Origin of the sequence: Sporomusa malonica, from assembly GCF_900176355.1 — a bacterium.
Lineage (GTDB): Bacteria > Bacillota > Negativicutes > Sporomusales > Sporomusaceae > Sporomusa > Sporomusa malonica.
On the sequence record NZ_FWXI01000016.1, the window covers coordinates 1 to 56368 of the forward strand.

The 56368-nt window shown below is 46.4% G+C and carries 70 protein-coding genes (1 of these 70 cut by a window edge); 64 read left to right on the forward strand and 6 right to left on the reverse strand.

Annotation, left to right across the window (positions count from 1 at the left end):
* The 39 genes from B9A22_RS16520 to rpsI all read left to right on the forward strand — a co-directional run.
* Positions 1-95, forward strand: a 95-nt coding sequence (locus tag B9A22_RS16520) for an EF-Tu C-terminal domain-related protein (protein WP_139796287.1), incomplete at its 5' end; no start/stop codon positions are given.
* 152 nt (positions 96-247) lie between these two features.
* Complete coding sequence (gene rpsJ, locus B9A22_RS16525; RefSeq protein WP_021168692.1) at positions 248-559, forward strand: 30S ribosomal protein S10; 312 nt, start codon at positions 248-250, stop codon at positions 557-559.
* Positions 560-574: 15 nt separating this feature from the next.
* A complete protein-coding gene (gene rplC / locus B9A22_RS16530; RefSeq protein ID WP_084577057.1) occupies positions 575-1216 on the forward strand; it encodes a 50S ribosomal protein L3 in 642 nt (213 codons plus the stop codon).
* Positions 1217-1284: 68 nt separating this feature from the next.
* Positions 1285-1911, forward strand: coding sequence for a 50S ribosomal protein L4 (gene rplD / locus B9A22_RS16535; RefSeq protein ID WP_084577058.1), 627 nt, complete (start codon positions 1285-1287; stop codon positions 1909-1911).
* Positions 1911-2198: a 50S ribosomal protein L23 gene (gene rplW / locus B9A22_RS16540; RefSeq protein ID WP_084577059.1), complete on the forward strand. Its 288-nt coding sequence runs from the start codon at positions 1911-1913 to the stop codon at positions 2196-2198. Before rplD ends, rplW begins: the two co-directional genes overlap by 1 nt.
* A 28-nt stretch (positions 2199-2226) precedes the next feature.
* Positions 2227-3051 carry a 50S ribosomal protein L2 gene (gene rplB / locus B9A22_RS16545; protein WP_084577060.1) on the forward strand — a complete coding sequence of 275 codons (825 nt, stop codon included), beginning with the start codon at positions 2227-2229 and terminating at the stop codon, positions 3049-3051.
* A 43-nt stretch (positions 3052-3094) separates the two neighbouring features.
* Positions 3095-3376: a 30S ribosomal protein S19 gene (gene rpsS, locus B9A22_RS16550; RefSeq protein ID WP_084577061.1), complete on the forward strand. Its 282-nt coding sequence runs from the start codon at positions 3095-3097 to the stop codon at positions 3374-3376.
* A gap of 49 nt (positions 3377-3425) precedes the next feature.
* A complete protein-coding gene (gene rplV, locus B9A22_RS16555) occupies positions 3426-3758 on the forward strand; it encodes a 50S ribosomal protein L22 (protein ID WP_084577062.1) in 333 nt (110 codons plus the stop codon).
* 25 nt (positions 3759-3783) lie between these two features.
* Positions 3784-4461 carry a 30S ribosomal protein S3 gene (rpsC, locus tag B9A22_RS16560; RefSeq protein ID WP_084577063.1) on the forward strand — a complete coding sequence of 226 codons (678 nt, stop codon included), beginning with the start codon at positions 3784-3786 and terminating at the stop codon, positions 4459-4461.
* Positions 4461-4937, forward strand: a complete 477-nt coding sequence (rplP, locus tag B9A22_RS16565; protein WP_084577064.1) for a 50S ribosomal protein L16 — start codon at positions 4461-4463, stop codon at positions 4935-4937. The genes rpsC and rplP overlap by 1 nt, the downstream gene beginning before the upstream one ends.
* Positions 4927-5124: a 50S ribosomal protein L29 gene (gene rpmC / locus B9A22_RS16570; RefSeq protein WP_075752836.1), complete on the forward strand. Its 198-nt coding sequence runs from the start codon at positions 4927-4929 to the stop codon at positions 5122-5124. Before rplP ends, rpmC begins: the two co-directional genes overlap by 11 nt.
* 41 nt (positions 5125-5165) lie before the next feature.
* Positions 5166-5426, forward strand: coding sequence for a 30S ribosomal protein S17 (gene rpsQ, locus B9A22_RS16575; RefSeq protein WP_084577065.1), 261 nt, complete (start codon positions 5166-5168; stop codon positions 5424-5426).
* A gap of 85 nt (positions 5427-5511) precedes the next feature.
* Entirely contained in the window at positions 5512-5880 is a 369-nt protein-coding gene (gene rplN / locus B9A22_RS16580; RefSeq protein ID WP_084577066.1) for a 50S ribosomal protein L14, read from the forward strand.
* Positions 5881-5898: 18 nt separating this feature from the next.
* Positions 5899-6237, forward strand: a complete 339-nt coding sequence (rplX, locus tag B9A22_RS16585) for a 50S ribosomal protein L24 (protein ID WP_084577067.1) — start codon at positions 5899-5901, stop codon at positions 6235-6237.
* A 32-nt stretch (positions 6238-6269) separates the two neighbouring features.
* Positions 6270-6812 (forward strand): 50S ribosomal protein L5, encoded by a 543-nt coding sequence (gene rplE / locus B9A22_RS16590; RefSeq protein WP_084577068.1) that lies wholly within the window; start codon positions 6270-6272, stop codon positions 6810-6812.
* Between the two features lie 48 nt (positions 6813-6860).
* On the forward strand, positions 6861-7046 hold the full coding sequence (locus B9A22_RS16595; protein ID WP_084577069.1) for a type Z 30S ribosomal protein S14: 186 nt from the start codon (positions 6861-6863) through the stop codon (positions 7044-7046).
* Between the two features lie 33 nt (positions 7047-7079).
* A complete protein-coding gene (rpsH, locus tag B9A22_RS16600) occupies positions 7080-7478 on the forward strand; it encodes a 30S ribosomal protein S8 (protein ID WP_084577070.1) in 399 nt (132 codons plus the stop codon).
* A gap of 23 nt (positions 7479-7501) precedes the next feature.
* Positions 7502-8053, forward strand: a complete 552-nt coding sequence (rplF, locus tag B9A22_RS16605) for a 50S ribosomal protein L6 (RefSeq protein ID WP_084577071.1) — start codon at positions 7502-7504, stop codon at positions 8051-8053.
* Positions 8054-8091: 38 nt separating this feature from the next.
* Complete coding sequence (rplR, locus tag B9A22_RS16610; RefSeq protein WP_084577072.1) at positions 8092-8460, forward strand: 50S ribosomal protein L18; 369 nt, start codon at positions 8092-8094, stop codon at positions 8458-8460.
* A gap of 17 nt (positions 8461-8477) precedes the next feature.
* Positions 8478-8978: a 30S ribosomal protein S5 gene (gene rpsE / locus B9A22_RS16615; RefSeq protein WP_084577073.1), complete on the forward strand. Its 501-nt coding sequence runs from the start codon at positions 8478-8480 to the stop codon at positions 8976-8978.
* A gap of 12 nt (positions 8979-8990) precedes the next feature.
* Positions 8991-9176 (forward strand): 50S ribosomal protein L30, encoded by a 186-nt coding sequence (rpmD, locus tag B9A22_RS16620; protein ID WP_084577074.1) that lies wholly within the window; start codon positions 8991-8993, stop codon positions 9174-9176.
* A gap of 48 nt (positions 9177-9224) precedes the next feature.
* Positions 9225-9665 (forward strand): 50S ribosomal protein L15, encoded by a 441-nt coding sequence (rplO, locus tag B9A22_RS16625; protein WP_084577075.1) that lies wholly within the window; start codon positions 9225-9227, stop codon positions 9663-9665.
* Complete coding sequence (gene secY, locus B9A22_RS16630) at positions 9666-10922, forward strand: preprotein translocase subunit SecY (RefSeq protein ID WP_084577076.1); 1257 nt, start codon at positions 9666-9668, stop codon at positions 10920-10922.
* 12 nt (positions 10923-10934) lie between these two features.
* A complete protein-coding gene (locus tag B9A22_RS16635) occupies positions 10935-11588 on the forward strand; it encodes an adenylate kinase (RefSeq protein ID WP_084577077.1) in 654 nt (217 codons plus the stop codon).
* The gene (gene map / locus B9A22_RS16640; RefSeq protein ID WP_084577078.1) at positions 11585-12331 is read left to right on the forward strand and encodes a type I methionyl aminopeptidase; all 747 of its coding nucleotides are present in this window, start codon (positions 11585-11587) and stop codon (positions 12329-12331) included. Before B9A22_RS16635 ends, map begins: the two co-directional genes overlap by 4 nt.
* A gap of 13 nt (positions 12332-12344) precedes the next feature.
* Positions 12345-12620 carry a KOW domain-containing RNA-binding protein gene (locus B9A22_RS16645; protein ID WP_084577079.1) on the forward strand — a complete coding sequence of 92 codons (276 nt, stop codon included), beginning with the start codon at positions 12345-12347 and terminating at the stop codon, positions 12618-12620.
* A 31-nt stretch (positions 12621-12651) separates the two neighbouring features.
* Positions 12652-12870: a translation initiation factor IF-1 gene (infA, locus tag B9A22_RS16650; RefSeq protein ID WP_084577080.1), complete on the forward strand. Its 219-nt coding sequence runs from the start codon at positions 12652-12654 to the stop codon at positions 12868-12870.
* 90 nt (positions 12871-12960) lie between these two features.
* On the forward strand, positions 12961-13074 hold the full coding sequence (gene rpmJ / locus B9A22_RS16655) for a 50S ribosomal protein L36 (RefSeq protein WP_028971919.1): 114 nt from the start codon (positions 12961-12963) through the stop codon (positions 13072-13074).
* Positions 13075-13097: 23 nt separating this feature from the next.
* Complete coding sequence (rpsM, locus tag B9A22_RS16660) at positions 13098-13469, forward strand: 30S ribosomal protein S13 (RefSeq protein WP_084577081.1); 372 nt, start codon at positions 13098-13100, stop codon at positions 13467-13469.
* Between the two features lie 14 nt (positions 13470-13483).
* On the forward strand, positions 13484-13879 hold the full coding sequence (gene rpsK, locus B9A22_RS16665) for a 30S ribosomal protein S11 (RefSeq protein ID WP_084577082.1): 396 nt from the start codon (positions 13484-13486) through the stop codon (positions 13877-13879).
* A 24-nt stretch (positions 13880-13903) separates the two neighbouring features.
* Complete coding sequence (rpsD, locus tag B9A22_RS16670; RefSeq protein ID WP_084577083.1) at positions 13904-14536, forward strand: 30S ribosomal protein S4; 633 nt, start codon at positions 13904-13906, stop codon at positions 14534-14536.
* 66 nt (positions 14537-14602) lie between these two features.
* Complete coding sequence (locus B9A22_RS16675; protein ID WP_084577084.1) at positions 14603-15562, forward strand: DNA-directed RNA polymerase subunit alpha; 960 nt, start codon at positions 14603-14605, stop codon at positions 15560-15562.
* Positions 15563-15577: 15 nt separating this feature from the next.
* On the forward strand, positions 15578-15916 hold the full coding sequence (rplQ, locus tag B9A22_RS16680; protein WP_084577085.1) for a 50S ribosomal protein L17: 339 nt from the start codon (positions 15578-15580) through the stop codon (positions 15914-15916).
* Between the two features lie 78 nt (positions 15917-15994).
* A complete protein-coding gene (locus B9A22_RS16685) occupies positions 15995-16825 on the forward strand; it encodes an energy-coupling factor transporter ATPase (RefSeq protein WP_084577086.1) in 831 nt (276 codons plus the stop codon).
* Positions 16816-17685 carry an energy-coupling factor transporter ATPase gene (locus tag B9A22_RS16690; protein ID WP_084577087.1) on the forward strand — a complete coding sequence of 290 codons (870 nt, stop codon included), beginning with the start codon at positions 16816-16818 and terminating at the stop codon, positions 17683-17685. The genes B9A22_RS16685 and B9A22_RS16690 overlap by 10 nt, the downstream gene beginning before the upstream one ends.
* Positions 17675-18484, forward strand: a complete 810-nt coding sequence (locus B9A22_RS16695; RefSeq protein WP_084577088.1) for an energy-coupling factor transporter transmembrane component T family protein — start codon at positions 17675-17677, stop codon at positions 18482-18484. The genes B9A22_RS16690 and B9A22_RS16695 overlap by 11 nt, the downstream gene beginning before the upstream one ends.
* The gene (gene truA / locus B9A22_RS16700) at positions 18481-19239 is read left to right on the forward strand and encodes a tRNA pseudouridine(38-40) synthase TruA (protein WP_084577089.1); all 759 of its coding nucleotides are present in this window, start codon (positions 18481-18483) and stop codon (positions 19237-19239) included. Before B9A22_RS16695 ends, truA begins: the two co-directional genes overlap by 4 nt.
* Before the next feature lie 165 nt (positions 19240-19404).
* Entirely contained in the window at positions 19405-19842 is a 438-nt protein-coding gene (rplM, locus tag B9A22_RS16705; RefSeq protein WP_084577090.1) for a 50S ribosomal protein L13, read from the forward strand.
* A 23-nt stretch (positions 19843-19865) separates the two neighbouring features.
* Entirely contained in the window at positions 19866-20258 is a 393-nt protein-coding gene (gene rpsI, locus B9A22_RS16710; protein ID WP_084577091.1) for a 30S ribosomal protein S9, read from the forward strand.
* 212 nt (positions 20259-20470) lie between these two features.
* Here rpsI and B9A22_RS16715 read toward each other — a convergent pair whose 3' ends face one another.
* Positions 20471-21265: a transglycosylase domain-containing protein gene (locus tag B9A22_RS16715; protein WP_084577092.1), complete on the reverse strand. Its 795-nt coding sequence runs from the start codon at positions 21263-21265 to the stop codon at positions 20471-20473.
* Between the two features lie 104 nt (positions 21266-21369).
* On the opposite strand from B9A22_RS16715, the gene B9A22_RS16720 reads away from it, so the two are divergent.
* From B9A22_RS16720 to B9A22_RS16805, 18 genes are all read left to right on the forward strand, one after another.
* A complete protein-coding gene (locus tag B9A22_RS16720) occupies positions 21370-22086 on the forward strand; it encodes an N-acetylmuramoyl-L-alanine amidase (RefSeq protein ID WP_139796288.1) in 717 nt (238 codons plus the stop codon).
* Between the two features lie 32 nt (positions 22087-22118).
* Positions 22119-22952: an AmmeMemoRadiSam system protein B gene (amrB, locus tag B9A22_RS16725; RefSeq protein WP_084577094.1), complete on the forward strand. Its 834-nt coding sequence runs from the start codon at positions 22119-22121 to the stop codon at positions 22950-22952.
* A gap of 11 nt (positions 22953-22963) precedes the next feature.
* On the forward strand, positions 22964-23479 hold the full coding sequence (amrA, locus tag B9A22_RS16730) for an AmmeMemoRadiSam system protein A (RefSeq protein ID WP_084577095.1): 516 nt from the start codon (positions 22964-22966) through the stop codon (positions 23477-23479).
* 19 nt (positions 23480-23498) lie between these two features.
* Complete coding sequence (gene amrS / locus B9A22_RS16735; protein WP_084577096.1) at positions 23499-24488, forward strand: AmmeMemoRadiSam system radical SAM enzyme; 990 nt, start codon at positions 23499-23501, stop codon at positions 24486-24488.
* A 163-nt stretch (positions 24489-24651) separates the two neighbouring features.
* A complete protein-coding gene (gene argC, locus B9A22_RS16740) occupies positions 24652-25692 on the forward strand; it encodes an N-acetyl-gamma-glutamyl-phosphate reductase (RefSeq protein WP_084577097.1) in 1041 nt (346 codons plus the stop codon).
* Positions 25693-25836: 144 nt separating this feature from the next.
* Positions 25837-27048, forward strand: coding sequence for a bifunctional glutamate N-acetyltransferase/amino-acid acetyltransferase ArgJ (gene argJ / locus B9A22_RS16745; protein ID WP_084577098.1), 1212 nt, complete (start codon positions 25837-25839; stop codon positions 27046-27048).
* A 182-nt stretch (positions 27049-27230) separates the two neighbouring features.
* Complete coding sequence (argB, locus tag B9A22_RS16750) at positions 27231-28136, forward strand: acetylglutamate kinase (RefSeq protein ID WP_084577099.1); 906 nt, start codon at positions 27231-27233, stop codon at positions 28134-28136.
* Positions 28137-28170: 34 nt separating this feature from the next.
* On the forward strand, positions 28171-29325 hold the full coding sequence (locus tag B9A22_RS16755) for an acetylornithine transaminase (protein WP_084577169.1): 1155 nt from the start codon (positions 28171-28173) through the stop codon (positions 29323-29325).
* 21 nt (positions 29326-29346) lie between these two features.
* Positions 29347-30279, forward strand: a complete 933-nt coding sequence (gene argF / locus B9A22_RS16760) for an ornithine carbamoyltransferase (RefSeq protein ID WP_084577100.1) — start codon at positions 29347-29349, stop codon at positions 30277-30279.
* A gap of 352 nt (positions 30280-30631) precedes the next feature.
* Positions 30632-31855, forward strand: a complete 1224-nt coding sequence (locus tag B9A22_RS16765) for an argininosuccinate synthase (RefSeq protein WP_084577101.1) — start codon at positions 30632-30634, stop codon at positions 31853-31855.
* Positions 31848-33263, forward strand: a complete 1416-nt coding sequence (gene argH / locus B9A22_RS16770) for an argininosuccinate lyase (protein WP_084577102.1) — start codon at positions 31848-31850, stop codon at positions 33261-33263. Before B9A22_RS16765 ends, argH begins: the two co-directional genes overlap by 8 nt.
* A gap of 36 nt (positions 33264-33299) precedes the next feature.
* Positions 33300-34373, forward strand: coding sequence for a branched-chain amino acid aminotransferase (locus tag B9A22_RS16775; protein WP_084577103.1), 1074 nt, complete (start codon positions 33300-33302; stop codon positions 34371-34373).
* Between the two features lie 189 nt (positions 34374-34562).
* Complete coding sequence (gene cdaA, locus B9A22_RS16780) at positions 34563-35378, forward strand: diadenylate cyclase CdaA (protein ID WP_084577104.1); 816 nt, start codon at positions 34563-34565, stop codon at positions 35376-35378.
* Positions 35378-36319 carry a CdaR family protein gene (locus B9A22_RS16785; protein WP_084577105.1) on the forward strand — a complete coding sequence of 314 codons (942 nt, stop codon included), beginning with the start codon at positions 35378-35380 and terminating at the stop codon, positions 36317-36319. Before cdaA ends, B9A22_RS16785 begins: the two co-directional genes overlap by 1 nt.
* Before the next feature lie 15 nt (positions 36320-36334).
* Positions 36335-37930, forward strand: coding sequence for an NAD(P)/FAD-dependent oxidoreductase (locus B9A22_RS16790; protein ID WP_084577106.1), 1596 nt, complete (start codon positions 36335-36337; stop codon positions 37928-37930).
* Between the two features lie 35 nt (positions 37931-37965).
* On the forward strand, positions 37966-39315 hold the full coding sequence (gene glmM / locus B9A22_RS16795) for a phosphoglucosamine mutase (protein WP_084577107.1): 1350 nt from the start codon (positions 37966-37968) through the stop codon (positions 39313-39315).
* Between the two features lie 387 nt (positions 39316-39702).
* Positions 39703-41532, forward strand: a complete 1830-nt coding sequence (gene glmS, locus B9A22_RS16800; protein WP_084577108.1) for a glutamine--fructose-6-phosphate transaminase (isomerizing) — start codon at positions 39703-39705, stop codon at positions 41530-41532.
* A 140-nt stretch (positions 41533-41672) separates the two neighbouring features.
* On the forward strand, positions 41673-42311 hold the full coding sequence (locus B9A22_RS16805; RefSeq protein WP_084577109.1) for a trimeric intracellular cation channel family protein: 639 nt from the start codon (positions 41673-41675) through the stop codon (positions 42309-42311).
* A gap of 440 nt (positions 42312-42751) precedes the next feature.
* On the opposite strand, the gene B9A22_RS16810 is transcribed toward B9A22_RS16805, so the two are convergent.
* Positions 42752-43228 (reverse strand): GlcG/HbpS family heme-binding protein, encoded by a 477-nt coding sequence (locus B9A22_RS16810; RefSeq protein ID WP_245824029.1) that lies wholly within the window; start codon positions 43226-43228, stop codon positions 42752-42754.
* Between the two features lie 288 nt (positions 43229-43516).
* Here B9A22_RS16810 and B9A22_RS16815 point away from each other — a divergent pair, with 288 nt between their 5' ends.
* The gene (locus B9A22_RS16815) at positions 43517-44206 is read left to right on the forward strand and encodes a hypothetical protein (protein WP_139796289.1); all 690 of its coding nucleotides are present in this window, start codon (positions 43517-43519) and stop codon (positions 44204-44206) included.
* 223 nt (positions 44207-44429) lie between these two features.
* On the opposite strand, the gene B9A22_RS16820 is transcribed toward B9A22_RS16815, so the two are convergent.
* Together B9A22_RS16820 and B9A22_RS16825 are read right to left on the reverse strand one after the other, a co-directional pair.
* Positions 44430-45077 (reverse strand): hypothetical protein, encoded by a 648-nt coding sequence (locus tag B9A22_RS16820; protein ID WP_084577112.1) that lies wholly within the window; start codon positions 45075-45077, stop codon positions 44430-44432.
* A 176-nt stretch (positions 45078-45253) separates the two neighbouring features.
* Positions 45254-45808 (reverse strand): hypothetical protein, encoded by a 555-nt coding sequence (locus B9A22_RS16825; protein WP_084577113.1) that lies wholly within the window; start codon positions 45806-45808, stop codon positions 45254-45256.
* A 174-nt stretch (positions 45809-45982) separates the two neighbouring features.
* On the opposite strand from B9A22_RS16825, the gene B9A22_RS16830 reads away from it, so the two are divergent.
* Both B9A22_RS16830 and B9A22_RS16835 read left to right on the forward strand, forming a co-directional pair.
* Positions 45983-46702, forward strand: a complete 720-nt coding sequence (locus tag B9A22_RS16830; protein WP_084577114.1) for a peptidase C39 family protein — start codon at positions 45983-45985, stop codon at positions 46700-46702.
* 161 nt (positions 46703-46863) lie between these two features.
* Positions 46864-47265 (forward strand): hypothetical protein, encoded by a 402-nt coding sequence (locus B9A22_RS16835; protein WP_084577115.1) that lies wholly within the window; start codon positions 46864-46866, stop codon positions 47263-47265.
* 9 nt (positions 47266-47274) lie between these two features.
* Here B9A22_RS16835 and B9A22_RS16840 read toward each other — a convergent pair whose 3' ends face one another.
* Entirely contained in the window at positions 47275-47754 is a 480-nt protein-coding gene (locus B9A22_RS16840) for a MarR family winged helix-turn-helix transcriptional regulator (protein WP_217805973.1), read from the reverse strand.
* Between the two features lie 51 nt (positions 47755-47805).
* Positions 47806-48969, reverse strand: coding sequence for an amidohydrolase (locus B9A22_RS16845; RefSeq protein ID WP_084577116.1), 1164 nt, complete (start codon positions 48967-48969; stop codon positions 47806-47808).
* A gap of 248 nt (positions 48970-49217) precedes the next feature.
* On the opposite strand from B9A22_RS16845, the gene B9A22_RS16850 reads away from it, so the two are divergent.
* The 4 genes from B9A22_RS16850 to B9A22_RS16865 all read left to right on the forward strand — a co-directional run.
* A complete protein-coding gene (locus B9A22_RS16850) occupies positions 49218-50150 on the forward strand; it encodes a hypothetical protein (protein WP_084577117.1) in 933 nt (310 codons plus the stop codon).
* 280 nt (positions 50151-50430) lie between these two features.
* Complete coding sequence (locus tag B9A22_RS16855; RefSeq protein WP_084577118.1) at positions 50431-51942, forward strand: methylenetetrahydrofolate reductase C-terminal domain-containing protein; 1512 nt, start codon at positions 50431-50433, stop codon at positions 51940-51942.
* A gap of 231 nt (positions 51943-52173) precedes the next feature.
* Positions 52174-54402, forward strand: coding sequence for a vitamin B12-dependent ribonucleotide reductase (locus tag B9A22_RS16860; protein ID WP_084577119.1), 2229 nt, complete (start codon positions 52174-52176; stop codon positions 54400-54402).
* Between the two features lie 181 nt (positions 54403-54583).
* On the forward strand, positions 54584-56368 hold the 5' portion of the coding sequence (locus B9A22_RS16865; protein ID WP_084577120.1) for a molybdopterin-dependent oxidoreductase. It continues 243 nt past the right edge of the window; only the first 1785 of its 2028 coding nucleotides appear in the window; the start codon lies at positions 54584-54586; the stop codon falls past the right edge of the window.

Here is a 56368-nt window from a genome sequence, read left to right on the forward strand (position 1 = left end):
TTACACCGATTGCTATCGAAGAAGGTCTGCGTTTCGCTATTCGTGAAGGCGGCCGTACTGTTGGCGCTGGTGTTGTTACCGCGATTATTAAGTAATTAGATTTAAATATATGTTTGGCAGAGGCGGCTTCGGTCGCCTCACAGCCAGACAGGACCGGCGATGACGTGGAAGGTGGCCCGCACGCGCGGGGAAATTTCCACCGAGAATGTCCGTTCAGAGAAACTGGGCGATAAGGAGGAATAAATAAATGGCTAAACAACAAAAAATCAGAATCCGCCTTAAGGCATATGACCACAAGGCGCTTGACCAAAGTGCGGCCAAGATTGTTGAAACCGCAAAACGTACTGGCGCCATGGTTTCTGGCCCTATTCCGCTTCCTACAGAGAAAAATATCTTTACTATTCTGCGTTCACCCCATGTCAATAAAGACTCCCGCGAGCAATTTGAAATGCGGACTCACAAGCGTCTTATTGACATCCTGGAGCCGACCCCCAAGACGGTTGATGCCTTAATGCGTCTCGACTTGCCGGCTGGTGTGGACATTGAAATCAAGCTGTAGGAGGAGGTGCGATAAATGGCTAAAGGAATTTTAGGAAAAAAACTAGGTATGACCCAAATCTTTACGGCTGAGGGTAGAGTTATTCCGGTTACTGTTATTGAAGCCGGTCCCAATGTCGTAGTGCAAAACAAGACAGTTGAAAATGATGGCTACAATGCAGTCCAGCTAGGGTTTGGCGCTGTCAAAGAGAAAAAGGTTAACAAACCGTTAAAGGGTCACTTTGCTAAGGCCAACGTCAAACCAGTAAAGTTTATCCGTGAGCTGCGCCTGCCTGGAGCCTCTGAATATACAGTAGGTCAAGTTCTGAACGCTGATGTATTCAGCGAAGGTGAACTTATTGATGTAACTGGTCCTGCTAAAGGCAAAGGATTTGCCGGCGGCATTAAACGACATAACTTTGCCCGCGGACCTATGGCCCACGGTTCTAAATCCCATCGTGAGCCTGGTACCATTGGTTCCCGGATGAGCGGTGGCGGCGGTAAAGTATTTAAAGGCAAAAAACTCCCAGGTCGTATGGGCGGACAAAAAGTAACCGTTCAGCGCCTGCAAGTAGTCCGCGTAGATGTACCCCGCAACCTTCTTCTGGTTAAAGGTGCTGTTCCCGGACCTAAAGGCAGTTTTGTGATTGTTAGAAATACAGTAAAACCCAATAAGTAATCGCAGCTTGTGGCTTTGCGCCACGGCGTAGAGCGCAGGTTGCGAGCATCGAAAGGAGGATGTGCTATATGCCTAAAGTGGCAGTATATGATATGACCGGTGCAAAAACCGGTGAAGTGGAACTCAATGATAGCGTATTTGGCGTAGAAATAAACGAAGCCCTTGTTCATCAGGCAGTTGTTATGCAGCTGGCAAGCCAGCGTCATGGCACTCACGCAACCAAGACCAGATCGATGGTACGCGGTGGCGGCAGAAAACCCTGGAAACAAAAGGGAACCGGCCGGGCACGGGCTGGCAGCATCCGTTCCCCATTATGGGTAGGTGGCGGTGTTGCGTTTGGTCCGCATCCGCGCAGTTATAAATTCAGCATGCCCCGTAAGGCGCGTCGTCTGGCTATTAAATGTGCGTTAACTGCTAAAGTTAATGACGGTGGTTTAATGGTTGTTGAAGACATCAACTTTGCTGAGCCTAAGACCAAGGATGTTGTTAAACTTCTCGGTAATTTTGAGGCTAGTGACAACAAAGCACTAATTATCACTGTAGATCAAAACGACAATGTCGTAAAATCGTCCCGTAACATTCCTGGTGTTAAAGCCATTAATTCCATGGGGCTTAATGTATACGACTTGTTGCATCATGATAAAGTGTTAGTAACCAAAGATGCAATCGCTAAGATTGAGGAGGTGCTGGCATAATGTCAAACCTACGCGATGTACTCATTAAGCCGTACATTACAGAGAAAACTACTGCAATGATGGCTGACAACAAATATACTTTTATTGTGCCGCTTACAGCCAATAAAATCGAAATTCGCCAAGCTGTTGAGCAAATTTTTAAGGTTAAAGTTCTTGATGTTAGTACCATCCGGGTATTAGGCAAGACTAAGCGCATGGGCAAACATCTTGGCAAGCGCAGCGACTTTAAAAAAGCTATTGTTAAACTGGCTCCTGGCGAGCGCATTGAATTCTTCGAAGGTGTATAACCAAATTTCCTAAAAAGGAGGGGCACACATGCCAGTTAAAAGTTTTAAACCATACGCTCCTGGCAGAAGGTTTATGACGGTAGCCGATTTTTCGGATATTACGTCAGACCGTCCCGAGCGTTCTCTGACCGAGCGTCTCCAAAAGCATGCCGGTCGTAACCAACAAGGCCGTTTAACCGTAAGGCATCAAGGCGGCGGTCACAAGCGTTTATACCGTATCATTGACTTTAAACGCAATAAAGACGGTATTCCCGCAACTGTTGCCACCATTGAATATGATCCTAACCGTTCAGCACGGATTGCCCTCTTAAACTACGCTGACGGCGAAAAACGTTATATTCTCGCACCTAACGGTCTTAAAGTGGGCGATACCATCATGAGCGGCGCGGAAGCCGATATCAAGGTTGGTAATGCCTTAGCACTTAAGAATATTCCGGTAGGTACTCAACTCCATAACATTGAAATGAAAATCGGCAAAGGCGGCCAATTGGTCCGTTCGGCGGGCGCTTCGGCTCAGTTGATGGCTAAAGAAGGCAGCCACGCACTCTTACGTTTGCCATCTGGCGAACTGAGAAAAGTTCATATTAACTGCCGGGCTACTATCGGCCAGGTGGGCAATCTTGAACACGAAAATATCACAATCGGTAAAGCTGGCCGTTCACGTTGGCTGGGTATTCGTCCTGCTAACCGCGGTGTCGCAATGAACCCGATCGACCATCCGCATGGTGGTGGCGAGGGCCGTTCGCCTATCGGCCGTAAGCATCCTGTTACTCCGTGGGGCAAATGCGCAATGGGTGCAAAAACCCGTAAAAGCAAAGCTTCTGACAAGCTGATTGTTAAGAAACGGAAATAATCTCGAATTGCGATGGATGAATCATCGAAAGGAGGCTATTTAGGTGTCAAGATCAATTAAAAAAGGACCTTATGTGCAAGAAAGCCTGCTCAAGAAAATTGATGCGCTTAATGCTAAAAATGATAAAAAAGTTATCAAAACCTGGTCACGCAGCTCGACGATTCTGCCTAACTTTGTTGGACACACACTGGCTGTTCATGACGGCCGTAAGCATGTGCCGGTATATGTTACCGAAGACATGGTTGGACACAAGCTTGGCGAATTTGCGCCGACCCGGACATATAAAGGCCACAGTGGTTCTGAACGGTCTACTGGGGTAAGATAACATATTCTTAGCAAAAATCCGGGGATTACAGCCGGAAGGGGGTTAAACAATGGAAGCTAAAGCAATTGCCAGACATATTCGCATTGCTCCCCGTAAAATCCGCATAGTTATTGATTTAATTCGCGGCAAAAACGTGGGCGAGGCTTTTGCAATTTTGAAATACACTCCGAAAGTCGGAGCTGAAGTTCTGGAAAAAGTGCTCAAATCAGCAATCGCTAATGCTGAACACAACTACGACCTGAATACCGATGCTCTCTTTATCTCACAGGCATTTGTTGATCAGGGACCAACCTTGAAGCGCATTCATCCGCGTTCACGCGGCCAGGCATTCAAGATTTTAAAGCGTACCAGCCACGTAACGCTGGTTGTTAAAGAAAGATAAGCTAAAGACGAAGGAGGGAAATTTAGTGGGTCAAAAAGTTAATCCGCATGGTCTTCGTCTTGGCATTGTAAAAACTTGGGACGCAAAATGGTATGCCGACAAAGATTATGCTAAAAACCTGCATGAAGATATCAAAATCCGTGATATGCTGAAAGAAAAGCTTTACACCTCGAATGTGTCGAAGATCATTATTGAGCGTGCGGCTAATCGAGTGAAAGTTACCATACACACTGCTAAGCCTGGTATGGTTATCGGTCGCGGTGGCAGTGGAATTGAGAATATTAAAAAATGGCTGAAAGATCTTACCGGCAAGATTGTTGATGTAAATATTGCCGAGATTAAGCAAGCCGAACTTGATGCTACTTTAGTTGCTGAAAACATTGCTGCTCAGCTCGAAAAGCGTATTGCTTTCCGTCGGGCAATGAAGCAATCAGTAACTCGCACCATGCGCATGGGAGCAAAAGGTATTAAAGTAATGGTTGGCGGTCGCTTAGGCGGCGCTGAAATTGCTCGTACTGAGAGCTATCGTGAGGGCAGTATTCCCCTGCACACTTTGCGTGCCGACATTGACTATGGCACTGCAGAAGCTGCAACCACTTATGGCCGTATAGGCGTAAAAGTCTGGATTTACAAAGGCGAAGTTCTGCCTGAAGCCAAAAAGACTGTTGTCGCTGCCGCCGCCACTGAAGGGGGCGAGAGATAATGCTTATTCCTAAAAGAGTAAAGCATCGCAAACAATTCCGCGGCCGCATGACTGGTAAAGCCACAAAAGGTATTACTGTTTCTCATGGTGAGTTCGGTCTGGTTGCTCTTGAGCCGGCTTGGATTACCAACCGTCAAATCGAAGCAGCCCGTATCGCCATGACCCGTTATATCAAACGGGGCGGTAAAGTTTGGATTAAAATATTCCCAGATAAGCCGATTACTGCTAAACCTGCTGAAACTCGCATGGGTAGTGGTAAAGGTTCGCCGGAATACTGGGTAGCGGTTGTTAAGCCTGGTCGTGTCATGTTTGAAATGGACGGCGTGCCTGAAGAGACTGCGCGTGAAGCTATGCGTCTTGCCGCACATAAACTGCCCATTAAGACAAAGTTCGTTACGCGGGAGGATACCGCTAATTTGGATATGGACGCACCTGGTGCCAATGCTAAAGCAGGTGGTGAAGTAAATGAAGGCTAATGATATCCGCGATATGAGTGCAGCCGAACTCGACCAAAACCTAAACAAATTAAAAGAGGAACTGTTCAACTTACGGTTCCAACACGCTACCGGCCAATTGGATAACCCCATGCGGATTCCTGCCGTCAAGAAAACAATTGCCCGCATCAAAACTGTTCAGCGTCAGCGTGAACTTAAGGCTCAGTAAGTTGGCACAATGCTAGTGAGTATGAAGGGAGGCAATGTAGAGTGACCGTTGAAAGAAACGAGCGCAAGGTCCGTATTGGCAAAGTAGTAAGCGATAAAATGGACAAAACAGTAGTAGTAGCCGTTGAGCGTTTAGTACGGCACCCGCTGTATCATAAATCCATTAAACAAACAGTTAAGTTTAAAGCTCATGACGAGAATAACGAAAGCCATATTGGTGATACCGTTAAGATTATGGAAACCCGCCCACTGTCCAAAGAAAAGCGCTGGCGCGTGGTTGAAGTTCTGGAAAGAGCACAATAGTAAATAACCCAAATACGAAGTAAGCTTCTAAGGCTCGTCTGCTCTTAACGTGCATCGAGTCACATGAGGAAGGAGGATAAGCACTATGATTCAACAACAGAGTATCCTGAGTGTTGCTGATAATACCGGCGCAAAGCAAATTATGTGCATCCGCGTACTGGGTGGCTCATACCGCCGCTATGCCAACATTGGCGATGTTATCGTTGCGTCTGTTAAAGACGCTACACCCGGTGGCGTTGTCAAGAAAGGCGATGTAATTAAAGCAGTTGTTGTTCGTTCCAAGAAGGGACTGCGTCGTCCGGACGGCTCGTACATCCGGTTTGATGAAAACGCCGCAGTTGTTATTAAAGATGATAAAAGCCCGAGAGGTACACGGATATTTGGACCTGTAGCCCGCGAACTCAGGGACAAAGATTTCATGAAGATTATCTCACTGGCGCCGGAAGTTATCTAGATTAAGGAGGTGTCCGGAGTGTCCGAAGCCCAAAGATTGCATGTAAAAAAAGGCGACAAAGTTGTTGTACTGTCAGGCAAAGATAAAGGCAAAGAAGGCAAAATCGTAGAAGCTCTGCCTAAAAAAGGCAAAGTAGTGGTTGAAGGCGTAAACAAAGTAAAGCGCCACACGAAGCCTAGCCAAAAAGCGCCCCAGGGTGGCATTTTGGTAAAGGAAGCTGCTCTTTCTTCTGCCAAAGTTATGCTGGTATGCCCTGCTTGCAGCAAACCTACCCGCATTAAGAAAACTCAGCTCGCTAGCGGCTCGTTTGCTCGTGCCTGCAAAAAATGCGGCGAAGTTATCGATAAAGACAAGTAATAAACCATCTTCCCTGAAAGGAGGTAAAACATATGGATACAAGACTTAAAGAAAAATATAAAAATGAAGTAGCCAAAGCTATGATGGAAAAGTTCGGCTATAAAAATGTTATGGAAATTCCTAAAGTTGAGAAGGTTGTTATCAATATGGGGGTCGGTGAAGCAGTAGGCAACCCCAAAATTCTCGACGCTGCTGTAGGCGATATGACTCTAATCGCTGGTCAGAAGCCGATTATAACCAGAGCTAAGAAATCCATCGCGGCTTTCAAAATCCGCGAAGGTATGCCTATTGGTGCTAAAGTTACCATGCGCGGCGAACGGATGTATCAATTCCTTGATAAATTGTTCAACATCTCTTTACCTCGGGTTCGTGACTTCCGCGGCGTAAGCCCTAAAGCCTTTGATGGCCGTGGCAACTACTCTTTAGGTATTAAAGAACAGCTGATATTCCCCGAGATTGACTACGACAAAGTAGACAAGATTCGTGGAATGGATATCATCATTGTTACCACCGCCAAGACCGACGAAGAAGCAAGAGAACTGTTAAGATTAATGGGTATGCCATTCAGCGCATAACTGTTCATAGATAGAGTACTGAACAGTTTATAAGAAGGAGGGAATTCGGTGGCCAAGAAGGCTTTAATTGAGAAATGGAAAAACGAGCCTAAGTTTAAGGTACAAAAGTACAACCGCTGCAAAATTTGTGGTCGTCCGCACGGATATATGCGCAAATTCGAAATGTGCCGGATTTGTTTCCGGGAACTGAGCTACAAAGGCGCCATTCCTGGAGTAACCAAGGCAAGCTGGTAGTAGCAGCAACATATAGGAAGGGGGTTCTAAACCATGGTAATGACCGATCCGATTGCCGATATGCTTACGCGCATTCGCAACGCTAACTCGGTTTTTCACGATAAAGTCGAAATTCCGGCATCGAAAATTAAAAAATCTGTAGTACAAATTCTGAAAGACGAAGGTTTTATCAGAGACTACGATACAATTGCCGATGGCAAGCAAGGAATGATTCGTGTAAGTCTGAAATACGGACCGAACCGCGAAAAAGTAATTACTGGAATTAAGCGCATTTCTAAGCCCGGTCTTCGCGTTTACGCTAAGAAAGAGCAACTGCCGCGCGTACTGGGTGGCCTCGGAATTGCGATTATCTCGACATCCAAAGGCATCATGTCTGACAAAGCCGCTCGCAAAGAAGGTCTCGGCGGCGAAGTAATCGCATACGTTTGGTAGTCTAGTGATACAGGAGGTGCAATATGTCTAGAATTGGTAGGAGTCCCATCACTGTTCCTGCTGGTGTTACCGTAACCATCGGTGAAAACAACGTAGTGACAGTTAAAGGCCCTAAAGGCGAACTGACCCGTCAGTTCCATAAAGATATGATTATCGAACTGGAAGACAGTGTCATTAATGTCAAGCGGCCTACAGATAATAAAGAACACCGCTCGCTCCATGGTCTGACCAGAACCCTGGTTAGCAACATGGTAACAGGCGTAACCCAAGGTTTTGCTAAAACCCTGGAGATTGCTGGCGTAGGCTATCGTGCCGCTAAAGCCGGTCAAAAACTGGCGCTCACCTTAGGCTTTTCGCATCCGCTGGAGGTTGAGCCGCCTGCAGGTCTTACAATTGATGTTCCCGCGCCTAACCGGATTGTTGTTTCCGGAATCGACAAAGAAGCTGTCGGCGCACTTGCTGCAAAAATCCGTGGCTACCGTGAGCCAGAGCCCTATAAAGGCAAAGGCATTAAGTACGAAGGCGAAGTTATCCGCCGTAAAGTCGGTAAAGCCGGCGGTAAAGGCAAGAAATAAACTCATAAAAGGCAATTCAAGCGAAAGGAGTGAACACCTTGCTGCGTAAACCGAGCAAAAACATCGGACGTCAAAAGCGCCAACTAAGAGCCCGGAAAAATCTTATTGGCACCACCGAACGCCCCCGTCTTAACGTATTTCGTAGTTTGAAGCATATGTATGCTCAAATTATCAACGATAAAACTGGCGCTACCCTCGTATCGGCTAGCACCATGGATAAAGAGGTACTGGCTAAAGTTGAGTACGGTGGAAACATTGATGCAGCTAAAGCTGTAGGCGAGGCAATCGCCAAACGGGCCCTCGAAAAAGGAATCACTAAAGTGGTATTTGACCGTGCTGGTTACATTTATCACGGCCGCGTTGCCGCCCTGGCTGCTGCTGCACGCGAAGCTGGACTTGAATTCTAAGAAAAGGAGGGAAATTAATGGCCAGAATTGATCACACCGGTCTTGACCTTAAGGAAAAAGTAGTATTTATCAACCGGGTTGCCAAGGTAGTTAAAGGCGGTAGACGCTTTTCTTTCAGCGCTCTGGTAGTTGTCGGCGATGGCAACGGCCATGTAGGTTTCGGCTTGGGCAAAGCTGCTGAAGTGCCGGAAGCTATTCGTAAAGGCGTAGAAGACGCCAAGAAAAACCTGATTAAAGTTCCTATTGTCGGCACCACTATTCCTCATCAAATCATGGGTGAGTTCGGCGCCGGTAAAGTGCTGTTAAAGCCTGCCTCCGAAGGTACAGGCGTAATTGCTGGCGGCCCAGCTCGTGCTGTGCTTGAACTTGCTGGCATTCACGACATCCTGACCAAATCGCTTGGCTCATCTAACGCCAACAACATGGTTCGCGCTACAATCGCTGGTCTTAGCCAGTTAAAACGCGCTGAGCAAGTTGCTAGCCTGCGCGGCAAGACCGTTCAGGAATTGTTGGGTTAAGGAGGTAACACAATGGCGAAACTTAAAATTACATTAACTCGCAGCGTGATTGGCAGACCTGAAGATCAGCGTGCAACAGTAGTAGCACTCGGTCTCAAAAAAACCAATAGCTCTGTAGTTCAAGAAGATAATGCGGTAATCAGAGGCATGGTTCGCAAAGTAGAACACCTTGTTACCGTAGAGCAAGTTGCAGAATAAAATTTCTAGTGGCAATAGCCAACATACTAGTTCAAGGAGGTGCTGTTAATGAAATTACATGAATTAGCTCCAGCGCCTGGTTCAAAAAAAGTTCGCACTCGTGTAGGCCGTGGCCTTGGTTCCGGTCTAGGAAAAACTGCTGGTAAAGGTCACAAAGGCCAAAATGCTCGTGCCGGCGGCGGTGTGCGTCCTGGTTTTGAAGGCGGCCAAAAGCCCTTGTACTTAAGACTGCCTAAGCGCGGTTTTACCAATAAATTCGCTAAAGAATACAGCGAAATTAACGTAATTGAGCTCAACCGCTTTGATAACGGTGCAGTTGTTGATCTCGAAGCTTTGGTAGACGCAGGCGTAGTTAAAAAAGTACTTGATGGTCTTAGAATCTTAGGCAATGGCGAGCTCACCAAGGCTTTAACAGTTAAAGCCAATGGCTTTACTAAGTCGGCCGCTGAAAAAATTCAGGCTGCCGGCGGTACAGTCGAGGTGATTTAATTGCTGGCAGGACTCTCGAACGTCTTAAAGATTACTGAACTAAGGCAGAAAGTAGTTTTCACCTTGGTTATGTTCCTGATATTCAGACTAGGTACACATATCCCCGTACCGGGAGTAAATGCCTCTGTTATCGAGCAGCTGTTTACCCAGGGTAATCTATTTGGGCTTTTAGATATGTTCTCTGGTGGTGCTTTAAGTAAGTTCTCCATATTTGCCATGAGCATCACCCCGTATATTAACGCTTCAATTATCATGCAACTACTTACCGTTGTTGTGCCAAAGTTTGAACAGTGGGCAAAAGAAGGCGATGAGGGTCGTAAGAAAATTACCCAAATTACCCGCTATGGTACTGTCCTGCTTGGTTTTATCCAGGCAATTGGCATGGCATTTGGTTTGAAAGTGGCGATTATTAATCCAGGGTTTGATTCCATACTGCTTGTAGCACTTACCCTGACAGCAGGAACGGTATTCCTGATGTGGCTGGGTGAACAAATTACTGAAAAAGGTATTGGTAACGGCATATCACTAATCATTTTTGCCGGTATCGTTTCAGGCCTACCAAATGGCTTGTATACCATTTATGAGTATGTAAGAGCTGGGACAATTAACATATTTAATGTATTTTTGTTCCTGATTATCGCTGTGGCCATGATTGTGTTTGTAATTGCGATACAACAAGGTCAACGCCGAATCCCTGTACAGTACGCCAAACGGGTAGTGGGCCGCAAGATGTATGGCGGTCATTCTACGCACATTCCGCTTAAAGTGAACCAAGCTGGCGTTATTCCGATAATCTTTGCGTCATCTGTGCTGATGTTCCCGGTAACCATTGCCCAGTTTATTGATGTACCCTGGGTAAAAACAGTGGCAGGGTGGTTTGCGTGGGGCACGCCGCTACAAACAATATTGTATGCGATCCTAATTGTGTTCTTTACGTACTTCTACACTGCGGTTACTATGAACATATCAGATATGGCAGAGAACATGAAAAAACACGGCGGGTTTATCCCTGGTATTAGGCCAGGTAAGCCTACCGCCGATTATTTAGACCGGGTTATGACCAGAATTACCCTGGCCGGATCAATCTTCCTGGCCATAATCGCAATACTACCGAATTTTGTTGGTGCAGCGACTAACCTCCAAGGGGTCTACTTTGGTGGAACTGCCCTCTTAATCGTAGTAGGTGTGGCTCTGGATACCATGAAGCAAATAGAGGCGCTGGTACTCATGCGTCACTATCAAGGCTTCATGAAGTAGGAGGTAGTGGTCATGTTTATTCTGTTAATGGGACCGCCTGGCGCCGGCAAAGGCACTCAGGCGGCCAAACTAGTAGAGAACTTTAAAATTCCCCATATCTCAACCGGTGATATGTTTCGGGCTGCAGTCAAAGAAGGTACCGAGCTTGGTAAACAGGCTAAAGCCTGCATGGATGCTGGTCAATTGGTTCCTGATAGTATAACCATCGGCATTGTTAAAGAGCGCTTGGCGAAAGATGACTGCCAAAAAGGATTTATCCTTGATGGCTTTCCCCGTACAATCGCCCAAGCAGAGGCCCTTGACCGTACGCTAACCGAACTTACCATCAAACTTGACCGGGTTGTCAATATTACTGCTCCTGGCTCTGAACTGGTTGGCCGTATGACAGGCCGCCGGATTTGCAGAAGCTGCGGCGCTACTTATCATGTGGCTTTTAATGCACCTAAAGCAAGCGGTGTCTGTGATAAGTGCAGTGGCGAACTGTATCAGCGGGATGATGACAAAGAAGAAACAGTAGTTAACCGCCTGACGGTTTATCAGACTCAAACCCAGCCTTTAATTGAGTACTATCAGGACAAAGGATTGTACACCGAAATCAACGGTCTGCAGCCAATCGATGATGTTCTCAAAGACATAATCGCTAGCCTGAGAGGCGGGCAAGTATGATAATCTTAAAATCACAAAGGGAATTAAACTACCTGCGTGATGCCGGGCGGATAGTGGCCGAAACGCTTAATGAAGTCAAAAAAGCGGTAAAACCTGAAGTCACTACACTGGAACTTGACAGGATTGCTGAACAGTACATCAAGAGCAAGGGCGCAGTGCCGGCCTTTAAAGGCTATCACGGATTCCCTGGCAACATATGTGCCTCAGTTAATGAAGAGGTAGTACATGGCATTCCTGGATTAAAAAGGTTGAAAAATGGAGATAATGTAAGTATTGACATTGGCGCCATCATAAACGGCTATTGCGGTGATGCTGCGATTACCGTGCCAGTAGGCGAAGTTGATGCCGAAGTTGAGAAACTTATCGAAGTTACCGAACAGTCGCTATATAAAGGGATTGAAAAAGCTATAGCGGGAAGTCGTTTAGGCGACGTTTCCCATAGTATTCAAACCTACGCTGAGGGGCACGGTTATGGTGTGGTGCGCGATTTCGTCGGGCATGGCATCGGCAGAAACATGCACGAAGACCCGCAAATACCTAACTATGGGCTTCCCGGACGCGGCCCGCGATTAAAATCTGGTATGACATTAGCAATAGAACCTATGATTAACGCTGGGACTCATGAGGTCAAGACCTTGAGCGACAACTGGACAGTAGTGACTGCTGACGGCAAGCGTTCGGCCCATTTTGAACACACCATTGCTATTACGGCCGATGGTCCGGAAATATTAACAAAACTATAGGAGGAGACGGCTTGTGCCAGATGGAACTATTAACCCAGGGCACATTGTGATATCATCAGCAGGACGTGATGCTGGCCACGCCTATGTGGTACTCGGGTGGTATAAGCCGCAAACTCTTCTGGTAGCTGACGGACGCGGACGTAAGGTCGTGAGTCCTAAGAAAAAGAACGTGAAGCACGTCAAATGGCATTCTATTGCTAATAATGTGGCGGAAGTTTTAGCTGGTGGTCTAACAATCACCGATGAAGAGATCCGTCAGGCCCTCGCCCACATTGAGGCGACCGGATAAGCTGTTAAAAGCGGACGAGGAGGGATAGCTCATGTCCAAACAAGATGTAATCGAAGTAGAAGGTACGGTCATCGAGGCTTTGCCTAATGCCATGTTCCAGGTAAAACTGGAAAATGGTCATATTGTACTGGCGCATGTATCAGGTAAAATTCGGATGAATTTTATTCGAATTTTACCAGGCGATAAAGTCACAATTGAACTTACACCGTATGATTTGAAACGAGGCCGTATTACCTATAGGTTTAAATAGCTTGTGTTCGTGGGTTCGTAAGTTCGTTAGTCAAGTCGATGAACGAACGCGGACTGGCGGACGGCGGACGCACGATAAGGAGGTTTAATTATGAAAGTAAGGCCATCGGTTAAGCCTATATGTGAAAAATGTAAAATCATCAAACGCCATGGCAGAGTAATGGTGATTTGTGAAAATCCCAAACATAAACAAAAACAAGGCTAAAAAAGAGGGGGGTGTATTAATACATGGCACGTATTGCCGGTGTAGACTTACCGCGTGACAAACGCATTGAAATTGCTTTAACATATATTTTTGGTATTGGTCTTACAATATCAAAAGAGATTCTTGCTAAGACAGGAATCAATCCTGATACCCGGACTCGGGACTTAACTGAGGAAGAAGTTGCTAAACTTCGCGAAACTATTGATAAAAACTATCGCGTCGAAGGCGACCTCCGTCGGGAAGAAGCTCTAAATATTAAGCGGCTCATTGAGATCGGCTCTTATCGTGGCAAACGGCATCGCATGGGTCTGCCTGTACGCGGTCAGCGTACTAAGACTAATGCCCGTACCCGTAAAGGCCCGAAAAAGACTGTTGGCGCTAAGAAGAAGAAGTAAAGGAGGGATAACCATTGGTTGCTAAGAAAGTTGCTTCCAGACCCAAACGTAAAGAACGTAAAAATATAGAACATGGTGTTGCTCACATCCGCTCGACTTTCAATAACACCATCGTAACCATCACTGATACCAGGGGCAATGCTATTTCTTGGGCTAGCGCCGGTGGCCTCGGCTTCAGAGGCTCGCGCAAAAGCACCCCATTTGCTGCCCAGATGGCAGCCGAAACTGCTGCTAAAGCTGCTATGGAACATGGCCTTAAACAAATCGAAGTATTTGTAAAAGGACCTGGCGCCGGCCGCGAAGCTGCTATCCGTTCCCTTCAGGCAGCAGGCCTTGAAGTGAATATGATAAAAGACGTAACACCCATTCCGCACAATGGATGCCGTCCGCCGAAAAGAAGAAGAGTTTAGGGAATTGGGAGGTGTTTGGTAAGAATGGCAAAATATACAGGTCCTGTTTGCAGACTGTGCCGCCGCGAGGGCGCAAAACTGTACCTCAAAGGCGACAGATGCTATAGCGATAAATGCTCTTTCACAGAGCGCGGTTTTGCTCCCGGCCAGCATGGCGCCGGTCAAGCCCGTAAAAAAGTTTCCGAGTATGGCATTCAGCTCCGGGAAAAACAAAAAACTCGTCGTATCTACGGCGTGCTTGAGCGTCAATTCCGGAACTACTTTGAAAAGGCTGAACGCCAAAAAGGCATTACCGGCGAAAACCTTTTGGTTATGCTGGAAAGAAGACTTGATAATGTTGTTTTCCGCATGGGTCTGGCCGAAAGCCGCAACCAAGCAAGACAACTTGTACGTCATGGCTTATTTAATGTTAATGGTCGACGCGTAGATATTCCTTCCTTCCTGGTTAAAGCTGGCGACGTTGTTGCCGCACGGGAAACAAGTAAGGAATCACCTATTATGAAGAAAATCGCTGAATCGCTTGGTCATAAGCAAGCTCCAGCTTGGATGGAACTTACGGCTGCCGATATGAGCGGTAAAATTATGCGCTACCCCACCCGGGAAGAAATTGATATTCCTATTCAGGAACATCTAATTGTAGAATTGTACTCGAGATAATCTGCCCTCAACCCGTGGCGATGGCGTAACTTAAGAGTTCGCGCAAATGAGGAGGGTTTTTTCCGGATGATTGAAATCGAAAAGCCGAAAATCGAGATCGTGGAAGTAAGTGAAGATAACCGTTATGGCAAATTCGTGTGGGAACCACTTGACCGGGGCTTTGGCATTACGCTGGGCAACAGTCTAAGAAGGGTGCTTTTATCGTCATTGCCTGGTGCAGCTGTAACCTCGGTTAAAATTGACGGTGTGCTTCACGAATTTGCCACGATTCCCGGTGTTCGGGAGGACGTCACCGACATAATTCTAAACCTAAAAGAACTGTGTCTGAAAATGCATAGTGACGAGCCGAAAGTTTTACTGATTGAAGCGTTTGAAGAAGGCGAAGTCACTGCAGGCGATATCAGAGCCGATGCCGACATCGATATTTTGAACGAAGATCTCCACTTGGCGACAGTTGGTGCCGGTGGTAAACTTCGTATGGAAATCATGGTGGAAAAAGGTAAAGGCTATGTACCGGCTGATAAAAACAAAAAACCCGACCATGTAATCGGGATTATTCCTATTGACTCCATCTTCTCGCCTATTGTACGCGTCAACTATAATGTTACCGATACGCGTGTTGGTAATGTAACCAACTATGACAAGCTTACATTAGAAGTATGGACAGATGGCAGTATGCGTCCCGAAGAGGCGGTCAGCAAAGCTGCTGGCATAATGGTGTCGCACCTGAAATTATTTCAAAATATTGCCGGAGAACCTCCTGAAGAGGATGAGGGTCAAGGTTTGGTACCTGAAGAACCTGCAGAGGGTAAAAACAGGACAATGGAAATGACCATTGAAGACCTGGACCTCTCGGTACGTTCTTACAATTGTTTAAAGCGGGCCGGAATCAACACAGTGGCTGAGCTTGTCCAAAAGAGCGAAGACGACATGATGAAAGTTCGCAACTTAGGGCGTAAGTCACTGGAAGAGGTTAAGAAGAAGATTATTGAAATGGGTCTGGCCCTTGCGGAGCACGAAGAATAAAGGGAGGGAAGAATTGTGGCCTACAGAAAGTTAGGACGGGATACTAGCGCTCGCAAAGCGCTGTTTCGCAGTATGTTGACTTCCTTCTTTGCATATGAGCGTATTGAAACCACTGAAGCTAAGGCGAAAGAAATCAGCGGCCTTGCCGATAAAATGATTACTTTGGCTAAGCGGGGCGACCTGCATGCCCGCCGACAAGTGCTATCAAGCCTCTACGACGAAGAAGTTGTGAAAAAACTGTTTGACGTAATTGCCCCAAAATATGCTGAGCGTCAAGGCGGTTATACCCGGGTACTTAAACTGGGACCACGCCGGGGCGATGCTGCTCCTATGGCGATTATCGAATTAGTGTAACAGGTTTAAAGACAAGGGCGACCCAGCGGGTCGCCTTTATTCTTATAGACATTTGTAAAGGGGTGTACAAGCCTCAATATGGGAGAACTTATTAAGATTGAAAACTTGCGCCACACTTATCCAGGTTACGAAGGCCAGGAGGTAGTTGCGCTTACTGATATTAACCTGACTGTCAGTCAGGGAGAATTTGTTGCGATTATTGGCACCAATGGCTCAGGCAAATCAACATTGGCCAAACACCTTAATGCCTTGATTTTACCAACAGGCGGTACATGCCTGGTCGGCGGTCTGGATACTGCTGAAGGCGATAACGTATGGAATATACGCCAGCAAGTCGGCATGGTATTTCAAAATCCTGATAACCAGATTGTGGCGGCTGTCGTTGAGGAAGACGTAGCCTTTGGCCCGGAAAACCTTGGCGTAGCACCTACTGAGATTGCCCAGCGAGTTACCGAAGCGCTCGCACTTGTCAATATGTCCGATTATCGGTACCATGGTCCGCATCTCTTATCTGGCGGACAGAAACAGCGAGTAGCCATTGCCGGCGTACTGGCTATGCGTCCCAAGTGCCTGGTCCTGGACGAACCAACAGCCATGCTTGACCCGCGTGGGCGCAAAGAGGTGCTCGATACTGTTTGCCGTTTGAACCAGGAAGGAATTACTGTTATCTATATTACTCATTTCATGGAAGAAGCCGTTGCTGCCCACCGGGTAGTGGTCATGGAGCAGGGTAAAATCACCATGCAAGGGACGCCAGCTGAGATCTTTAGCCAAGTAGAGCACCTAAAAGGTATGGGGCTTGATGTGCCTGCTGCTGCGGAAGTGGCCGCTTACCTACGCAGTCATGGAATGAAGCTGGAGAACGATATAATAAGCGATGAACAACTGGTGGTGGCACTATGTCCATAGTCTTTGACAATGTTACTTATACCTATATGCCAGACACCCCTTACCAGCGGACAGCCATACAGAATATTAACCTCACGATCAATAAGGGCGAATTTATTGGGATCATCGGCCATACTGGCTCAGGAAAATCTACGCTGGTACAGCATATGAATGGGCTTATTGCACCTACCTCTGGTCAAGTAACCGTAGATGGTGCTGACTTAAAGGCCAAAAATGAAGCGGCCCGCAACGCGCGGCGGCGGGTAGGGATGGTTTTTCAGTATCCTGAACACCAATTATTTGAAGAAACTATCTACCAAGATATTGCCTTTGGCCCAAAAAACTTGGGAGTACAGGCAGAAGAGCTTGACAGTCGTATTAGGCGGGCTATGGATTTTGTCGGACTTGATTATCAAGCCTTTAAAGACCGCTCTCCCTTTAACCTAAGCGGGGGGCAGATGCGGCGGGTTGCTATTGCCGGCGTCATCGCCCTTGAGCCTGATTACCTGGCACTTGATGAGCCGGCGGCCGGGCTTGACCCCCGGGGTCGTGATGAAATCTTTGGTCAAATTGTTAAGCTGCATCAGACAACAGGTATCACTGTCATCCTGGTGTCACATAATATGGAGGATGTTGCCCGGTTTGCCAGTCGGGTGTTGGTCATGAACGGCGGCCAAATCAGTCTTGATGGCACACCTAAAGAAATCTTTGGCAATGGTCGTCAAGAACTGAGAGACGCTGGTGTTGATGTGCCGCCGTTAACGGCGCTCATTGATGCGCTTCAAGCTAAAGGCTTACAGGTTAGTAATACTGCGATGACGGCAGAAGTAGCGGCTCAAGAGATTTTTGAAGCCGTCAGGGGGCCAAAACATGCTAACTGATATCACTTTGGGCCAGTACTTTCCCGGCCGGTCACCGATCCATCTCTTAGACCCCCGCACCAAGATACTGGGTATTATTGCTTATATTAGCACCATATTTTTGGCTGAGGATTATCTGGCCTATGGCATACTGGCCGCGTTTGCCGCCATGGCTGTTGCTATCTCAGGAATCCCTGCCAGGATGGTTATCAAATCAATCAAGCCGCTGTGGATTATCATCATCCTGACACTAGCCATTCATGTTTTTAGTACGCCAGGTACAGTGCTCTATAACCTTGGGCCGCTGTCAGTCACTAAAGAAGGGATACGCATGGGGATACTCATGTCCCTGCGGCTGGCGCTTCTTATTGCGGTATCGTCACTGTTGACCTTTACCACATCACCGATTGCCCTGACTGATGGCATTGAACGCTTGTTAAACCCCTTCAAGCGCCTGGGAGTTCCTGCACATGAGCTGGCCATGATGATGACCATTGCGCTACGGTTTATTCCCACATTGCTCGAAGAGGCCGACAGGATTATGAAAGCGCAAATGGCCCGGGGGGCAGATTTTACATCAGGTAATATTTTAAACCGGGCTAAAAATATGGTGCCACTATTGGTGCCGCTGTTTATCAGCGCTTTTCGCCGGGCGGATGAACTAGCCGTAGCTATGGAGGCAAGATGTTATCGCGGGGGCGAAAACCGCACTCGCATGAAAGAGCTAAAACTGGGTGTACAGGACATAATGGCAGCTATCACTATCGGGCTCTTAATCGTGGTGCTAGTAGCTGTTAGAGCATACACAATAACAATATGAGAAACATTAAGCTCATATTAGCTTATGACGGCAGCGCCTATCATGGCTATCAACGCCAGGCTAACGCCATGACCATTCAGCAGCTAGTAGAAGAACGGCTGACCAAACTCTTTGGGCACCCACTTAAAATTAACGGCTCAGCCCGTACCGACACTGGGGTGCATGCCTACGGTCAGGTTATTAACTTTTTCACACAAGGGACGATACCGGCAGAGCGTATCCCCCTGGCGGCCAAAGCCCTGTTGCCACCTGATATTGTGGTGGTGGCAGCCAGTGAAGAGCCCCTGGAGTTTCATGCCCGTCGTTCGGCAGAGAGTAAGATTTATCGGTATCGGATTGTTAACACGCGTTTACCTAATCCATTTGAACGCAATTATGCGTGGCATTGTATCGCCAAGCTTGACACAGCCCTTATGCATGAGGCGGCGCAAGCCGTTGTTGGCACCCACGATTTTTCGGCTTTTCGCGCGACTGGCGGTCCGCCGGTAACCCCCGTGCGCACGATTATGTCTGCTACTTGCCGGGATGCGGGCAACTCCGTGATTGAGCTTGAATTCTGGGGGACTGGATTTTTGTACCATATGGTACGGAACATGGTGGGAACGCTTGTTGAGGTTGGCCGGCACCGTCTGACGCCAGGTGGATTTGGTGCAATTCTGGCAGGACGAGACCGCCGCGCGGCAGGTATGACAGCGCCTGCGCAAGGACTGTATTTAGTTGAGGTTAAGTATGAAAACGAGATTGTCCAAAAATAAATTTTCTCTGGCAAGGGATAACGCTTGACATCCTTTATCTAATTTATTACAATAACTTTATGAGATTTTTGCCATGGCTTCCATTAGCCCCGGAATTCAAGGTTAATAATCACAACTTGTCTCTCATAATTTTTATTCCTTTAGCTTGTACGAGGAGGATAGACAATGAAAACTTTTATGGCAAACCCGGCCGACATAAAGCGTAAATGGTATGTCGTGGATGCTGAGGGTCAAACCCTTGGTAGATTGGCCGTTGAAGTCGCGAAAGTTCTTCGCGGCAAAAATAAACCGACCTTTACTCCCCATGTTGATACCGGCGACCATGTAATTGTGGTAAACGCTGATAAAATTGTATTAACTGGTAAGAAACTTGAACAGAAGACATATTTCCGTCATTCCGGATATCCGGGCGGAACTACCTTCACCCCAGCTGGCAAAATGTTAGCTGACAAGCCTCAGCGTGTTATTGAGATGGCCGTTAAAGGCATGCTTCCTAAGAACACCCTTGGCCGTAATATGTACCGTAAACTGAATGTTTACGCTGGTGCAAATCATCCGCATTCCGCTCAACAGCCGGAAGTGCTGGAACTTAATATTAGGTAATACCGGAAAGGAGGAACATATACATGGCATTGGTTACTTACTACGGCACAGGTCGCAGAAAAACCTCGGTTGCCAGAGTTCGTCTGGTTCCGGGAGAAGGCAAAATCCTCGTTAACGAACGTCCACTTAACGAATATTTTGGTCTTAAGACCCTTGAAATTATTGTGACTCAACCGCTTAATCTTACCGACACTGTCGGCAAATATGATGTTCTGGCAAAAGTTGAGGGCGGCGGTGTATCCGGCCAAGCCGGCGCAGTCCGTCACGGCATTTCCCGCGCACTCTTAAAGGTTGACGCAGAATATCGTCCGGCTCTTAAGAAAGCTGGTTTCTTAACTCGTGACCCGCGCGAAAAAGAGCGTCGTAAATACGGTCTCAAGAAAGCCCGTAAAGCTTCCCAGTTCTCCAAACGTTAATATTTATTGCAAAATGCAAAACCCTGTCAGCCCAGCTGGCAGGGTTTTTTATTTTGCAGCATTCGATTTCACAGATTACCATTTGAAACGTAAAGAAAGATCCGGCTTGCGCCGGACCTCTTCTATCCTGTTAGAAAGTATAACTTTCCGTCTGGATAAGGGCAACATCGACTTCCGCTGTCGCCAAAGGCTCGGCGCAAGCCGTGTTTTCTCTATTTAGCGAGTAGTATTGGTGTGAGTTTAGCTTCTTGAGCTTGTGCCGGGCCGATATAACTGTGGCGGGCCATGGCAGCAAGCACAATGGCTTGGCGCTGCTTAGCAGCCGCAAAATCAACATAGGGTGATGTAAGCGAGGGGGCATTCGGCAGCCCAGCCAACATGGCGCATTCTGCTAAGTTAAGATGAAATGGCGGCTTTCCAAAGTAAATGGCTGAGGCTTCGCCAATCCCGTAAGCGCCGGAGCCAAAATAGATGGTATTTAGGTACATTTCAAGAATTTCTTCTTTGGAATAGCGCAGCTCGATACTTACTGCTAAGATAAACTCTTCAAGCTTGCGGCCGAGTGTGCGTTCTTGTGATAAAAAAAGATTCTTAATAAGCTGCTGGGTAATTGTGCTGCCGCCTTCGGCATAGGAGCCAGTTTGAACATTGACTAATGTTGCCCGCAGAATACCCTCAATGTCAAACCCCATATGTTGATAAAACCGGTTATCTTCAACAGCAATAATGGCCTGCTGCAGGGGGAGCGGGATATCATTCAGACGTACATAGCTTTTTTTGTCTAATCTAGCGTCAACCGCGCTTTTAAGAAAGATTACCCGGTGGACTCGATCCCAGGCACTTTTAACACTAGCTGCTGTATCTGCAGTTCCTGCCGGCAGTATAGTGGTCTTGGGGATAGCCGATCGAAGGAGTAGGTCGCCGCCTGCCCACCAAAAGGTGACAGTAAAGATGATCAATAATAAGGCTAGAAGCCTGCCTATTCGTAACCGTGAAATGTTCAACATCTCACCTCCCTTAAAGCTGAACACTCATCTATATTTTAGCATTTAATTGTGCAATAGAGAATACAGTGTAAGTAGCAAAGGCTGAAAGAAGGGCAGGGATAAACATGCGAGTATGGGCAGTGCCGCGGCGAAGAGTATTAAGCGCGGTGGTTTTCAGCATTGCAGTAGTGGTATTAAACCTCCTGACACTGCGCTATCTGGTTGTGGATGATATTGAGAATGTCAATCTGTCAGTGCTTGCAGGTAAGACAGTTGCCATTGATGCTGGGCACGGCGGGATTGACGATGGCGCAAAATGGTATGGTATTGACGAAAAGAACATTAACTTGGCAATTGCTGCAAAACTAGTAAGTATCCTATCTGACAACGGAGCGACGCCAGTACTTACCCGCGAGGGTGATGTAGACTATTACACTAAGGGGAAAGGTGGCAAACGTAATGACCTGCTAAAACGAGCTGAAATTATTGAAAGCTCTGGAGCTAACGTTTTTGTCAGTATCCATTGCAATGCCATCAGAGGCGCTAACTGGTCAGGTGCCCAGGTGTTCTATAATCCGAAGCTTGAAGAAAATAAACAATTGGCGGAGCGTATGCAGTATGCGCTAAAAAGTTTTCCTGCTGGCAACAAGCGCCAAATCAAGCAGGATTCTGATATCATTTTATTGAAAACTGTAAATGTACCAGGCGTGCTAGTTGAAGCTGGTTTTATCAGTAATGCAGAAGAGGCAGCGCGCCTTAATAGCGAGGCTTATCAGCAAAAGCTGGCTGAGTATATCGCCAAAGCGCTGGCGTATCATTTCAGCCAGAATGTGGGAAGATAAGAAACGCATGACGTACTGAAGGGAGCGATTCTATGGACAACTTGGTTGGCTGTGCGCTTATGCCGCATCCGCCGCTTATGATTCCCGAAGTGGGAAAAGCTGAACTCGATACCGTTAAAACTACTGTTGAAGCCGCTAACCAAGTGGCTGAGATGTTAAAACAAAGCAATCCGCAGACTGTTGTGATCATTACTCCACACGGACCGGTATTTGAAGATGCGGTTGCTGTCAGCATTCACCCACGCCTGCGGGGCAGCATGGCCAGTTTTGGTGCGCCTGATGTAGCCCTTGCCTTTGAGACTGATAATTTATTAATAAAGCATGTCATTCGCAGCTGTCAGCGGCTTGGGATTAACTTAATGGAATTAACTGACGATGTGGCAAAAAATTACCGGGTCTCATTAAATCTTGATCATGGCGCGTTTGTACCACTCTATTATCTTGCTAAAGCAGGGTTTAAAGGGCAGATTGTGCATTTATCCATGGGCATGCTGGCCTATGAGGAAATGTATACCTTCGGCAAAGCCGTCCAGGCGGCTATCGGTAATCTGGACAAGCGGGTCGCCGTCATCGCATCAGGTGACTTGTCACATCGCCTCACCCCCGATGCCCCAGCCGGTTATAACCCACACGGGGCTGAATTTGACAAGCAGGTAGTGGAGGCGCTCAAAAATGCAGATGTCAAAGCACTGCTTAGTATGGATAAAAATTTGATCGAAGCGGCTGGTGAATGCGGACTTAGACCAATTTTCTTTCTTATGGGCGTTATGGGCGGACTTGATGTGGAAGTGACAAGTGCGTCCTATGAAGGCCCGTTTGGTGTAGGCTATGCTGTTGTCGCTTATAAGATTAAAGGTAAGAAATAGGGGGCTATAGTATGTATGAACAAAGTGCGCCGGTAGCGCTTGCCCAAGAAAGTCTTACATATTATCTTGAACATGGCCGGCTTATGGACAAACCTGTCAAGCTACCGGAAATTTTACAAGGAACGGCTGGGGTATTTGTCTCTTTTAAAAAGCGCGGTCAGTTGCGTGGGTGTATTGGTACGTTTGCTCCTACCCAGCCTACCATAGGGGAAGAAATTATTCAGAACGCTGTTAGCGCTGGGACTGAGGACCCGCGTTTTCCACCGGTTCGGTTGTCTGAACTCCCTGAACTTGAGATTTCAGTTGACATACTGGGAGCGCCAGAACAGATAGATAGCCTGGCTGAGCTTGAACCCAAAAAATATGGGGTCATAGTACGTAAGGGCCGGCGTTCAGGGCTGCTCTTGCCTGATCTTGAGGGCGTTGATACAGCTAATGAACAGGTGGCGATTGCAATGGAGAAGGCCGGTATCCGTCCGGGCGAAGATATTGATCTATACCGTTTTACTGTGACCCGGTATAAGTAACGTAAAGCAGGTGAACTAAGTGCGCGAGGCACTCCACTATCGGCAGCAGGGCAAAGCAGCCGCCTGCAGCCTATGTCCGAAGAATTGCATCATTAGTGAGGGGCAGACTGGTTTTTGCCGGGTACGCCAGAATACTGGCGGCAAGCTTTACAGCCTAAATTATGCGCAGGCAACTGCCCAGGCGCTTGACCCAATCGAAAAAAAACCATTATATCATTTTTATCCTGGCAGCTATATTCTGTCACTTGGTACCTGGGGCTGCAACTTTGCCTGCCAGTTTTGTCAGAACTGGCATATTGCCCAAGAAAAACCGCCTGTTACCACACTTGAACCCCAGGCTGCGGCTGCGTTAGCCAGTCAGCTTGTCGGCCAGGGGAATATCGGCATAGCCTACACTTATTCTGAACCCAGCGTATGGTATGAATATATTCTAGATACCGCCAGCTTGGTACAAGCAGCCGGGCTTAAAAACGTGCTTGTTTCTAATGGATTTATTAATCAGCAGCCACTCACTGAGTTGTTGCCGTATATTGACGCCATGAACATTGATGTAAAGGCATTCAATAAGGATTTTTACGAGAAAGTGTGTGCCGGACAGCTTGAGCATGTTAAACAGACAGTCGAACAGGCAGCTAAGCACTGTCATGTGGAGGTTACCACGTTAGTCGTTCCCGGGCTCAATGACTCTGAAGCCGAAATAGCTGGCCTGGCCGAATGGCTGGCAGGCATAAATCCGGACATACCGCTGCACTTCTCAAGATACTTTCCCAACTACAAAATGGACGCTCCGCCAACCCCTGTCAGCACACTGCACCTGGCCTACAAAATTGCCCGTCAATCTCTCAACTATGTTTATATCGGCAATGTGGGCGGCGATGGCGCAAATACATACTGTCCAGAGTGTGGCTATAAAGTAATTGACCGTCTAGGTAGGTATAGCAAGTTAAACCAAAAAAACTGCCCCCAGTGCGGGAGCAGTATCACAATTACAGGAGAAGTCAAGTTTTAACGGCAGAGGCAACTGCTAATAATCTGTGGCCTCTTTTTTTCTTTTATGGCATTTATTCCAAAATATCCCAACAAATAAACTGATGTATACATGAATACAAAAAATACTTGCATTAATATTCATTAATAATGTATAATTACAAATAAGAAAAGGAGCGAAGCCCATGAAAATAAGCATTGTAGGAGCTACCGGATACACCGGTGCGGAACTCTTACGTATTTTGGCATCCCACCCAGCTGCCGAAGTATTGTATATTACCTCAGAAAGCCAGCCAGGTACTGACATTAACGAAGTATATCCTCATTTAACCCGTTTTTACAATAAAACACTCGCAAGCTTGGCTGATCTGGATAAAATTGCTATAGAGAGCGACGTCATCTTTATTGGTTTGCCTCATGGCCATGCCATGGAAGTCGGCCGTAAAGCGACTGCCGCTAATCCTAATATAAGAATTATTGATTTAGGAGCCGACTACCGGTTTAAGAATCATGACGTGTATGAACAGTGGTATAAAGTGCCCCATACGCACAAGGAAGCCCAAGCGGTATACGGGCTGACAGAACTAAACCGCAGCCAAGTTCGTGAGGCAGCTATTGTCGGTAACCCAGGCTGCTATACCACCGCCAGCATCTTAGCGCTGGCACCACTGGTTCAGCATAAACTCATTGACCTGACCTCCATTATCGTTGACGCCAAATCAGGCGTATCTGGCGCCGGACGCAGTTTAAGCCTGGGGTCACATTTTACTGAGGTGTTTGAGAGCGTCAAGGCCTATAACGTGGCAGGCCACAGACATACGCCTGAGATTGAGGCCGTATTGGGTGAACTGGCTGGTGAAGAGCTTGTTATTAGCTTTACACCGCACCTGATTCCTATGCCTAGAGGTATTCTGAGTACTTGTTATGCCCGCTTAAAGGAGGGTGTATCCCCAGAAAAAGTTGATGAGGCATACGACTCAATGTATGGCAGTGAATATTTTATTCGATTGTTAGGGCGGGGAGGCTATCCTGCCACCAAAAATACGCGTGGTACCAATTTTTGCGACCTGGGCTGGCATATTGACAAACGAACCGGACGAGTCATTGCAATAGCCGCAATCGATAACCTGGTTAAGGGTGCAGCCGGTCAGGCAATACAGAATATGAACGTTATGTTTAAGATGGAGGAGCGGACAGGACTAGACAACGCTCCACTTTATCCGTAGGCTGGTTGAAAACGCTCATCTGCGTTGTTACTCCTGCGGTTGCTTGCTTGCGTACCAACTGCGTACGCGGCGCGGCACAATCCTCGTCGTGCCTAGCATCTGAACATTTTGAACCAGCCTACCTACATTAAGGAGGGAATAAGAATGTTAACCAAAATCTCTGGCGGCATTACTGCACCGCAAGGGTTTAAAGCAGCCGGTGTCCATGCCGGTATAAAAAAGAATGGCAAAGAGGATATCGGTTTAATCTACAGCACAGTTCCAGCAGCAGCAGCAGCACAGTTCACCACCAATCAGATGGCAGCTGCGCCTGTAATCGTCTCGCGCCAGGTGATAGAGAACGGCAAAGCCCGAGCCATTATCATTAACTCAGGCTGCGCCAACGCCTGCACCGGCGACCAAGGGATGACAGATGCCCGGGTAATGGCACATGAAACAGCCAAAGCCCTTAACGTTGACGACTGTGAAGTACTGGTAGCTTCAACCGGGGTAATCGGTGTCAATCTGCCTATGGATAAGGTAACCGCTGGGATAACCCAAGCAGCAGCCGGATTATCGGAGAACGGGCACGAACAGGCACTAGCTGCCATAATGACAACAGATACCTTTTCCAAGTCCTGCGCCTATGAGTTTACTCTTGGCGGCAAACAAGCCAAAATCGCCGGAATTGCCAAAGGCGCTGGCATGATTCACCCCAATATGGCGACAATGCTATGCTTTATTACTACCGATGCCGCCATTGCCCCCTCACTGCTAAAACAGGCGCTTAGCCAAGCGGTTGAGCTGTCCTTTAATATGATCACAGTAGATGGCGATACCAGTACGAATGATATGGTTGCCGTACTGGCCAACGGCCAAGTGGGTAATGAGTTAATTACTTCGACTGACAGCCAAACCTATCGAGAATTTTACTCAGTCCTAAAAACAGTGTGTACCGAACTGGCGCAGCTAATTGTACGTGATGGTGAGGGAGCGACGAAATTCCTGGAGATTAATGTTACCCGGGCCGTATCGTTTGCCGATGCCAAATGCGCCGCAATGGCGATCGCTAAATCGCCGCTTGTTAAAACAGCCTTCTTTGGTCAAGACCCTAACTGGGGGCGTATCCTCTGTGCTGTGGGTTATTCTGGCGCTAAAACGCAGCCTGACAAAACATCGCTGGCCATCGGTGACCTGACCATTGTAGTCAATGGGCAGGGAGCGGCTAGCTTTGATACCACTAAGCTCAAAGAAGTTATGGCAGCCAAAGATATTGCGATCACCGTGGATTTAGGTCTCGGTGATGCGTCGGCCACTGTGTGGACTTGCGATTTTTCCTATGAATATGTCAAGATCAACGGTGAATATACAACCTAACAATGTCAAGGGGACGGTTCTTTTGTAAAGAAAACACGGCTTGCGCCGAGCCTTTGGCGACAGCGGAAGTCGATGTTGCCCTTATCCAGACGGAAAGGGATACTTTCTAACAGGAACATAAAACCAATACACCTAAGCTGTCCCCGCGACAGGCGTAGTTAAAATGGGAAGGGATGATGTACATGATTAATTCGGTAGAAAAAGCGGCTGTGCTCATAGAAGCTCTGCCATACCTGCAGCGGTTTGCCGGCAATACCATTGTCATTAAATACGGCGGCAACGCCATGCTCAACGACGAACTCAAGAAAAGCGTAATGCAAGACATTATTTTTCTTAAATATGCCGGTATCCGTCCTGTCGTCGTACATGGCGGCGGCCCGGAAATCACCGGAATGCTCAAGAAACTTGGCAAAGAATCCACGTTTGTCAGCGGCCTGAGAGTAACAGATGCCGAGACGGTAGACATCGCCGAGATGGTGCTAGTCGGCAAGATCAACAGCGAGATCGTCAAATTCCTAAACTTCCTCGGCGCTAAGGCTGTCGGCTTAAGCGGCAAAGACGCTGACCTCATTATTGCTTCTAAGCATTTGGCTAAAGTACGTGAAGACGGTCAAATCAAAGAAGTCGATATCGGCTTTGTCGGCGATGTGCTTAAACTGAACATTGGTATACTTGAGAACCTCTTAGACCAAGGCTATATCCCGGTCATTTCACCGATTGGCATTGGCAAAGATGGCGCTACCTACAACATTAACGCCGACTATGTGGCTGGCGAACTGGCAGCTGCGTTGGGTGCTGAGAAACTGGCATTGATTACAGATGTTGAAGGTATCTACCGTGACTACAATGACAAGAGCACCTTTGTTTCTACCCTGTCACTGGCTGAAGCCCAGGAGATGATTAAATCAGGCAGCATTGACGGTGGGATGATTCCCAAAGTCGAGGCCTGTGTAAAAGCGTTGGCAGCTGGGGTAGCCAAGACTCATATTATTGACGGACGCAAACCGCATTCACTGCTGCTCGAAATCTTCACCACCGAGGGTATTGGTACCGAAGTGGTCAAATATAGGAGGTATATCAGTGGATAAACAAACGGTATTTGACGTTGACCGGGATTATTACATGCCGGTGTTTGCCAGATACTCCATTGTCCTTACCCATGGCGAAGGACCCTATGTTTATGATAGTGAAGGCAAAAAATATATAGATTTTTTGGCAGGAATTGCTGTTAATGTTCTCGGGCACGCTCATCCCAAACTGGTTGCAGCAGTTGCTGAACAGGCTGGCAAGATCATTCATTGCTCTAACCTTTATTACACTGAAGGCCAGGCCATGCTGGCTAAATCACTGGCAACCGCCAGTGGCCTTGATAAAGTTTTTATCGGCAACAGTGGTGCTGAAGCCAATGAAGGGGCCATCAAACTGGCTCGTAAATATGGCAAGGCAATTCATCCGGATAAGGTTCAAATCATTACAGCTGAACACTCTTTCCACGGCCGGACACTGGCCACACTAACGGCTACCGCCCAGCCTAAATATCAGCATGGTTATGAACCACTGCCTGGCGGCTTTGATTATGTACCATTTAACGATATCGCTGCACTTGAAGCAGCTATGTCTGATAAAACGTGCGCTGTCATGCTTGAACCCATTCAGGGAGAAGGCGGCGTAAATATGCCTGACCAGGATTACTTTATAAAAGTGAGAGCACTATGTGATAGGTACGGCGCACTCTTAATCCTGGACGAAATTCAGACAGGAATTGGCCGTACTGGCAAAATGTTTGCTTATGAGCATTATGGCATTAAGCCTGATATTGTTACCCTGGCGAAAGGGCTAGCTGGCGGCGTGCCCATTGGCGCGTTTATTGCCAGCAATAAAGTTGCCTCTGCCTTTGGCCCTGGTGACCATGGCTCAACCTTTGGCGGCAATCCGCTGGCCTGTGCAGCAGCCAACGCTGTAATCAATTCTATTCAAGAAGAAAAGCTGATTAATAATGCCCAGGTAATAGGCGAATATTTGATTGCACAGCTCAACGCGCTTAAAGAAAAATATCCAGCGCTGATTAGCGAGGTGCGCGGCAAAGGTCTGATGGCTGGTGCCAAACTTACCATTCCAGGGCGGGAGATTGTTAATAGCTGCATGAACCAAGGCGCTATCATAAATTGTACGGCTGGCGATGTACTCCGGTTTGTGCCGCCGCTTAATATAACAAAAGGTCATGTAGATGAAATGACCGCCATCTTAGAAAAAACACTGGCGGCTGTGCAACTTTAATCATGGGGGAGTGTATAGGGAATGAGTCTTAAAGGGAAAGATTTTTTATCAGTAAATGATCTATCAGTAGATGAGATATATCAAATCTTCGATTTTGCTAAAATACTAAAGGCCAAGCAAAAGGCCGGTGAACCACACCAGCTGTTAAAAGGTAAGACACTTGGCATGATCTTCCAAAAGTCCTCTACTCGTACAAGGGTATCTTTTGAGGTCGGCATGTGGCAGCTTGGTGGTATGGCACTGTTTCTGTCTTCGAACGATCTGCAAATCGGCCGGGGCGAACCGGTTAAAGACACGGCTCGGGTATTGTCACGCTATGTTGACGGCATTATGATTAGGACGTTTTCTCACCTGGAAGTAGAAGAGCTGGCAGAGCATGCAACCATCCCGGTTATTAACGCGCTGACAGACCTCCTCCACCCCTGCCAGGCCATGGCAGATATCTTTACCGCCCTTGAGCATAAAGGTGATTTAAAAGGCCGGAAGCTGTGCTATATTGGCGACGGCAACAATATGGTCAACTCACTCTTACATATCTGTGCCAAGGTCGGTATGGATATTAGTGTGGCCACTCCGGTTAACTACGCACCTGACGCTACCATTGTTGAGCAGGCTGCAGTCTCTGCCAAACTGTCTGGCAGTAAAATAACTATTCTTGATGACCCGTTTGCCGCTGCAAAAGACGCCGATGTGCTATACACCGATGTATGGGCCAGCATGGGCAAAGAGGGCGAGCAAGCCATCCGCAAGCAGGCCTTTGCCGGTTTCCAGATCAACAATGCCATCCTGCAAGCCGCTAAAAAAGACACCATTGTCATGCACTGCCTGCCAGCTCATCGTGGCGAGGAAATCAGTGATGATGTTATTGAAGGGCCAAACTCGGTAGTGTTTGATGAGGCTGAGAATCGCTTACACGTGCAAAAAGCCATCATGGCCCTGTTGATGGCTGACTAGCAAGTACAATAGAACTTGTTATAAACGCCCATCTGCTTCGTTGCTCCTGCGGGGGCTCGCTTACGTACTACGTGTACGCCGCGCTTCGCCTCCTCGTCGCGCCTCGCATCTGGACATTTCTAACAAGTTCCGGCTATTCATAGCTATTTTGGTTACGGGAGTACCGACCCAAACTCCAGCGCCAGTCATTGCGAGCGAAAGCGTGGCAATCTCTGTCACGGGGACGGTTCCTTTGACATACTAACAGTTTATAGTAAACAACCCATTGTAACTGGACAATTTCACCTGATTCCTGTAAACTTTACAATAGGAAAACCTAGGAAACCATATAGACAATAGGAGGCAAACCATAATGAGTGACATCAAAAAGGTTGTACTGGCCTACTCCGGTGGCTTGGACACCTCGGTTATTATCCCTTGGCTCAAAGAAAACTACGGCTGTGAAGTTATTGCTATGTGCGCTGATGTTGGTCAGGGAGACGAACTGGCTCCTGTCCGCGAAAAGGCGATTAAGTCGGGCGCCAGCAAGGTATATATTGAAGATCTGACTGCCGAGTTTGTTGAAAGCTATGTTTGGCCGACTCTTAAGGCAGGCGCAGTATATGAAGGCAAATACCTGTTAGGTACTTCCTTTGCTCGTCCCATTATTGCCAAGGCTCTTGTTGACATTGCCTTGAAAGAAGGCGCTGATGCCATCTGTCACGGTGCAACAGGCAAAGGCAACGACCAGGTGCGTTTCGAGCTTACCGTAAAAGCACTGGCTCCTCACCTTAAAATCATTGCTCCTTGGCGGTTGTGGGACATCCGCTCCCGCGAAGATGCCATTGATTACGCCGAAAAGCATGGCATTCCTGTGCCTGTTTCCAAAGCTCGCCCTTACAGCATGGACCGTAACATCTGGCACTTAAGCCATGAAGGCGCTGACTTGGAGAATCCAGCCAATGAGCCGCAAGATGATGTGTATCTGATTACTACCCCGCCGGAAAAAGCTCCTGACAAGCCCCTCTATATTGAAGTTGGCTTTGAAAAAGGCATCCCCGTAACTGTAGACGGTGTTAAGCTGGATGCAGTAGCCCTTCTCACCAAACTTAACGAAATTGGGGCAGCCAATGGTATTGGTATTGCCGATATCGTCGAAAACCGCCTTGTTGGTATGAAATCCCGGGGTGTGTACGAAAATCCAGGCGGAGCTATTTTATACTATGCCCACCGCGAATTAGAGTACTTAACCCTTGACCGGGCCACTATGCATTATAAAGAACAAGTTGCGATTAAATATGCTGAACTAGTGTATGACGGCATGTGGTTTGCCCCGCTCCGTGAAGCGCTTGACGCATTTGTTGACTCCACGCAGCAGACTGTTACCGGTACTGTCCGCATGAAACTCTACAAAGGCAACATCATGAGTGCCGGCGCTAAATCGCCATACTCACTCTATAACGAAAAAATTGTAACTTTTGGCGATAGCGAAGAATTATATAACCATGGCGATGCAGAGGGCTTTATTAACCTGTTCGGACTGCCGCTCAAGGTCCGGGCCATGATGAAAGCTGAGGCCAAGAAAACAGATGAGTAAACTATGGGGCGGACGTTTCGCCAAAAACACTGATGTTATGGTGGAGGAGTTTACCTCCTCCATTTCTTTTGATAGCCGCATGTACCGCCAGGATATTGCTGGCAGCATCGCCCACGCTAACATGCTGGCTAAGTGCGGTATAATCAGCCAGGAGGATGCCAAGCTCATTATTGGCGGACTAACCGGCATACTCGCAGATATTGAAGCAGGTAACTTCAGCTTTGAAGTGTCGCTTGAAGACATCCATATGAATATTGAAAAACGCCTAACCGAGCGCATCGGCCCGGCTGGCGGACGGCTTCATACAGCACGCAGCCGTAACGACCAGGTAGCACTTGATACTCATATGTATGTGCGTGAGCAAGTGGCCGAGATTGGTACGCTGCTTTTTGACTTAGAACAGGCCGTTCTGGATACTGCCCATAGATACCCTGAAACAATTATGCCAGGCTACACCCATCTGCAGCGGGCGCAGCCCATACTATTTGCCCATCATATGATGGCCTACTTCTTCATGTTTGAGCGTGACTTCAGACGCTTGGGCGGGGTATGGGAGTCAGCCGATATTATGCCGCTCGGAGCAGGCGCTTTGGCTGGTACTACATTCCCCATTGACCGGGAACTTGTTGCGAATGATCTAAAGTTTGGACGAATCTATGAGAACAGCATTGATGCTGTCAGTGACCGGGATTATATCCTGGAATTTTTGTCGTTTGCGTCAATCTTAATGATGCATCTGAGCCGGTTAAGTGAAGAAATCATTCTGTGGTCTTCAACCGAGTTCTCCTTTATAGAACTTGACGATGCCCATTGCACTGGCTCAAGCATTATGCCGCAGAAGAAAAACCCGGATGTTGCCGAGTTGGTGCGAGGCAAGACCGGTCGGGTATTCGGTCATTTGATGGCCATGCTGACAGTGGCAAAAGGTTTACCACTGGCATACAACAAAGATTTGCAGGAAGATAAAGAAGGCCTGTTTGACACTATAGATACTGTCAAATTCAGCCTGACAGTATATGCTGCCATGTTGAGAGGCATGAAGGTCAATTCTGGTACAATGCGGCAGGCGCTCAAAACTGATTTTTCCAATGCAACAGATATGGCTGATTATCTTGTTAAAAAGGGTTTACCCTTCCGTCAGGCGCATGAAGTTGTCGGTAAATGCGTAGCCTATTGCTTAGGAGAACAAAAAACACTGACAGATTTGACGCTAGAAGAATTTAAACAGTTTTCGCCGCTATTTGACGACACTATTTTAGATGCCATTACGATTGAAACCTGTGTGTCGGCCCGTAACTCCTTAGGTGGCACATCGCCCGCTCAGGTTGGACAAGCTGTCACTGTTGCCAAGTCCATTATGGAGAAACAACAAAAACGCCTTGACATGTATACAAAAATCAAACTATAATATCCATAAATATACAACCCAAGGAGGCCTGTTAACATGACTGATATTGCTGTTACACTGGCTGATAAACGCGGCACACTTCCCTCTGATGACAAACTTGGTTTTGGTAAGATTTTTACTGATCACATGTTTGTGCTGGACTATGAATCAGGCAGAGGCTGGTACAATGCCCGCATCGTTCCATATGGCGACTTTGACATTTCTCCGGCTGCTATGGTGCTGCATTATGGTCAGGCAATCTTCGAAGGTATGAAAGCCTTTTGCACGGAAGATAACCGTGTGACGATGTATCGCCCCGTTGATCACCTAAACCGCTTTAACAATTCGGCTGATATTTTGAGTATCCCGCAAATGGATGTTAAATTGCTTCATGCAGGGCTGAAGAAATTGATCGAAATTGATAAAGAGTGGGTGCCAAAATCACTGGGAACCTCGCTGTACATCCGTCCGTTCGTCATTTCTGTTGATCCCTTTGTTGGAGTAAAGGTAGCCGATCAATACAAATTATTCATTATTCTCTCACCAGTCGGCGCTTACTACGCTTCAGGATTCAAACCTGTCAAAATTAAGGTTGAAGAGAATTATGTGCGCGCAGTTAAAGGTGGTCTCGGCGAAGCCAAGACGCCGGCCAACTATGCTGCTAGCCTGAAAGCCTCGGAAGAAGCCAAAAAAGAGGGCTTCACCCAGGTGCTGTGGCTTGATGCGCTTGAACAGAAATATGTTGAAGAAGTGGGCACCATGAACATCTTCTTTAAGATTGACGACGAAATTATCACCCCGGAACTCAACGGCAGTATCTTGAACGGCATTACCCGCCGCTCGGTTATTCAGGTTGCTAAAGACTGGGGGATGAAAGTATCCGAACGCCGCATTTCTATTGATGAAGTATTTGCCGCCCACGCAGAAGGTCGCCTGAAAGAGGTATTTGGTTCAGGCACAGCTGCTGTTATCTCTCCCGTTGGCGAGCTATCGTGGAATGGCAAGAATATCGTCATTAATAATAACCAAACAGGCGAGACTTCGCAAAAATTGTTTGACTACATTACCGGTATTCAGCAAGGGCGTGTAGCTGACAAGTTCGGTTGGGTTGATGAAGTTACTAAGCTGTAAACTGGGTGTATACACTTGTGAGAGAATTAGGCTTGTGCCCAGGCACAAGCCTAATTTAATATCTAACTTTCATTGCACTTTTTTATATAAATTTTTTATAACAGCCAATTAGCTTAAAGGTTTTCCTGATATTGGGTAGAATACAAATATAGTTAACCTGGGGTTTTACTCCTGCTTGAGGTGTGTAGCATGTTATTGCAAATACGGGGAATAATTTCTACAATAAGTTTCCTAGATATTATCGACATGGTGATTGTCGCTTACTTTTTATATAAACTCTATATTATGATTAGTGGCACCCGGGCTGTAGCGCTCCTGAAAGGTCTTGTTGTCCTTTTATTGGCGACGCTTGTCAGCAAATGGCTGGGCCTTAATGTTATTAACTGGCTGCTCCAGAAGACAATGACTGTTGTGCTTGTCGCGCTGCCTGTTGTTTTCCAGCCTGAGCTTAGGCGGGCACTTGAGCAGCTGGGACGGGGCCGCTTTTTCCACAATAGCGCTCAATTAAACGCTGAGGAAAAGGAAACTTTATTTGACGAACTGGCCAGAACGGTCACAGATCTGTCAAAAAACAAAATAGGGGCGCTTATGGTAATTGAGCGCGAAACCGGACTTAATGATTATATTGAAACAGGCATCAAAGTGGACGGGCTGGTATCAAGCGAATTTTTAATTAACATTTTTATTCCGAATACGCCACTCCATGATGGTGCTGTCATTATCCGTGGCAACCGGGTACAGGCTGCAGGGTGTTTATTGCCTTTGTCTGACGACCGGAGCCTTAACAAAGAACTGGGCACAAGACACCGGGCGGCGATTGGCATCAGCGAACAAACTGACGCTGTTGTCATTGTTGTTAGCGAAGAGACCGGTATCATTTCGCTGGCCAGGGGCGGCAGACTGCACCGGTATATGGATGCTGAAAAACTCAAGGAACAGCTTGCGCCGCTATTTATCGCCAAAACCTCTTCGCTTAGCGAGTTATTCAGCTGGAGGCCGTCATAATGTTTGACAAGTTTTTTAAAGCATCAGGAGAAACTAAAAATATTACACCTAAAATTTTTGCCATTATATTGGCGGTTGTATTATGGCTGTATGTCATGAACGAGCAAAATCCGCCGATTGAATCGTCGTTTACTATTCCGCTGGAAGTCCGTAATGTTGCCACAAGCTATGTAGTTGTTGATGCACCTGATACAGTCAGGGTAAAAGTTCGCGGCCCGCGCAGCATTGTGGCCGGAGTGCTTAACCAGGACCTCAAGGCCTATATTGATGGCAAAGGCTTAACTGAAGGGCGGCATAATATCAAAGTCAGTGCAGCTTTGCCCGCAAGTCTGGAACTGGTCGAAATCAACCCTGACAAAATTCAACTGAGACTTGATACCACGATTAGCCGCCAGGTACCTGTTGAGGTCAGGCTGAGTGGCACCCCTGCCAAAGGGGCTGTGGTAGGAAAAGTGGCCGCATCTCATGATCAGGTGACCCTTGAAGGGCCAAAAAACCTCGTGGGTACGGTAGAAAAGGTTGTTGCTGTCGCCGATTTGTCAGGCAAAAATACTGACTTTACGGTAGGTGCGCCGTTGGTGCCGGTAACCCGCGAAGGCAAGGAAGTCGAGGGACTTACCATTTACCCAGATAAAACCGGGGTTGTTATTAGCTTGACTGCCGGGATAACTAAGAAAGTCCTTGACGTAAAACCTGTTACCCAGGGTGAATTGCCGGCAGGCCTTGTCATTAAGAGTATTGTCACTCAGCCGAATAAAGTAGAGGTACGTGAGACCGTGCCAGGCAAGGGTGTTGATAAGCTTGAAACCATCTATACTGAGCCAGTCGATCTAAGCAATATCGGTAAAGATACCGATAGGGAAGTTAAGCTTGAGTTGCAGGAGGGGCTTACTGGCACCCCGGGAACAGTTATCGTCAACATTAGAGTCGGACCCCGTTAAAGGAGACAGGAGCTATTGCTTAGAATTAGTAACTTTCGCGTACCGTTAGCCGATGAGACGCCGCTTGAGCAGCTTGTTGCCAGACGTTTAAAATTGGCAGCTGATATTGTTAAGCAAGTGATCATTATCCGCAGAGCGATTGATGCCCGCCGGAAACACAGTATTAACTTTGTATATACCCTTGAAGTTGAGGTAAAGATTCCGCCAGGGCAGGCGTTAGCCCGTTTAGCCGGCGATAAAGATGTTGTTCTTACAGCTCCGGCAGCGAAAGAAGAAATTGTGCCTGGTGATAAATCGCTAAGTAGTCAGCCGGTAGTGGTAGGGGCAGGGCCGGCTGGCTTGTTTGCTGCCTATATGCTTGCCAAGCACGGCTATAAGCCGTTACTGATTGAACGGGGGCGGGATGTTGAACAGCGTGCCCGGGATATCGCTGATTTTTGGCGTACAGGCAAGCTTGATGAAGTCAGCAATGTTCAGTTTGGTGAGGGTGGAGCCGGTACCTTTTCCGATGGCAAGCTGACTACCAGGGTAACAGACCCGCGTATGGCTGAGGTACTTGATATTATGATAGCGGCCGGTGCACCGCCGGAGATTAAATATCTCCATAAACCACATATTGGCACAGATAAATTACGGGAAGTTGTCAAGAATATCCGAACCCAGATTATCAAACTGGGTGGAGCTGTTGAATTTGAATCCCGGATGACAGCCGTTGAAACCAAGGATGGACGGCTCACCGGCATCACGATAAATGATAATCGGTTTATACCATGCGAAGCGTTGTTCTTAGCTATCGGCCATAGTGCGCGTGATACCTATCAGATGTTATATGAACATCATATTGCCATGGAAGCAAAATCATTTGCGATAGGCGTCCGTATTGAGCATCCGCAGGAACTGATTGACCAGGCTCAGTATGGCCCGTCGGCCAGTCATCCCCGTCTGGGGGCGGCTGATTATGCTCTGGTATACCAGGATAAGGCAACAGGCCGGGCGGCCTATTCGTTTTGCATGTGTCCAGGCGGCCTGGTCGTGGCTGCAGCCTCTGAAACCGGTGGCGTAGTGACCAATGGTATGAGCTTATATAAGCGTGACTCCGGGATTGCCAACAGTGCCATAGCAGTGACTGTCAACCCGGCTGATTATGGCCCACATGTGCTTGATGGCATTGAATTTCAGCGCCGCTATGAACGCTTGGCCTTTGAATTAGGTGGTCAGAACTACGCTGCACCTGCGCAGACAGTCGGAGATTTCCTGGCAGGCAAAAGCGGCAGTTCGAAATATCTGGTCAAACCTAGTTACCGCCCAGGTGTAACACCTGCTGATCTCAGGCAGTGTTTACCCGAATTTGTCACTACTACGCTGGCTAAGGCGTTGCCTGATTTTGGCCGGAAGATTAGAGGATTTGATCATGCAAGTGCTGTCATGACCGGTGTGGAGACCAGGACTTCAGCGCCTGTTCGGCTCACGCGCGGCCAGGATTTTGTCTCAATTAACACTGCAGGTCTATATCCTGTTGGCGAAGGTGCCGGTTATGCTGGCGGCATCATGAGCGCAGCGCTTGACGGGATGAATGCGGCCATTAGTTTTATTGGGGCATATAAACCATAACTTAACTGGATAACCGAAAGGAGCATTTAACATATATGGCAAGACTGTTTGGAACTGATGGCGTGCGCGGTTTAGCTAACGTCGAACTTACTCCTGAACTGGCCTTTAAAATGGGCCGGGCTGCAACCTACTACTTTGGCAAAGAACATAAACGCCCGGTGTTTTACATCGGACGCGATACCCGGATTTCCGGGCAGATGCTGGAATCGGCATTGGCAGCAGGTATCTGCTCAGCCGGTGGCGAAGCCGTGCTGCTAGGCGTTGTCCCTACCCCTGCAGTAGCTTATTTAACCAGAAAACACGGGGCTCAGGCCGGAGTTGTTATCTCGGCATCCCACAACCCCTATCCTGATAACGGTATCAAGTTTTTTGCCGGGACAGGCTATAAACTCCCTGATGCTGTCGAAGATGAACTGGAAAAGTTAATCGAAGCAGAAGCAGACTTGATGCCCCGGCCTACGGCAAACGGCGTTGGTTTCATTACTACAAAACATGACTTACTTGATGAATATGTGGAATATGCTGTTGGCACGATAAAGAGTTCCTTAAGCGGGCTAAAAATTGTCGTAGACTGCGCTAATGGTGCTGCTTATGAGGCGGCCCCGGCTGCCTTCAGAAAACTGGGTGCAGAGGTGATTGTCCTTAACGACAATCCGGACGGCATCAATATTAATGCTGGCTGTGGCTCAACCCATCTGGAACAGCTGCAGGCTGCTGTAGCTCATCACAATGCTGATTTAGGCTTAGCCAATGACGGCGACGCTGACCGCTGTCTGGCTGTTGACGAAACCGGCGAGACTGTTGATGGTGACCAGATCATGCTGATCTGTGCATTAGAAATGCTAAAACAAAATACGCTGCCTGATAATACGCTGGTAGCCACTGTTATGAGTAACCTAGGTCTGCATCAAGCCATTAAAAATGCCGGCGGCAAAGTCCTGGTTACACCAGTTGGTGATCGCTATGTGCTTGAAGCCATGCTAAAGCACAACCTGGTACTTGGGGGAGAACAGTCAGGCCATATTATTTTTAACCAGTACAGTACAACAGGTGATGGTATTATCACCGCGCTGAAACTTGCTGCCGCAGTCAAGCAAAGCGGTAAGAAGATGTCCGTTTTGGCGAAAGTAATGACACGCTTTCCACAACTCTTAGTTAATGTCAGAGTCAAGAGCAAAGAGGGCTGGGAAAACAACGCTAACATTACTGCCGCCATCAAAGCAGGTGATGATGAATTAGGTGACAATGGCCGGATACTAGTGCGGCCCTCTGGGACTGAAGCCCTAATCAGGGTCATGGCTGAAGGCCCGTCACTGCCTGACCTTGAACGTATTGTTGGCACAATTGCTGATGTAATAAGACAGGAACAAGACCAGCATTATTGACCAATGAGGTAAACTGTATTACAATAAGATAGAATATGGCAAAGGAGCACTATATAGTGCTCCTTTGCATATGTATAGTTATCCGATAATGGGGGTGAGAATGACAGGATAAAGCAAAATAAGACAGGATAATAACTATTACTGCGACAAAAACTATTGAAAAAGCGCTGGTGCTTAGCTAGATGCTAAGCAGACGAGGAAGAGGTTTATCGAGCAGTCAGCGGATACCTCTCGGCAACTGCGGCCGTAAGCTAAGCCGACAAAGCCACAGGGCGACCTGCGGGACAAAACGGCGGCAGGCAGACTTTATAGCTATTGTCATCGCTTGGTGATAGAATGGCAACAATCTCAAATGTTTGACTATCGATAATTAGGAGGATCATATATATGTGTGGAATAGTAGGCTATATTGGCCCTGACCAGGCAGCGCCGTTTCTTTTGGAAGGTCTGAGCAAACTTGAGTACCGTGGCTATGACTCGGCAGGTATTGCCGTGTTTGACGGTAGTAAAATACATGTTGATAAAAGCGTTGGCCGTCTGAACGTGCTAGCAAAAAAAGTAGAAATCAGCCCGCTCAAAGGCAGTCTTGGCATTGGCCATACCCGCTGGGCAACACATGGCCGTCCGTCTGACGCCAACTCTCATCCCCACACCGATTGCACCGGTAAATTTGTTGTTGTGCATAACGGCATCATTGAAAACTATATGCACCTGAAAGAAGAGCTCATTGCCAAGGGGCATATCTTTACCTCAGAAACTGACACTGAGGTAGTGGCTCACCTGATTGAAGAGTGCTATGAAGGCGACTTTGAAGCCGCTGTCAAGAAAGTACTTGGAAGAATTGAGGGCTCGTATGCACTGGTGTTTATGTGCCAGGATGAGCCAGGAAAACTCATCTGCACTAAGCAGGACAACCCGCTTGTTATCGGCCTTGGCGAAGGGGAAAACTTTATCGCCTCCGATATCCCGGCAATCATCAGCCGCACCCGCAAAACCTATATCTTAAGTGATGGCGAAATGGCCATTGTTACCCCTGAGTCGGTATGGGTCATGAATCGCCAGGGTGTGCCTGTAACCAAAAAAGTATTTGAAGTCAACTGGGATGCCGAAGCAGCTGAAAAAGGCGGCTATGAGCATTTTATGATTAAAGAAATTTATGAACAGCCTAAAGCCGTTCGTGAAACAATGACCAGCCGTGTAGCCAAAGACGACAGCGGCATAACCTTTGACGAACTCAAATGGACCAAAGACGATGTTGCCGGCATTAAAAAGATTGCCGTAGTTGCTTGCGGCACTGCGTATCACGCCGGTATTGTCGGTAAATATCTAATTGAAAACCTGGCCCGCATTCCGGTAGAAGTCGATGTAGCTTCCGAATTCCGTTACCGTTCGCCGCTGGTTGATGATCAGACGCTGGCTATTGTTATCAGCCAATCAGGCGAAACACTTGATACCCTCGCCGCCCTGAAAGAAGCAAAAAATCTAGGCGCCCGCACATTAGCTATTACCAACGTTGTTGGCTCATCTATCGCTCGTGAGGCTGATCAAGTGATCTATACCTGGGCAGGCCCTGAAATTGCAGTAGCCTCAACTAAAGCCTACACTACCCAACTGGTTGTTATGGCAATGCTGGCCACTTATATGGGGGCGATTAAAGGGACACTTGCTCAGGAAAAAGTAAGCGAACTGTGCAATGCTCTTCGCGAGCTGCCTAACCAAGTTCATGAGCTATTAGAAGATGTTGAGCCAATCAAAACCTTTGCCCAGCAATACGGCTTCAACGAAGACGTGTTCTTCATCGGTCGTTCTTTGGACTACGCGGTAGCCCTTGAAGGCTCATTAAAGCTCAAAGAGATATCCTATATCCATGCTGAAGCCTATGCCGCCGGTGAGCTCAAACACGGTACACTGGCACTCATCATCGAGGGCGTACCAGTTATTGCACTGGCTACCCAGCATGACGTTTATGAAAAAACGCTCAGCAATATCAAAGAAGTCAAAGCCCGCGATGCTGTCGTCATTGGCATTGGTCTCAAAGGCGATAAGCAAATCGAAAAATATGTTGATCACACCATCTTTATCCCAGCCACTAATAAATTCCTCACCCCGATTCTATCAGTCATTCCGCTGCAGCTTCTGGCCTATTATGCTGCGGTTACACGCGGCTGCGATGTTGATAAGCCTCGTAACTTGGCCAAGAGTGTGACTGTAGAGTAGAATAGCCAACAAAATATTAAGCAATAAACCAGATTATAGAATAAGTATCCAGCAGGAAACCCCTATAACGTCGTTATAGGGGTTTCGATTTGCTTGATCAGTAGGTAACAGATATAGTTGATTGTAGGAGAGAATAGATTATGACCGCTTGGAATGTATTTGAGATTACAGGTATCATCGCTTTCGCTATCTCAGGAGCTTTGACCGGAATACAAAAGAGGCTAGATGTCTTCGGTGTCCTGGTGTTGGCGATAACTACTGCCATAGGTGGTGGTATTCTGCGGGATGTCATTATTGGCAATACTCCGCCGCTTACCTTTCGCGATCCAACCTTTTTCATCATTAGTTCAATCGCTACTGTTGGCGTTTGTTTTACCTATCGCTGGCTGGATAAATTCAAACATACTATCCAGATATTTGACGCCATCGGCTTAGGCGCTTTCACCGCGACCAGCGCTAACCTCGCACTGCAGCATAATTTAGACTCGTTGTTTATTGTAACAACAGTGGCCGTAATAACCGGCATCGGCGGCAGCATCATGCGGGATGTATTTGTCCAAGAAATTCCGTATGTTTTCCGACAGGAAGTCTACGCCATCACCACTATTGCCGGTGCCATCAGCTTTTATTATTCACAATTTTACTTTACCGGCAATATCCCGTTATACCTTTGTTTTGCAATTACTACCGGTCTGCGCATTTGTTGTATTAAATACGGCTGGAACTTCCCGGTTATCGGAATTAAGTCTGGTGGAGTAGCGTCGGATAGCCGTAAGTAGGGAGAATTAGATATCGACCTATTGTGAGCAATGAGGTTCATTAAAAAAAATTGTGGAAAGAACATCACCCAATTAGACTCGGGGGTGGTGTTCTTTCCATTAGCAGGAAGAATATATACAAGGTGGGCAACAGGGGACGGTTTAGTGTTATTTTAAGATAGCTAATGGCAATGAGCGTGTGGAAGAATATACGCTACAACGACGAACCGTCCCCGTGTCGCACACAGTAAACTCTAGCTTAGCAGGTTTATTGATCAAGGTGGTCAACTTTTTCTCTAGCATTTTTCGCGCTAGTGGTCAATTTTTATAATAGCAAAATCAACAACCGGCACTCTTCGGTAAAAAAAGTTCTGAGCCCTTACATTTTCAAGGGTTCAGAACTTTTTTTACCGGTACAGGCTGGTTGTTCGGATTATCGAGCAACAGGCTCCTAGATCAGATTATTTCCAGGCAGCTAAACCAGCATTAACAACAGCAACATCCTGCTCAACTGACCCGCCACTAACCCCAATTCCACCAATTACATTTTGTTTTACAACAATCGGCAGCCCGCCGCCAAATATAACCAAGCGACCACCATCTGTTGTATTAATACCATACAAAGATTGCCCAGGCTGAGCTACACTTGCAGCCGTTTCGGTAGACATTTTTAGCGCTACTGAAGTATACGCTTTATCACGCGATATTGCAATACTGGCTAATAAGGCGCCATCCATGCGATGCTGAGCGATCATGTTGCCACCTTCATCAACAACCGTGATGACCATAGGAACCCCAATTTCGGCTGCCTTAATTTCGGCTGCGGCTATCATCTTTTTAGCTCTTTCTAAGTTAACCTTTGCGCCATCGCTGGCAGATGCCTGTGCGCTCATAGCTAAGCCCATCATTAGCGTGATACAAAACACAAGCAACACCATTAATCTTCTCCTCATTCTTTTGACTCGCTCCCTTCTTAGTTGTTTTTTGTATTATATTGACAATTTATTAACTTCTATGAAAATTATCCAAATCCTTCAATTAATTAAAAAATTTCACTATCTCTTCTGGAAATCGCAAAACAAATAATAAATCTATTCTATTTTCTTATGGTTGAGCGATGACTAATTGTTTAGCCTAATATACAGCGACTTTGGGGCGCTTTTTATATTTTTTTTTGTTAACTTTTTCCATATAATTTTCGATACATATATAGTGTAGGAATTATCTTGATGAAATATGATTATCGGAGAGTGAATATAATGCCTATAGATCAAATGGGCTTAAATAACTTATTAGCTAATTTGTACCCCAAGAGCAATTTAACTGCGTTGAGAGAATATCGCAATGGGTTACAAAAAAAGCTTGAACAAACAGCCAATGGCAATAAAGAAATGCTTGCTAAGCAAGACAATAATAACAATACTGATAGTAAGCAAGTTATCGTAGAACTGCAAGCGGCAGATAAACAGATTCAGCAAACCATATATGAAGAAGAAACCAGGAAACTTGAGCTTGAGAGATTGAAAAGAGAAGAAGCTGCGGCAGAAACCCTGCGTAAGCGGGAAAAGGCTTTAGCCAAGCATGAACATGCTTTAAGTAACGCCAGTATGAGTAAACTGCTTTCGGCTGCTACCAAAAGCTCACAGGTTAATACTATGGACGGGTTGGGAATGACATTTTCCTTTAGCCAGCCGTCTTCAGAGCCAAGTAACATCGGAAATGCGCCACATAGCTTGACAGGAAAGGTCGATGAGATAGAACGAGACCTTAAAGAATCTGTGGAGCTTGGGATAGCAGCAGCCGAAGTCGCCCGCAGGCGGAAAGACAATGAATTGAAAGCTAACATCGAAGAAGCTGCTTGTAAAAAGGCAAAAAAAGAAAAAGTTAAAAAAAGAAACGTAAATATAACTATATAAAAGCATTGTACATCCTCTTGACCTACCAGTGGACCTTCGAGTGCGACCACTGTTTATTTGGGGCAGCCCCTGGCAGAGTGGCACACTGTCCCTAAAACAGCTGCGAGAAATCCTGCAACAAGCTGAAGCGGTCCAAAGTCGTGACTATAGAGTAGAGTTAGGCACATCGAAACCCCTTATAACGCCAAGCGCTATAAGGGGTTTCGATGTGCCTAATCAGTGGTTACTGATTGTTTGTTTGATTAACTTCGTTTGCCCAGTCGTCAAGTCCTTTCAGTGTGGCCTCTTGTGTCTGCTTGCTGATTTCCGGTAACTCACCGCCCCATGCTTTTTCGGCGGCTTTATAGCCTTCTTCTATGGCAGTTTTTAATAAAGCGATCTTGGACGGATCGCCACCTGAAACTGCTTTTGCAAATTCTATCGCCCGTTCGGAGGTCTGCTTAACACCCCAAAAACCATCTTCAGCAATCTCTTGCTGTGCATTTAGGCGGGTTGCGTCATCGACTTCCAGGTTTTGATAAAACTCTTTCAGTTTGCCATCGTATTTTTCCATAATCTGATCATAGCTTAATCCCTGCGCTTCGCCTGCTTTCACACCCTGCATGTTGAAAAGGTTTTCTACTGTTGAGCGCAAAGAAGCTAGTTTTGCCTCGACTTGTTTGGTAATCTCGCTCAATGTAGCTGTATCTCTAGTGTATGTAGTTTTTGTACTGGCAGCCGTTTGATCTGACTTTTCGTAAACGGCAGCTTCTCCGGCTGAGGGTGTCTGTGGCGTATCAGAGGTAACCACACTGGCAGCAGTGGTGGTGGCAATATTCGCTGAACTGGTGAGCCCGTTTTGGGTTGATCTTGAAATTGGAGTAGTACTCATAAAAATCATCCCCCTTGTTTTACTCAATGCTCTTATTAGTTATATCGTCATTTTTAGTGAAAGTTTAATATTAGACGAGTTGTTATTACTGTAGTGTTGGTTTTAGTGCTTGGGCCGGGAACAACAAAAAAAGAGCAGCCTACGCTGCTCTCGGGTTGACGGATGATTGGGGAGGGCTATCTCTCCAAATAGAAATTGTTGTGCCAAGGGTGCCAGCTTTTTTTACCTATACAAATTTCGTTCGTAGGCATCTCCCTGCCATCTTTATATAAGTCAAAGTCGACAGTATCTCCGCCTTGAACCTTGAAATCAATTCCATCCATGCCGCGGCCAGTAAAACGAAACCGGATGGTGTTCCGTTCACGATCTAATTTAACATAATCACCGTTCTCAAGTTGTTTCTCCTCAATGTTATAGAAACGTCCATCAGTTTGAATCACACCAGAGAACACATGCTGGCGGCCCGTGTTATTAGATGCTCTTAAATGGAGTTCATCATTACGATCATGCCAAACATATAAACCGGGTTTTCCATTTAATTTACCAAAACGAAAGAAAGGATTTCCTTCAGAATGGTTTCTTGAACCGAACCAAGATGGATGATCTCTGAACCCAAGCTCACCATTATATTGGTCCGGATGTCCTTCAGAACGATCACTCCAAGCTAGCGCACTCCCTGAGAACATAACCAGAACAAATGTGATAACCATTAAGAAAGTAAGTTTTTTCATAACACCGCTCCTTTGGCTAGTTTTATAACCATTATAACCCAAATTTATGACAATTACGTGACAAATATGTGATAAAGAAAAAATATGAAGAATGAATTAGAGAGGCGTTATTTCAAACCTGTCCTTATACTATCTTTATAGTAAGAGAATTTATTATGGCTAAGGAGGGTTTGCATGTTTATCAAACTGGGAAACGTTAACCGGTGGAAGACTGCTATGTATGGGTTCATTTTGCTTGCCTGCTTTACCACGGCAAGCCTCGTTGGGGAAGAACTCATCCTGCCACCGCCAAATTCAACTGGTGCCGCCAACTATTATGAAATGATCCCAAACCAGTATTACCTATCCCTTGGGGTCAAAGGCTATCAACAGACGACTGATTATACATGCGGGCCGGCTGCCGTCATGTCACTTTTGCATTGGTACAAGGTTCTGAATGACCAATCAATGAACCAGGCTACTGAAATGCTGATTGCCAAAGAGATGGGGACCGGGGATATTGATTCAAAATACCCTGGTACTACCCCGCAGCAGATGGAAAGCTGGTTAAAGAAAAACGGGTTTGAGGTAAGGCTTGGTTATAACGGAACATTGGAGATGCTCCGGGAAAACCTGAAGCAGGGAATCCCTACCCTTATTGAATGGATTGACTGGGGAGGCCATTGGGTAGTTGTTACCGGTTATTATGCAGCCTATGAATCACCGGAGAAAGGTGTCGACACTATCTTTTTTGCCGACCCAGCGGTGCATTGGACTACTGTCAATAACCCGGACGGAATATCTTCCTTCAACGCCTGGCGGTTCCGCGATATGTGGTTTGATGCCCAGTATATCAAACCAGGACATCTAGTGAAGAACATCTATATTGTTGCTGTCCCCAGAAAGACACAATAATGGTACTATCACCAAAAAAACATTGACAATAAAACGTTAATATATTAACATTTTATTGTTAGCATATTAACGTTTTGCAATAGTGGCTTTGAATCCAGGGACATTTATATCAAACTGTGTGGAATTACAAAAGATAATAGGTAATGGAAGGAAGGATAATCATGATCTGTACTAAATGTAACAGTGAAATCCCTGAGGGAGAGCAATGTCTGCACCGGGGGCAGATGCTTTGTGAGGATTGTTATCTTGAAATGCTGGAGCCCCCTCGTACCTGTGACGTTGCCGCTGTGCATGGTGCCAAATTGGCTCGTAAAATGGCGGGGCAGGAAGGAACCGACGGGCTGACTGAACTGCAAAAAAACATCTACAATTACATTAAAGAAGAAGGCCCGGTTACTGCTGAGCAAATTATGAATAAATTCAGCTTATCTAAGATACAGATGGAAAGGAACTTTGCAACATTAAGACATTGTGAGCTTGCCCATGGTTTTAGAGATAATGGCAAGGTATTGATTAAAATTTGGGGAGAAGATACCCAGGGTAAAATGGATATTGCAGATTGAAGGAGAAAATTAAACGGATTCTAATCCTTTTTTTAGCTTATCTAACAAGGAGATAAGCATTTTTTTTTCATCCGTGTCAAGCGTAGACATGAGCTTATGCACATATTGATTGTGAATAGGAACGAAAGCGTTCATGAGCATAGTGGCCCGGTCTGTAAGGTAAAGTTGAAAAACCCTTTTATCGGCGGGGTCAGCCTTACGAACCACCAGGTCTTCTTTTTCTAAGCGGTCAATCAGTCTGGTAATATTCGCCCTGGAAACCAGTAGCTTTTTACCTAATTCTGACTGGGTCAGCCCCTGGCCACCTGTCATGAACAACTGAATTAAAGCATTAAACTTAGCCTTGGACAAACCATACCGGGCAAAGTGCATCTCCAAAACATCATCTAAGTTATCCTGGAATACTGTCAGTTCAATCAGCGTACGTATTGAAAAATAACGGTCCGAAATATCATTGTGCGTGATTTCTGTCAGACCCCCCAAGCTCAATTGTTAACATACTAGCAATATTGTAAATGCATTAACAGTTGGAGTCAATAGCTATTCAGCAAGTGCTTTTTCCTGTAAAAAATCTATTCGGCCGTCGACCATGACGATCTCTGGGCGAGCAGAAAGCATCAGCGGATCTTCACTCCATACGACCAAATCGGCGTCCATACCGGGAGCAAGGCTGCCAATGCGGTCATCCAGGCCCAAAATTCTGGCGGCGTCGCATGTAACCATTTTTAAAGCCTGATGTACTGGGAGGCCGTACCGGGTAGCCAAGCCGGCATACACAGACAGAAAGCAGCTGGGAGTTACCGGATGATCGCTCATCATGGCAAAAGGTACGCCATGCCGGTATAAAAGGGCTGGCGTTTCCATGGTCTTATCTTTTAGTTCCAGTTTTGATCTGGTCGATAATGTTGGCCCTAAAACTACGGGGATTTTTTCGGCGGCCAGCATGTCGGCGACAAGGTAAGCCTCTGTACCATGTTCAATAATGAGATCGACATCAAATTCTCTGGCGATTCGTATGGCTGAGACAATGTCGTCTGCTCTATGGGCATGTGCCCGGAGCGGCATCTCTTTGCGCAGGACTTTGGCGATGGCTTCCAGCCCCAGGTCATAGTTAAAGTCTTTATCATCTTGTTTTGCCAAGTGATGACGGGCCTTCCACAATGCCTCCCGGATTAAGGCAGCAGTAGCCATGCGCGAGACAGGCATCTTTTGGCGGTCTGCCCCATAAACGCGCTTAGGATTTTCACCAAAAGCAATTTTGAGCCCGGCATATCGTTGCAGCAGCATTTGCTCTACGATGGGTTTCGGCGCTGTTTTGAGGATTACACATTGTCCGCCAATGGGGTTAGCACTGCCAGGAGCCACCATAACAGTAGTTACTCCTCCTTGGTAGGCTTCAAGAAGGCCCAGGTCAGCCGGGTTAATCGCATCAAGTGTATGCATGCCAGGGGTGATAGGTTCACTGCGTTCGTTGACATCAGTACCGGCCCAGCCCATACCTTCGCTTTCAACACCTAAATGTGTGTGTGCATCAATGAGGCCAGGGGTTATGATCTTGCCGGTTACGTCGATAACCCGGCAGCCTGGCGGGATGTCTGGATTTCTGCCGACTGCCCATATTTTGTTATTTCGAACCAGTATTGTGCCGTAATCGAGGTTTTTACCGCACATGGTTAAGATTTTTCCGCCTGTTAATGCAATCATGTCATTTCCTCCCATGCTGAAAATAGCCTTGTTTTCAAGAAAATTGCCGCACCGGTATGTGATAAATAGCCCTAGTACATCAATTGTAATATTATACCATAAAGGTTCTGTGTCAAGAATAGCTAACTAGGTCAAATTTTACCATCATGGATGATGAAAAAATTGTAAACGTTATTTTCGTTACTTTCAAGATAGTAAGCCGTTAAACTCTATATAGAAATACTTTCATAATGAAGGAGGATCAAGTAGTGAAGTTAGTAAGAAAAATAATCAATATAAGCCTCATTATTGTATTGGTTTTAGCGGTAAGTGGCTGTGCTAATAAGGAAGCTAGTCCTATACAAAAACCTACTAAGCAACATGCAGTTGAAAATGCAGCAGACAAAGAAAAAGCTGTTATGGATAACTTCAATGCTCTAATGCAGAAAAAAGATGTCACTATTCCGGAAATAATTAAGTTTAATGATGATCATATTGCTGCTGTATCTAAAGCCAATGCATCAACTATGGTTATTGGGCTTGAGAAAGTTCAACATGAAAAGCTGACCAAAATGCAAGACAAGTTTGCCGATAACGAAGCAGTCCAAAAAATAATTGCGAAAAGCTATCAAAATGGAATAGTTAACTCTATCAGCAGTATTGAAAACAAGGATGTAAAAGATCTATTGGTAGAGAGTCAAAATAGTGGTTATAAGGTAGAAACAGCCGAAGGAATGTATTTTCCTGTTATCGACTATTCTTTCTACAAGAAGTACCAAAATGCCGTGACGCGAGACATTGCTGCATTTATTGATATCATGGCTATTGAATCAGATAAAACTCCAATAAAGGATGCAGGACTCATGATAAGCTGGGCTGAAATCCTCAAAAGAGCAACAACGCAGGAACGGTTTATCAAGGAGTATAATAATTCAGCGAAAATAGAAGATATGCGGCAACTATTGAAGCGTTATGCGACTTTTGCTCTATATGGTGCAAATAATACGCCGTTATTTAGTTACGATACCAAGCAAATGGTACCTGAGGCTAAGCAAACTTATTTGGAAACTATGTTTGATGTTAATCATGGCAGTTTCTCAAAAGCCATGATTGGGTATCTTGCTGTGCTAAAGAAGAGTGGATACAGATTAACCAATGAGGTTCAGGAATATAGAAATAAAGTAACCGAAGAAATCCGCTAAACCTTAGTAGAAAGCCCCGGTGTTCTTAATAAGCCATAGCAAGCCGCTTGTAGTTTACCTTGCTGCAAGCGGTTTTGTTATCCTGACAGAAAGTATAACTTTCTCTGGATAAGGGCAACATCGACTTCCGCTGTCGCCAAAGGCTCGGCGCAAGCCGTGTTTACTTTATAGATGCGAGGTTGTGTTTTTACGCATTTATAGATAAAATTACTACTAATGAGAATAATCTAAAAAGCTTAGAAGGAATGCAAGATAAAACGCGGCAAGGGGTGAGAATATCATGACGACTAAACGTTCTTTTAGTGAAGCATTGGCTGATCCGGCGCAACTGTCGGTAACCTGGGAATTGGTGCCTGGGCGGGGAGCTCGGGAAAAGGCGCAGGAACATTTTGTAAAAATGGCTGAACTGGCCGCTAAGGACCCCAAAATAAACGCCATAACCGTCACTGACAATCCAGGGGGAAAATCAGCTATTTTGGCCTATTCGATGGCTATTGAAGCTAAGCGACTGGGTATTGACCCGCTTGTCCATTTTACCAGCAAAGACAAAAACAGGAATGCCTTGGAGAGTGAGCTATATGCTCTGGACAGAGCCGATATTCAAAATTTACTGGTTATGACTGGCGATTATCCAGGTGCTGGGTATGCGGGTAGTGCCAAGCCGGTGTTTGATCTTGATGCGGTTCACGCTCTCCGGATGATAACTAAAATGAATGAAGGCGCCTATACTAAGCTGCCTGCCACTAAGTTTTTTGCCGGAGCCGTTGTTTCCCCTTTTAAATCCACTGAAGCAGAGATAATGGCTCAATACTATAAGCTACATAAAAAAATCGCCAACGGGGCAAAATTTATTATCACTCAGTTGGGCTATGATGCCAGAAAGTTTGATGAGCTAAGAAAATATGTTGACACTCATACCTTGACCGTACCGTTGATTGGAAATATCTTTGTTTTGTCTCTGCCTGTGGCTAAACTAATGAATAAGAACCTGATTCCTGGCTGTGTGGTTACCGACTCACTGGTGGCCAAACTGGAGGAGGAATCGACTTATAGCAATAAAAAAGAGCTGCAATTACTACGGGCCGCCAAGCTGTATGCAGTACTTAAGGGGCTGAAATATAATGGCGTAAATATCGGCGGTCATGGTCTTAGCTACATCGATGTACAATATATTATAGAAAAAGGTGAGGAGCTAAGCGTTAACTGGCAGGAAATCGCAGCAGACGATTTTGACCATCCACAGGATGGCGGCTTCTATTTCTTTGAAAAAGAGTCTGCAACTGGACTTAATACTTGTCAGCCTGTCAACCGCAGCCAAACGGGTTCGTCAAATTCTTCACTGAAACAGTCGCTGATGGACGTGGTGCATGAGGTGGCATTTGACCATAAGGCTCCACTTTACCCATTAAACAAAGCAATTGCCCAATTTATTGATAAGTCTTGGCTGAAGCAGCCGTTTACTCTTGCCGAATACACCACTAAGACAATGACTAACGAATGCCGGTTTTGCGGAGATTGTGCTATGCATGAACTTGGCTTTATCTGCCCGATGTCCCAATGTCCCAAGCAACAACGCAATGGCGCCTGTGGTGGTAGCCGCGACGGGTGGTGTGAGGTCTATCCCGGCAAACAAAAGTGCATTTTCGTAACAATGTATGAAGGCTTTAAGGGACGCGGCAAAGAAGAACGGATGAAGGCTAAGTATATGCCGCCCTGCAATTGGGATTTGCATCGAACTTCTTCCTGGTTAAATTATTTTAACGACAGGGATTACAACAACAATAAAGAGTAAGCTTATGCTCCTGCCAATATGGCGGGAGCATTTTGTCCTGTTGGAAAGTATAACTTTTCGCCTAGATAAGACCAATATCGGCTTCCGCTTTCGCCAGAGGCTCGGCGCAAGCTGTGTATTCTTTATATAATCCATATTTTTCTTGACGCGTTTAAGAATAATCGATACAATATATTGTATTAGAACAGGTTGTTAAACACTAAATATTGTGTTGTGTCAGGGGGTTATTATATGAACTTATCAGATAATGCTGTTAAGGTTCTTGAAAAACGGTATTTGTCAAAAGATGAAAATGGCCAGCTATTAGAAGATGCTGACGGGATGTTTCGCAGGGTTGCTAAAGCTGTTGCCAGTGCAGATGCTCCGTATGTTTCAGCCTTTGAGCTGCAGGCTATTGAGAATGAATTTTATGAAATGATGTCTAGTCTTGAGTTCCTGCCAAACTCACCAACACTCATGAATGCAGGCAGGCCGTTAGGGCAATTAAGTGCTTGTTTTGTACTACCGATAGAAGACACAATGGAAGGTATATTTGAAACACTAAAAAATGCCGCCATGATTCACAAAAGCGGCGGTGGAACAGGCTTCAGTTTTTCCAGATTAAGGCCTAAAGGTGCTGCTGTAAATTCCACAGGTGGTGTTGCCAGCGGTCCGATTAGTTTTATGAAGGTTTTTAATGCGGCTACTGAAGCGGTAAAGCAGGGTGGAACGAGAAGAGGAGCCAATATGGGCATTCTCAGGGTCGATCATCCTGATATAATGGATTTCATTACTTCTAAAAAAGATAACGCCGATATTACAAATTTTAATATAAGTGTTGGCATTACAGAAGAATTTATGAAAGCGGTAGAAGGCAATAAGGAATATGATTTAATAGACCCTCATCATCAGACCGCAATCAGGCAATTAAACGCAAGAGAAGTATTTGATGTAATTGTAGACATGGCCTGGAGTAATGGCGAGCCGGGAATTATATTTTTAGACAGGCTTAATCAGGGAAATGTAACCCCTGAACTGGGAGCGTTTGAAAGCACCAACCCCTGTGGTGAACAGCCGCTGCTTCCTTATGAATCCTGCAATCTTGGCTCGATAAATTTAAGCCTGATGATAACAAATACGGGAGCCGAGCCTGTTATCGACTTTGATCGAATTGGCACTGTTGTAAAAAAAGCCATTCATTTCTTGGACAATGTCATTGATGTGAATAAATATCCCCTGCCCCAGATTGATCAAATGACAAAAAGCACCAGAAAAATTGGGCTAGGTGTAATGGGTTGGGCAGACCTGCTTTTCCGGTTGAATATCCCGTATAACTCAGAGGCGGCACTGGCACTTGCGGAACAGGTGATGTGCTTTATTCGGGAGCAAGCAAGAAAAACGTCAATGGAACTGGCAGAACTAAAGGGCGTATTCCCTCATTTTGAAAAAAGTACCTATCAACAGCAGGGGATTAGGGTACGAAATGCAACCACAACGACAATTGCACCAACTGGTACGTTAAGTATATTAGCAGGTGTCTCCAGCGGAATTGAGCCGTTATTTGCTTTAGCCTACATTAGGAATGTTATGGATAATGACGAATTAATGGAGACAAACCCATTTTTTAAACAAGTGGCTATAACCGGTGGATTTTATACTGAACCATTAATGAGGACGATTGCCAACAAAGGGACGATAAAGGGTTTGGCTGATATTCCGGTATCAATTCAGGATGTTTTTGTTACCGCACATGACATTTCCTCAGAATGGCATGTGAAAATGCAGGCTGCATTTCAAAGATACACCGACAATGCTGTCTCTAAGACGGTTAATCTCAGTAGTAAGGCTACGCGGGAAGACGTTAAGGATGTATTTAACTTAGCGTATGAGACAGGGTGCAAGGGTGTAACAATCTACCGGGACGGCAGCAGGGATTTGCAGGTGCTTAATATCGGTAAAGTTAAAGGCAAAGAAACACTGCCACAGGAAAGCACGGCGGCGGAAACTAAACAAGGCTTTTTTGCTCCAAGATCCAGACCTGATATTACTACCGGCTTTACGGAAAAAGTTAAGATAGGCTGTGGCACTATATTTATTACTGTTAATTATGATCAACATGGTATTTGTGAGGTTTTCACCAATACTGGTCGTGCCGGTGGCTGCCCTTCCCAATCTGAGGCGACGGCAAGGTTAGTCTCAATTGCTTTGAGATCTGGAATGGACGCACATTCTATTATTGATCAGTTAAAGGGAATAAGGTGTCATTCGACAATCAGACAACAAGACTTGAAGGTATTGTCCTGTCCTGATGCAATTGGCAAGGTTATAGAAAAAGTGATGAAACTCCAAAATGGTGATAAGGTTGAACCCAATACTATGTTTATGGCAGCAATTAATGCTTGTCCCGAATGTGGTAAGACGGTAGAGCATGAAGGTGGTTGCGTTATTTGCCGGCACTGCGGATTTAGTAAATGCGGTTAGCCGCTACGACAGACCTGTTGGGAGTTCCCGGCAGGTCTGCCTTTTTTATCTAAGTAAAATCTATGATGCTTGGCAGGAATTCAATGGAAAAAGCTGAAGATATACAGATTGAAATCTTCAACCGGGGGAGACAATAGTGTCTGAACGATGTCCTTGGGAGAACCGTAAGGAGGAATAGATTATGAAAGTTGTACGCTCGGTTTGCCCTTATGATTGCCCTGACGCATGCGGTCTGGTTGTTTCGACAGAAGATAATAAGGTTGTCAAAGTCCAGGGAGATCCTGAGCATCCCTTTACCCGGGGCACACTTTGCCCTAAAATGGCTCATTATGAGCGAACTGTTCACTCGTCACAGCGGATTTCAACGCCTTTGCGGCGAAGCGGTGTCAAGGGGAGTGCCACATTTGTGCCAGTCTCCTGGGAAGAGGCGATTGCCTGCATAACAACACAATGGCAGGATATTATTGCTCAATACGGGGCAGAAGCAATCTTGCCATATTCGTATGCTGGGACGATGGGGCTTGTTCAGCGCAATGCCGGGCACCCGTTGTTTTACAGTCTGGGTGCGTCACAGCTTGAACGCACAATCTGTTCACCTGCCAAGGGCTGCGGCTGGAACGCAGTCATGGGGCAGACAATGGCATTACATACGAATGAAATCCATGACAGCGACCTCATTATTCTATGGGGTATCCATGCGTTGGCAACTAATATTCATATTATGCATGACATCAATAGTGCAAAAAAACGAGGAGCCAAGGTGTGGCTGATTGATACTTATGAGAATCCGACTGCCAAAATTGCCGACCGGGTGATTGTCGTCCGGCCGGGGACAGATGGTGCCCTGGCGCTGGGAATGATGCATGTAATCGCACGGGAAAACATGACTGACAGGGAATTTATCAAGCGATATGTTAAAGGGTTTGAGGAACTGAACACAACTGTCTTACCTGACTATGAGCCGGCGGCAGTTAGTGAGCTAACCGGGATTGCTGCTGCTGACATTGAAGAAATGGCCAGGTTGTATGCGCAGGCCCGCGCACCATATATTCATTTAGGCAGCGGTCTATCCCGTTATAGTAATGGGGCCATGACAGTGCGTGCTATTACTTGTTTGCCTGCAGTAGTTGGAGCCTGGGCTAAACCCGGAGGCGGATTGTTTGCCAGTACTTCTACCGGTGCCGCCTTCGATACGCAGCGCATAACCCGTGAGGATTTTCAAGACAAGCCGGCGCGAACGCTTAATATGAATCAGCTGGGCCAGATACTAAATGAGGTAAACAACCCACCAATTATGAGTTTGTATGTATATCATTCCAACCCTGCGGCCATAGCGCCTGATCAGAACCGGGTATTACAGGGATTGGCGAGGGAAAATTTGTTTACTGTTGTTCATGAGCGCTTTATGACTGACACAGCTAAATATGCCGATATTATTTTGCCAGCAACGACTTCTCTGGAGCATAGTGATATTTACCGGTCTTATGGTCATTATGGCGTACAGCGTACCCGGGCGGTTATTCCGGTGGTAGGGCAGGCTAAATCTAACTGGGAGGTATTTTGCCTATTGGCTGAGGCGATGGAGGTTAAGCACCCTTTCTTTACTCAGTCGGCAGATGATGTAATTGACAGTATCTTGGCCCAGCCCTCAGACTGGCTGGCAAGCAGTAAGCTGGAAGCATTGCGTGCCGGGCAACCGATTGAATTGCCGCTGCCAGTTGGCTATAAGACTGAGTTCAAAACTGCTTCAGGTAAGATCGAGATTCTAAATGAAAATGAAGCCGAGCCTTTACCCAAATTCGTTAAGCCACATGGCGACAAGGCCGATTTCTGGCTGGTTAATGCACCTGATATGCGATTACTAAACTCGTCATTTAATGAGCGGGACGACTTGACCCAAACCAATAAAATGCTGCTTAAGATGAACCCGGAGGATGCTGCTGGCAAGGGACTCAAGAACGGACAG

Bases quoted from the DNA above. Each gene is read 5' to 3' on its own strand.
- rpsJ (WP_021168692.1), top strand. From the start codon at position 248: ATGGCTAAACAACAAAAAATCAGAATCCGCCTTAAGGCATATGACCAC.
- rplC (WP_084577057.1), top strand. From the start codon at position 575: ATGGCTAAAGGAATTTTAGGAAAAAAACTAGGTATGACCCAAATCTTT.
- rplD (WP_084577058.1), top strand. From the start codon at position 1,285: ATGCCTAAAGTGGCAGTATATGATATGACCGGTGCAAAAACCGGTGAA.
- rplW (WP_084577059.1), top strand. From the start codon at position 1,911: ATGTCAAACCTACGCGATGTACTCATTAAGCCGTACATTACAGAGAAA.
- rplB (WP_084577060.1), top strand. From the start codon at position 2,227: ATGCCAGTTAAAAGTTTTAAACCATACGCTCCTGGCAGAAGGTTTATG.
- rplV (WP_084577062.1), top strand. From the start codon at position 3,426: ATGGAAGCTAAAGCAATTGCCAGACATATTCGCATTGCTCCCCGTAAA.
- rplP (WP_084577064.1), top strand. From the start codon at position 4,461: ATGCTTATTCCTAAAAGAGTAAAGCATCGCAAACAATTCCGCGGCCGC.
- rpmC (WP_075752836.1), top strand. From the start codon at position 4,927: ATGAAGGCTAATGATATCCGCGATATGAGTGCAGCCGAACTCGACCAA.
- rplN (WP_084577066.1), top strand. From the start codon at position 5,512: ATGATTCAACAACAGAGTATCCTGAGTGTTGCTGATAATACCGGCGCA.
- rplE (WP_084577068.1), top strand. From the start codon at position 6,270: ATGGATACAAGACTTAAAGAAAAATATAAAAATGAAGTAGCCAAAGCT.
- rpsH (WP_084577070.1), top strand. From the start codon at position 7,080: ATGGTAATGACCGATCCGATTGCCGATATGCTTACGCGCATTCGCAAC.
- rplF (WP_084577071.1), top strand. From the start codon at position 7,502: ATGTCTAGAATTGGTAGGAGTCCCATCACTGTTCCTGCTGGTGTTACC.
- rpsE (WP_084577073.1), top strand. From the start codon at position 8,478: ATGGCCAGAATTGATCACACCGGTCTTGACCTTAAGGAAAAAGTAGTA.
- rpmD (WP_084577074.1), top strand. From the start codon at position 8,991: ATGGCGAAACTTAAAATTACATTAACTCGCAGCGTGATTGGCAGACCT.
- rplO (WP_084577075.1), top strand. From the start codon at position 9,225: ATGAAATTACATGAATTAGCTCCAGCGCCTGGTTCAAAAAAAGTTCGC.
- B9A22_RS16635 (WP_084577077.1), top strand. From the start codon at position 10,935: ATGTTTATTCTGTTAATGGGACCGCCTGGCGCCGGCAAAGGCACTCAG.
- map (WP_084577078.1), top strand. From the start codon at position 11,585: ATGATAATCTTAAAATCACAAAGGGAATTAAACTACCTGCGTGATGCC.
- infA (WP_084577080.1), top strand. From the start codon at position 12,652: ATGTCCAAACAAGATGTAATCGAAGTAGAAGGTACGGTCATCGAGGCT.
- rpmJ (WP_028971919.1), top strand. From the start codon at position 12,961: ATGAAAGTAAGGCCATCGGTTAAGCCTATATGTGAAAAATGTAAAATC.
- rpsM (WP_084577081.1), top strand. From the start codon at position 13,098: ATGGCACGTATTGCCGGTGTAGACTTACCGCGTGACAAACGCATTGAA.
- rpsD (WP_084577083.1), top strand. From the start codon at position 13,904: ATGGCAAAATATACAGGTCCTGTTTGCAGACTGTGCCGCCGCGAGGGC.
- B9A22_RS16675 (WP_084577084.1), top strand. From the start codon at position 14,603: ATGATTGAAATCGAAAAGCCGAAAATCGAGATCGTGGAAGTAAGTGAA.
- B9A22_RS16685 (WP_084577086.1), top strand. From the start codon at position 15,995: ATGGGAGAACTTATTAAGATTGAAAACTTGCGCCACACTTATCCAGGT.
- B9A22_RS16690 (WP_084577087.1), top strand. From the start codon at position 16,816: ATGTCCATAGTCTTTGACAATGTTACTTATACCTATATGCCAGACACC.
- B9A22_RS16695 (WP_084577088.1), top strand. From the start codon at position 17,675: ATGCTAACTGATATCACTTTGGGCCAGTACTTTCCCGGCCGGTCACCG.
- truA (WP_084577089.1), top strand. From the start codon at position 18,481: ATGAGAAACATTAAGCTCATATTAGCTTATGACGGCAGCGCCTATCAT.
- rplM (WP_084577090.1), top strand. From the start codon at position 19,405: ATGAAAACTTTTATGGCAAACCCGGCCGACATAAAGCGTAAATGGTAT.
- rpsI (WP_084577091.1), top strand. From the start codon at position 19,866: ATGGCATTGGTTACTTACTACGGCACAGGTCGCAGAAAAACCTCGGTT.
- B9A22_RS16715 (WP_084577092.1), bottom strand. From the start codon at position 21,265: ATGTTGAACATTTCACGGTTACGAATAGGCAGGCTTCTAGCCTTATTA.
- B9A22_RS16720 (WP_139796288.1), top strand. From the start codon at position 21,370: ATGCGAGTATGGGCAGTGCCGCGGCGAAGAGTATTAAGCGCGGTGGTT.
- amrB (WP_084577094.1), top strand. From the start codon at position 22,119: ATGGACAACTTGGTTGGCTGTGCGCTTATGCCGCATCCGCCGCTTATG.
- amrA (WP_084577095.1), top strand. From the start codon at position 22,964: ATGTATGAACAAAGTGCGCCGGTAGCGCTTGCCCAAGAAAGTCTTACA.
- argC (WP_084577097.1), top strand. From the start codon at position 24,652: ATGAAAATAAGCATTGTAGGAGCTACCGGATACACCGGTGCGGAACTC.
- argJ (WP_084577098.1), top strand. From the start codon at position 25,837: ATGTTAACCAAAATCTCTGGCGGCATTACTGCACCGCAAGGGTTTAAA.
- argB (WP_084577099.1), top strand. From the start codon at position 27,231: ATGATTAATTCGGTAGAAAAAGCGGCTGTGCTCATAGAAGCTCTGCCA.
- B9A22_RS16755 (WP_084577169.1), top strand. From the start codon at position 28,171: ATGCCGGTGTTTGCCAGATACTCCATTGTCCTTACCCATGGCGAAGGA.
- argF (WP_084577100.1), top strand. From the start codon at position 29,347: ATGAGTCTTAAAGGGAAAGATTTTTTATCAGTAAATGATCTATCAGTA.
- B9A22_RS16765 (WP_084577101.1), top strand. From the start codon at position 30,632: ATGAGTGACATCAAAAAGGTTGTACTGGCCTACTCCGGTGGCTTGGAC.
- argH (WP_084577102.1), top strand. From the start codon at position 31,848: ATGAGTAAACTATGGGGCGGACGTTTCGCCAAAAACACTGATGTTATG.
- B9A22_RS16775 (WP_084577103.1), top strand. From the start codon at position 33,300: ATGACTGATATTGCTGTTACACTGGCTGATAAACGCGGCACACTTCCC.
- cdaA (WP_084577104.1), top strand. From the start codon at position 34,563: ATGTTATTGCAAATACGGGGAATAATTTCTACAATAAGTTTCCTAGAT.
- B9A22_RS16785 (WP_084577105.1), top strand. From the start codon at position 35,378: ATGTTTGACAAGTTTTTTAAAGCATCAGGAGAAACTAAAAATATTACA.
- glmM (WP_084577107.1), top strand. From the start codon at position 37,966: ATGGCAAGACTGTTTGGAACTGATGGCGTGCGCGGTTTAGCTAACGTC.
- glmS (WP_084577108.1), top strand. From the start codon at position 39,703: ATGTGTGGAATAGTAGGCTATATTGGCCCTGACCAGGCAGCGCCGTTT.
- B9A22_RS16805 (WP_084577109.1), top strand. From the start codon at position 41,673: ATGACCGCTTGGAATGTATTTGAGATTACAGGTATCATCGCTTTCGCT.
- B9A22_RS16810 (WP_245824029.1), bottom strand. From the start codon at position 43,228: ATGGTGTTGCTTGTGTTTTGTATCACGCTAATGATGGGCTTAGCTATG.
- B9A22_RS16820 (WP_084577112.1), bottom strand. From the start codon at position 45,077: ATGAGTACTACTCCAATTTCAAGATCAACCCAAAACGGGCTCACCAGT.
- B9A22_RS16825 (WP_084577113.1), bottom strand. From the start codon at position 45,808: ATGAAAAAACTTACTTTCTTAATGGTTATCACATTTGTTCTGGTTATG.
- B9A22_RS16830 (WP_084577114.1), top strand. From the start codon at position 45,983: ATGTTTATCAAACTGGGAAACGTTAACCGGTGGAAGACTGCTATGTAT.
- B9A22_RS16835 (WP_084577115.1), top strand. From the start codon at position 46,864: ATGATCTGTACTAAATGTAACAGTGAAATCCCTGAGGGAGAGCAATGT.
- B9A22_RS16845 (WP_084577116.1), bottom strand. From the start codon at position 48,969: ATGATTGCATTAACAGGCGGAAAAATCTTAACCATGTGCGGTAAAAAC.
- B9A22_RS16855 (WP_084577118.1), top strand. From the start codon at position 50,431: ATGACGACTAAACGTTCTTTTAGTGAAGCATTGGCTGATCCGGCGCAA.
- B9A22_RS16860 (WP_084577119.1), top strand. From the start codon at position 52,174: ATGAACTTATCAGATAATGCTGTTAAGGTTCTTGAAAAACGGTATTTG.